Raw genomic sequence first — 43,838 nt, 5'->3', positions numbered from 1 at the left:
CATCTGTGGGATTCCACGTGAATTCGTTGTAATTCCACAGAACATTCACGTTATTCCGGCACGAACACCCTCGGCACTCCCGCGCCACTCTCGTTATTCCCACACAAACACACTCGTCGTTCTTGCTTTTTATTCTCGTCATTCCGCCTTTTCATTCTCGTCATTCCCGCACTAACACACTCGTCATTCCCGCGCAGGCGGGAATCCATTGAGGCCGTGCAGAGATTCCGGACAAACGCTGTGCGTTTTCCGGAAAGACGGGGGAGATTAAGTGTTCACCTGGAGGTGGCTCGTCATCATTGCCAATCTCAACTCAGCCATCACTCCTGCGTTTTCGCATCATTCCCGCGCTAACACACTCGTCATTCCCGCGCAGGCGGGAATCTATTCAGGCCGTGCAGAGATTCCGGACAAACGCTGTGCGAACTTTTTGTATTGGTTGCAATAACTTAGCGGAACCACTCTTAGCCCCGCAACAGCCGGGCACCCGAAGGTACCTGTCGCTCCAACTCAGCACAATTGCCGACAGGTGGTTGTTGTTCCGGTTTGCGATCTGAATACCAGATTCTGCATTGCCCCGCCGGTGGCATATAACCCTGCGGCACATATTCATTAGAGCGAGGTGCACTGTTATACCCACCAGAGGCTGCACCATAAGCGGCGCAACCGCTGACCACGATGGCTAGACTGATCACGGCCATCCCTCGTGGCATCGAAGCAAAAAACTGGTTCATATTAAATTCCCCCGTTGGTGTAAGCTCAGCATAGCATTGCCTGCGCTGCTCCGGATCAACTGACGGTCTGATTTGTGTATGCTTTTGACTTATCAGCAAAAAAATCATCAACAACATGCCAATAACCACCCACAAAAAACTGCTGCTCAACTGCGATATGGGCGAAAGCCTTGGCCTCTGGTCGATGGGGCTGGATGAGCAAGCCATGCCATTGATTGACATGGCCAATATTGCCTGTGGTTTCCATGCTTCAGATCCACTGACCATGAACCGCACGGTTCTGCTGGCTAAACAATCCGGCGTAAAAATCGGTGCGCACCCCAGCTATCCGGATCTGGTGGGTTTTGGTCGGCGCAGCATGCAATTACGAGCAGAGGAAATCATTTCGCTGATTCATTATCAAGTCGGCGCGTTAGCCGGAATCTGTCAGGCGCATCAATTGCAGGTCAGCTATGTCAAACCGCATGGCGCACTCTACAACGACATGATGCGTGATCAGGCGATTCTCAAAGCGTGATGCAGGCGATTGCCAGCTATGATTCAAATTTGCCACTGATGCTGTTAGCCAAAGGCGATAATCACGCTGAACAGCAAATGGCCGATGCCGTGGGTATCAATTTATTATTTGAAGCGTTTGCCGACCGTGCCTATGACGATAACGGACTGCTGCTGTCACGCGATATTGCCGGGGCGGTATTGGATGATCCGCAACGCATCCTTGATCAGGCCATGCTGCTTGCAACAGAAGGCCAAGTCATCAGTCACAGTGGCCAAAGACTCCGTATTCAAGCGGATACGCTTTGTGTGCACGGCGACAATCCCGAATCGCTCAAGGTGCTGCAACAACTTCGCCATCAACTCAATACCATTTACAACGTGCAATGAAGGCGATATGGCACATTGAACCCGCAGGATTAGATGCTGTTTTGATTCGTTTTGGCGAGCAGATTCAGCTGGATTTAGTGCCAACCATTACTGCTGCCAGCCAGTGTCTGCAACGTGCCCTTGGGCAAGATCTTCGCGGCATGGTGCCGAGCTATACCACCTTGATGTTGTTTTATGATCTGCGAAAGCATGACTTTGCCAGCATTCAAACCCTCATAGCGCAGCAGCTTGCTGAGCTTATTATCGACAATTCGGTCACTGGCCGCCTGGTTGAAATTCCGGTCTGGTATGACCCAGCGGTCGGACCTGACTTACCGCGGGTCGCTGACTACCATCAGATCAACATCGATGAAGTCATTCATCGGCATACCGCCAACAGCTATCAGGTATTTGCCATAGGCTTTGCGCCCGGCTTTGCCTATATGGGACATGTCAGTCAGCAATTGGCAACACCGCGTCTGGATCGACCACGACAACGCGTCAGTGCTGGCTCTGTTGCCATTGCCGATCAGCAAACTGCTGTCTATCCGACAGAAACACCAGGCGGTTGGAATATTCTGGGTCGAACTCCCATGCCGATGTTTGACCGAACGCACACTGAATTATGTCCAGTGAAAACCGGCGACCGAGTGCAGTTCAAGCCGATTAGTAAACAGCAGTTTTTGGAGGCTGGAGGCGTTTTGTCATGATGCCAACGGGCTTCAAAGTGCTCAAACCCGGCATGCTGACGCTAGTTCAGGATCTTGGCCGATTTAATTATCGACACATTGGTTTAAGCACTGGAGGCGCGGCCGACGAACAAGCCTATCTGTGGGCAAATCGTTTATTGGATAATCGCGCCAACAGTCCCGCGCTGGAGATTTGTTTTGGCGGTCTGCAACTTCAGGCTTTAACAGACAGCCAGATCGCCATTACCGGCGCCGATATGCTGGTAACGCGCAATAACCAACCCTTGGCAAACTGGCAAAGTCACGCAATCAAATCAGGCGATACATTAAGCTTTGGCTACGCAAAATCAGGCATTCGAACATATCTGGCGGTCAAGGGTGGCTTTCAGATAACACCAAGTTTTGGCTCGGTGGCCACCGTCATACGTGAAAAAATTGGTGGTCTTGATGGAACAGGCAGTCCACTAAAAGCCGGTGACCTTATCTCCTGCCAGGAATCCAAACAAGATATCAGAACCCGCGTGCCATCAATGTTTGTTCCAGACTATCAACAACCACTGATTGTCAGCGTTATCGTCAATCAACACCGCCATGATTTCAGCCCGTCGGAAGAGCAAAAACTGTTTCACCACACCTACCGAATCTCGGCCCAGAGCAACAGTATGGGCCTGCGATTACAGGGTGAAGCTATCAAGCCCAAGGTCAAAGGCATTATTTCCGAAGGCACTGCGTTTGGCAGTATTCAGATCCCCCCAGATGGTCAACCCATCATCCTGCTCAAAGATCGGCAAACCATTGGCGGCTACCCCGTACTTGGCAGCGTCTTTTCAATGGATGCGTTCTTGCTGGCCCAGCAGCAAGCGATGACCGAACTCAGATTCACCACGATGACACTCGCAGAAGCACAACGGCAGATGCGACGCTTTTATCAGTTTTTTGGTATCTAACTCATAGCGCTCAAGTGCAATAAAAATGCGCTGTTTAGCTAAAAAATAGAAATTGACTCGCCATACCGGAAAATAAATGTGAGCCAGCTCACAAATAAGTAATATGCTCACTTGTTTTCACACAAATTAAACACTCCCGCGATTAAATTGCACGCAACCAAGTTGCAGCAACAACCTTTAATCACGCAAGGAATGAACTGATGAGAACAAATACTGACATGGCTGACTTTGAAACCTGGATAAGACATCACTCAGAAGATAATATCTTCGAATACAACGGCGAGATTATTGACAGTGAAAAAGCCTTCAGGGCTTCCGGCTTACATTCACAAGCCAAACCAAGCTACCAGGATTGGCTGGCCTCAATCTCTTAACCAGTTAGGGGGCGACAGTCGCCCCCCATGTTGATGATCTGGGCATGATGCCGGTTATTGAGGGTGTTGCGGTGGTGCATACGGACCATTCAACAAACCTCGCTGAGGATTGTTAATTGCTTCAGCGTTGGCTAGCCTTGCAACAGATGGCGTCATATCAGTTATATCGCCGATAATCTGCGTAATGGCTGCCGCAACTAATGCCTCTAAAATTCCACCACTGCTGTTGGAGCCACTCTGAACCGCCGATGCATCTGCATCCCACAATAATGCACCTGTGCGGGCATCAACAAGTCTTACATGTGACCGCACAACTGTAGTTGAATCCAGCAAGGTGTATTTCTGTCCCCAATCAGAGATTCGGATGTACAACACCGAATCAGCGCCCGTATTTTCCTGCAGTTTATCCAATGGCACCTGATTCATTTCGTCCGGTGTGGGTAAACCGTTTTCTTTCATAAAATTTTCGATAACGGCGACAGGAAAGACATAGTAGCCCTTCTCAGCCAGCGGCCGAGACAAGGTTGAGAGATCAATATACGAGGCGTTGACTTCTAAGGATTCATTCAACGGCGGGATCACCAAAATAGAGCGCGGTTTAGCCGCCAGCAAAGCATCATAATTGTACGGCTCAGGGGTTGTTGCACAGCCCGTCAGCAGCATTAGCATAAGTAATGGCAGTAGTAAAAATGTCCGTTTAATCATCATGAGTCCATTCCTTTTTCCATACGCTGCAACATGCCATCAATAAAAATCGCTGATTCGGGATAGAGCTGCTTTTCTTTGATAAATTCTGCTTTTGCAGAGGCCATGTTGCCTTTTAATGCATACATATAGCCCAGGTGAGCATGAATACCCGGAGCGATGCGCAGATCTTTGGCATGCGCTTGCTGAATGTCTGCGGTGAGTTTTTGAATTTGCATATCTGGGTCAGCAGCACCGGGCTCTGTATACATAATGTAGAGCAAGTTTTCGTAGTCACCCCAGTGATACAACTGCTTGGGTTGCTGCGCGCACCCTGTTAAAAGCATCAATGCAAGGCCAGCGCCAGCCACTGACAGTTTATGAATTGACATAAATAATCCCTTATTTAGTAGCGTTTTCTAATGTCAGTACGCCGTTATGCATATCGCTAACAATATTATTTACAGCTTCCGTAATGGCCAGATTGAGTACCTTGCCATTCAGAGTCGAATCGTAACCTGCGGTACCTCCAAAGCCAATCACTTCGCGGTTACTCAGCTCATACTCACCGGCAGCTTGGGTTGAGTAGATAATTTCTGAGCTTTTTACGTCCACGATATTAAGCGTAGCTTTTGCGTAAGCGGTTTGCGTTTTGCCCCGGCCCAGAATGCCAAAAAGTTGTTTATCGCCTGTCACCTTCCGACCAAACTCTGTGATCGCGCCTGATACCACATAACGCGCACCACTGATTTTCTGGCTGACACCACTGTAACCAGCTTCTTCTTCAAGTACTTTCATATTGGCGCGATCCACCACATTGAAATGATTGGTTTGCTGTAAACCGGCTTTCAGAATGGTTCTGGCTTGATTGCCAAGCTCGTCTGCACCAGAAGAAAAAATGCCATGCATATAAGATGAGCGATTTTCAAACTGTCCCACGACCAGTGTTGATTTTATTCCGTGATAGGGTGTTTGATGAGTCTGTACGGGGGTTACTTCAACTGTTTGGTGGCTCTCCGTCGCACAACCAACAAGTGCAATCAAAAATAAGCCGAGTACAACGCGTAAACTACTTTTGTAAAAGGGCATTGATATCATGTCCCGTTTCTCTCCGTGAAAATTTAGGTAAGGTGTTAAAGATCTTGGTCGTGGCAATTCAAATGTTTATCGAGTTCCTCCTAAAGTTAGGTTCCGAAGAAAACGCTTTATCCCATCATTAAGCCAACCATCAAAAGCAGTACTGTCGACACAAAAATAACTGCTGAAAACACAGTCCCGAGGGTGGCAAATATCTTTTTTCGACCCTTCTGAATCAGCCCACCTATCCCCAGTCCGAATGCAATAAGCGTCGTTACCAGAAAAGCAAACAGGAAAAAACCAATCATCACGGCCGCAGCAGATTCCTCATCAAGCCCTCCAGGAGTGGAAGCTTCCATCACACCCGCAACCGCTATGAGCAAAAAGATGAATACGCCAGAGACAATACTTGTGATAAATGAAGCAATCCCCAGTCCTGAGTGTTTTTCAACTTCCATTGTTATGTCCTTTTTTACTGCCAAAAAACCAGTTAACCCTGTTCAGGCCTGGTCCAAGCTCATGTGAAAACTATCAGGCTTATCCCCCAGAAAAGCCAATGTGACACGAGAACTTACAGGTGGCAGTTCTGAATCACACAGGGTGAAACCAATGCCAAAATTTGACTGCTTTAGAGAGTGTTTTGGGATGAGTACATCAGCAGACTGAGTATGCTGTGAAGCCGCTTGATAAAACAGGCTGGATTGATTAATTGCTGAGTGGTAGAGCGTGTTTTCCATAACCTGATTTTTATTTCCCGAATCCATTGAGAATAGTTTGCGAAATGCAATATTCCACAGTTCTCAAGCATTGGCAATAAAAATCTGTATAGCGGCTTTGATAACGCTTTGATTGGCTTTCTACAGACTTAAAATGTCTTAATTATTTGTCCGCAGAAGCATAGTCTTGATACAAAACTATTGAGTAGTTAGACACTTTTCACCAACTACGCAGTGAAAAAAGGCTGACTATCAAGGTGCTCGATGATGACTACGTTCGATAATCTTGCAAAAGCCTTTCATCAGCTCGGGATCATGCTTCTTGCCGGTTTCCTCATGCAGAATGTCCATGATTTCCGAGTGCGTTCTGACGCGGTGATATGACCGCGTGACCGCCATGGCGTCGTAGCTGTCTGCAATGCTGATAATGCGGGCGCAAATAGGAATTTCCTCACCGGCAAGATTATCCGGATAGCCCATGCCATTGAAGTGCTCGTGATGATGACGAATCAACCGGGCAACTTGCGGCGCGCCCTCAAGCTCGGTCGAGAGCATGATCTTCTCACCTATCTCCGAATGCTCTTTCATCGTCAACCACTCAGCCTCATCGAGCTTGGCTGGTTTGAGCAGAATATTGTCGGAAATGCCGATCTTGCCAACATCGTGAAAAGAAGCCGCCATTACCAGCGTATTGAGCTCTTTACGATTTAAACCGCAATATTCGCCAATACTGGCTGACAGTTCTTGCACCCGTTCTGAATGCAGTTGTGTTGAAAGATCACGATACCCAAGCGCCACAGACAAAGCCTTGGTGTACTTGAGTAATGAATTGAAAATATCGTCGTCCAGTTCCATGGGGGGTACCTCGAGCTATTTAACCCCGCATCCTGCGGCTTGATCACAGCCATGCTGTTTTCATAAAGACTTTTTATAGAACTTTATTCCACAAACACACGCTGTTCCTTTTTTGTTCGGGCATTGAAATTCTTCTTTTTCACAACGCGCTTTCCAATATTCCGGGTCGAACATAAAAGGCGAATAGTCAAAGTGTTTCATCAGGCCGTCAATATTGGTTTTGCCGTTATCGACCCAGCCTGGCACCACAATTATTTTAACGCCTTTTTCTTTAAGCCTCGACTCTGCTTCCTTGAACAGAGCCTCGCCAATGCCGTGACCTTGGCGCTGTGGCGACACTCCGATGGTTTTGATGACACCTAAATACCCGGCCTTGTCTGCATGGGTGATATCCACGGAAATCTTTTCATCCTCGCCAAACAGATTTCGCAGGTCATTCTTTTCACAGCGTTTTGCCAGCGCATAGCCAACAACCTTGTCGTTTTCTCTGGCGACAAATGCCGCCCCATCCTGGCTGTTGATATAGTCGGACACGTCTTTGATATAGCCCTCGCCAAACAAGGGAATAGATAGATTCAAAATACTGGGAATATCAGCCTCGGTCGCTTCGCTGATAGTTATTTGCGCTTTTTTCTTGAAGAAGTAACGTCCAGAAGCGGTGGTCTTATTTTCATTGTCATAGCCCGACCACATGCCATCCAGATTATCGCCGTTTATTTTCAGGTAAAAAGATCCGACACCATCGTCATAAGTCGCATCGGCAGAATACACACCGGCCACATGGCCTGTGCCGACAATATTGCCGTCGATGGTCCAACTGCGGCCATCGGGCAAGGTGTTTTTACCGATAATTCTGGTGCCTTTTTGCTTGATACTTGTTAACGAAGTGACCATGACCGGTTGCCCGTCTTCCATATCTTCAAAATAGGTAAGGTATTCGCCTTCTATCGGAAATTTCTTTTTTTCATATAACTGTTTGGCAACGGTCAGCCCCCAACCGATCAGCGCGACAATGATGCCGCCTATCACACCTGCCAAAACGTCATGAAGGGCTGGAAACATGTTTCATCCTGAGTGTTGAGTATCCAAAATATCTGCCTCGGCATCAGATATGTTCAGATGGTCGAGTAGATTTAACTTCAGGGTAAATTAATTTAGGGCCAGTGCAAACACTCATAATGCTGAGTTTTACACTGGCCCTAAATATTAAGCTGATGTGGGAATCGAATCTTAAGTCATAACTGACTTATTAATGGGTTCGGTCCCTGGTCGGTTGCTAACCCAACAGGCGTGCTCTGCCTGCCCACAGTCCCAACAGTCCGAAAGCGAACAGCGGCAACGCGGCTGGTAACGGAACGGCACTTGGATTCGAAAACTGACTGATTAATGCACTGGTCGAGAAAGTGCCATCAATGCCAAACGTCCATGATGAGAAGTTAGTGAAACTCCCAGAGAACAGTTCGTTATTGGCGATGCCAAATGACATATATATCAGCGCATCAGTCATATCAATCGACAAAATATTGGATAAGGAAAAGTCATTAAAGATAACGCTGTTATACCCCAAGCCGCCATCAAAGAAGCCCGTGCTCAGCAGGCCGGAAGTCAAATTCAGCCCATCAATGATCAAGGTATCATCGCCACTGCCAAAAATAACATTACCGATAATTTCGCTATTGCCTGTCAGCAGAAGGCTGCTGTTACCCTGATTAGGCGCAAGCTCAATGGCATTACCTCCCCGCCCCACTAAAGTGCCGCTATTCTCAATGGTGATTTCGGCCGTGCTGGCCTCATCGGCGCCAATGGCACTAACACCCTCGATGTAGCCTTCATTAATGATGGTCAAAGGCCCTGCAGTACGCACCTCACCCACTGTGGGTTCGAAGAACGGATCGATATCAATACCACTACCACCGTTTAAAGGATCATCTGCACTTCCAGTAGAGATAATCACGCCCGTTGCATAGTTATGCACCAAGCCCTCGTCGATGTCGATCCCGTCATCAGTACCGAGAATCACGCCGTAGTTATGCACTTCGCCACTAGCGAACTGCACACCGTCTTCATCACTGGTTGCACCCGTATTGGTCCAGGTCCGTGTGTCAGCATCCCATGACAGTCCGTGCAAAGCGATAGTGCCGTAATTTTCCAGATAGAAATCTTCGCGCGCCTCGATCACTTCCTCATTACCGCGCAGGGTGCCGTAGTTAATCACGGTAGTGCCCGGTCCACGGCTTTGAATGGCACGGCCTTCAGAACTTTCGATCAAACCATAGTTGGTAATGTGTGCATTTTCGAGGGCAAACTCTTCGTCCAAGCGCACGGCCTGACGCACTGCAAATATCTCAGCGGTTGCCTGATTGATCAGCGTGAAATTGTGAGCATCATTCTGAAGACGGATACCCCGGTCACCGCCAATAATCGTGCCCCAATTGTCGATGGTCAGGTTTTCACCTCGGCCACGAATCGCATCATCATTACCGCTTTCGATCAGCCCCAGATTATTGACCGACTGATTCGAACCACCCAATTGCACAGGACGACCACTTGCACGTACAAGCTCGGCATCTTCCTCAATAGTCACTGCCAGATTGTTCCGATTGTCATTGATATTGCCGCTGTCAGTTGCGGTGCAAAGCAGTGTCGGGGAATCAGCGTCGCCACCTGCAATACAGTTAGACATTACCGGTGCGCTATAAAGAGCACTCAGCATTGTAGCGAGTAATAATTTATGCGTATTTTTCACATTGCCTCCAAGTCGGATGATTAACACCGAACCTGAAGATAGTGATTTATTGTGACAACCCGATGAATTTTGAAATTAATGTGAACTAAGGCACGTATACATAAACTGAAAACTGATACCGGCCCTGCTCTTTGCTTATCAACTCACTTATTCCGTACATTCCGTACTAAAAATGAATTGCCAGGCCACGTTTCAACCCAAACACTTGCCGAGTTTGACAGTGAAACCCGCTTCCGTACCTTTGCAGCCTCAGGTGACGTTAAGCGCGGTCTTGAACTCTTGGATAAGCTTGATGCGGCAGCGCAGAATAATTAACGCTGAGGTAACCGGCGCCGGAGCGACAGCGGAGGGGACCAAAAGCGGCACGCTTTTGGCGTCCGGTTGACCGCCTGGTTATGAGTTCCCTGATGACTCAATGTCTTCTCCGAACATGATTCGGTGACCCTCGGGTGTTGCTACACCAAACTCACGTAAGCCCCAAGGTTTATCCGATATTGCCTGGAAAATCTCTGCGCCGCGTTGCTGATAGTCGCGGTAGAGGTCGTCAATGCCCACGCAGTTCACATACGCGAAGTACGAATGCTCATGCGTATCACGGGCCGAAAGCTCATCCGGACAATGCCCCAACATGATATGAAAACTGCCGAGACTCAAGAACGACCAGCCGTCTGCACGGAACCGGACGGAAAAACCAAGCTTGTCGAGAAAGTAGCTCTCGGTCTTCTCAAGATCCTTGACCGCCAGAACATGCTGAGTTGCTTTTACGTTAAACACTTATGACTCCCTTCGCGAGTATGGATACTCATAACGTCCGGCTCACGCACCGGTTTGGAGCCGCGAAGCAGCGGAAAATCGGTCGCTGTGCAGCCGTTGGTTATGCCCTGTCTCCGACCTCTGATGCAGCACTCCACGGACGAATATTCTTCAACTGATCCTCTAGGGTCTCTTTCGCAATCTCAGTGTCATAGGCAGCCTGAGCTCGTAACCAATAGCCATTGGATAAACCAAAGAAGCGGCAAAGTCGCAGGTCCGTGTCTGCGGTTATCGAACGCTTCCCAGCAATAATCTGGCCGATCCTCTGAGCAGGCACCCCGATTTCTTTAGCCAAACGGTATTGAGAAATATCCATCGGCTCAAGAAGCTCTTCCTTCAGCAACTCGCCTGGCGTTACAGCTTCAATATTACGCATGAGTTACCTCCTAATGGTAATCAACAATTTCAACGTCCTCCGCACCAGCCTTGGTCCAGCGGAAGCAAACCCGGAACTGCCTGTTGATTCGAATGCTGTGCTGACCTTGGCGGTCACCATGCAATGGCTCCAACATATTGCCGGGCGGTACCTTAAGATCATCCAACTGGCTTGCTGCCTGGAGTTGCCGAATTTTCCTCAAGGCAATTCGCTCAAAATTGACGCATGTCGTTAATAACGTAAAGCGTTAATATCAAGGAGGGCGGTTGAAAGAAGGGCATAACGCCCGCATTTGCGGCTGGTTTGGAAGGCAGCGGAAAACCAGTCGCAAAATCAAACACTCTGACCCTATTGATTCTAACTAACTTTTCACTTAATAATTTACTAGCGGGTTTAGGCAAATAAGGTGGAATACTGAAAAGAAAAAGATGTCCAAGAGCAATAAGTGTCACCCTTATCATGGCCAACATTTAGCACAAGCCCTTACACCAAAGGTTCAAGGGGTCAGCCAACTTGATTTTCATTGATCCACTCCATTGATTGTTATGGCCTGAATATTTCACAGATATGTATTGCTGGCAAACCCTGTAGCAGAAATGTGAATAATCAATTAGGTGAGAAGTGTCTGCTCGGATACTAAAGATGAGGCAACACCGGTTCAGGCTTGTGCCAACATTCAATCACCTGCCCTACCATCCAGAAAATCAATCACCCGATTTAATCGTTCATTGTGAATTGCATATCTGCGGTCCATAAACGGATGGCCATAATTCGAGCCGTTGTATACAGCCGCCCCTTTTTGTTTGGCTAGTTCTCTGAACTCAGCGGTCATGTCGGGGCCTAGCACTGAATCTTTTTCACCTGTGATCACCAGAAGGTTGTTTGCGTTATCTGGAATATTTTCTGCCGGGTCCAACCACTTTGGGCAGCCATGAGGCGATAATCTGCTGGGGCTGGAGTCAATCACTACGCGGTCATATTGAGCTCCACTGCCGATTACGTTTGCCATAACTGCGCCGCCAAGCGATATGCCATATAAAAGCTGTTTCTCATACTGTGTGTTCAGGTGCGCCACTAATTCTTTGTAATCTTCGATGATGGCGTTGATTCTGCGTTTGCCTTGTGAGTCGCCGTAGCCGCGGTAATCGTAGATATAGACATCGTAACCGCGCTGAGAAAAGCGTTCTAAAGTCGTAATCATCAGGTCGGCTATCATGGCATTACCCAACGCCACCAAAATGTAGCCTTCTGCTTGCATTGCCAGGCCGTTGTTATCTTGAGCCTGATATTTGTATCCTCTCAGAACCTTGTCATCACCGGTTGTAAATTCTGTTCTCTGGATAAGATGGTGCCCGGCAACTCTGGCGGCATCAGGACTTGGTGCTACTGAGCTCCACAGGGTAAAAACCCATCGTTCTTTGAACCATCCACAGACGGTTACTTCACGATCCGCGGCGAGTGCGACATTTGGCAGAACAAGCAATAAACCAAGCAGATAGATTTTCAGATAACGCATAAGAAGAGGTATCCTCCAATGCAGCTTGTGATGTCGATAGTCAGCGACTTTTTAAGGTTTGATGATCTACGAGGTTCGGTCAATCAAGCCGGAAAATCAAGCTGGATAAATCTTTGCCACTGGTTGATGAGATTCGTCAGTTACAATAGCCCGTCCGTTTATGGCATGGCAGCGATTATTTCTCATCGAATTTTGGCATCGGAAAAACTTTTGGCTTATGCTGTGTCTAAACGCTGTCTACTTCAGTAAATTGTTTATGACCAAACACTCGCCTTGTTTCCACATCCTGCTTATCGGCATTTTTATATTGTCGATGCTGATGCCTGTGGTGCATGCCGATCACAGTGTTTTGACGACTACTGAACTGAGCCAGAGCGAGACTGACTGTCATTCCGACACAGCTTCACACGCAACACATGAAACACAGTCCCATTGCACAGGCGATGTTTGCATGTGCATGTCTGCCCAATGCCACAATTCGGCCTTGTTGGACCTGTCACCACTGCTGATGAGCCGTGCTGATATTGCTGTGCGTTTGAGTGATTCGAACGCACATCTTGTTGACCCCGATCCCAATAAATTCAAGCGCCCCCCGCCGAAGCTAATCCTCTTGTTCTGGCCGGTATCCTTGCGGATATCGAATTGAATCATTTCTGAGGATTTTCAGATGACTATCATTCGTTTTTGGCTGACCACTGTGTTAGCTGCATCGCTGAGCTTTTCAGCCTTTGCCAATCAAACCGAGTACACCCTGGTGATTGACCGTGAAGCCGTCAATATCACTGGCAAAACCGTCGACAGGATCACGATTAACGGCACTATTCCTGGCCCGATACTTGAATTTACCGAGGGTGATGAAGCCGTCGTTCACGTCATCAACAAGCTGGATGAACCCACATCGGTACATTGGCATGGCTTGTTGTTACCACCGAAAATGGACGGTGTGCCGGGCATGGGTGGTTTTAGTGGTATCGCGCCGGGTGAAACCTTTACCTATCGCTTTCCGCTCCGGCAGAACGGCACCTATTGGTATCACGCGCACAGTGGTACCCAGGAACAGGATGGCCACTATGCCGGGATGATTATTCATCCCAAAGACCACAGCCCGGTTGAGGCGGATCGGGATTATGTTGTGTTGATTTCTGACTTTCACGAGCACAGTGGTCGACGCATCATGCAGAATCTGAAAAAAAGTCCGCATTACTACAACTTTTCCCAGCGCACGGTCGGTGACTTCTTTGCCGATGTGCGTCAGCAGGGCTGGAGCAAGGTTTGGCGAGATGCTCGCGACTGGGGACAGATGCGTATGTCGCCGACCGATCTGGCCGATGTCAGTGGCTATACCTTTTTAATCAACGGTAAAACCGCTGAGCAGAACTGGACGGGGGTGTTTAAACCCGGCGAACGCATTCGCTTACGCTTTATCAATGCCTCTGCGATGTCGATATATGACCTGCGTATCAAAGGTCTGCCGATGACCGTGGTGCAGGCCGATGGTCAATATGTTGAGCCGGTCACGGTAGATGAACTGCGCTTTGCCGTCGCCGAAACCTATGATGTGATTGTGCAGCCACAGAGCCATGATGCATTTACCATTGTTGCGGAAAGTATTGATCGCACTGGCTTTGCACTGGGCACATTGGCACCAGAGATCGGCATGCGTGGCCCTCAGCCAACGCATCGTCCCCGTGCTTTATTGACCATGGCGGATATGGGACATGGACATGGGCACGATCATGACCACAGCAACCCATCACATTCCGCCCCATCAGAGCATTCAGGTCATGAAGGTCATGAAGGTCATGAAGGTCATGAAGGTGATTCTCAGCATCAGTCCATCGGTATCCTCGAATCAAGCAATAGCGGCTGGGCTCAGGCAGGTACGCCTGAGGGACACACTGCATTGCGTTATGCCGATCTGCGCTCCTTGACCAGACAGCCCGACAATCGCCCACCTTCTCGTGAGATCGTGGTCACGCTAGATGGCTCCATGGAACGCTTTATATGGACACTGGACGGCAAAAAGTTTGGCGATCCAGACTTCAAACCCATTCAACTGGATTACAACGAGCGGGTAAGAATCATCTTCCAGAACAACACCATGATGGCGCATCCGATGCACCTGCACGGCATGTTTATGCAACTGGAAAATGGTCAGCATCCTGACTATTTGCCGAGCAAGCATGTCGTTAATGTTCCTCCCGGCCAGCAAATGTCGGTATTACTCACCGCAGATGAGCCTGGCGAGTGGATGTTTCATTGCCACCTGCTCTATCACATGGCCGCCGGCATGATGGGCGTCATGGCGGTGGCTGAGGCAGATCCAACGGGAGAACACACCGGTCATCACCAACATCATCACGGAGGACATCACCATGACCATCACTAAACTGATGATTGCCGTGAGCTTGGCAGTATGGCTGAACACGGCTGTCGCCGACGCCGATCCGCATCACAAAGGCCAACAGATATTCCATGCTTTCTGGCTGGAAGCTCAATACGGTGGTGGCAATGAGGGCGGCATTGCCCATCTGGATCTGGATGGCTGGATTGGTGGCGATACCCACAAGTTGTGGTTGAAAACCGAAACCAAACAGCAAAAAGGTCGGCTCAAGGAAAATGAATTGTGGGCTATGTACAGTCGCAATGTTGCCGAGTTTTGGGATGTTCAGGCAGGTTTTCGGCACGACACTCAGCCCGAAAGCACCAGTTATGCCGTGTTTGGTGTGCATGGTCTGGCGCCATATTTCCTGAAAACCGACGCCCACCTGTTTGTCAGTGACTATGGCGATGTCACCGCCAGACTCAAGCAGAGCACCCACTTGTTGTTCACCCAGCAATTTGGCATCGAGCCGTATTACCGGCTAGATCTGGCCGCGCAGCGAGTGGACCGGCAAGAGCTGGGAAGAGGTTTGACTTCAGGTCGCTTGGGGTTGCGTTTTAACTACGAAATCAGCCGTGAAATCACGCCCTATCTGGATCTGCGCTATGACCGCAAGTTTGGTGGCACTGCCCGTATCGCCAGCAGTAATGATCAGCGTCGGGATAGCTACACGGTGTCTTTGGGGCTGAGATTGATGTTCTAAGGAGAAGTGACATGATCGAAATTATTCCCAACTGGCATCCCATACTGGTGCATTTCACTATCGGTCTGCTGGGCACATCAGTCTTGCTGCATCTGCTTGGCAGTCTGATACCTTTAGCCGGACTGCAGATCACCGCTCGCTGGACACTCTGGCTGGGTGTGTTATTCACAGTGGGCACTGTGCTGACCGGTGCCCATGCCTTTGATACCGTTGCGCACTCGACGCTGGAACAACATCATGCCATGGCCAGTCATCGACATTGGGCTTTGATAACAGCTACTGTGTTTATGGTGCTCGGCGTATGGTCATTACTGGCTAACCTGTTTGGCAGTGCCAAATTTCAGGGGCGGCGTCATTTTCTGTTTGTCATCCTGATTTTGGTGGCTGGCAGCTTGCTGGCCATCACCGGCTATAAAGGCGGCGAACTGGTATATCGACATGGCATTGGTGTACTAGCGGCCGGTCATCAACACGGTCATCACGATCACGATCATGACCATGACCATGACATGCAGGATAAGGCAGACAGTTTGCCCGAGCACTCGAGGGAATTAGAGTCACATTCCCAGCCATTGCCGTCAGATAAAACAGGGGGGCAACATGAGCACTGAATCAAAACAAACCACTGCCCTGGCAAGACTGACTGTGCCAGGCATGGGTTCGGATCATTGCGCCGGCATTGTTAAAACCTCACTGAAACGTCTGGACGGTATCGGTGAGATTCATACCAATATCGCGGCTCACCGAGTCGAAGCCAATTACGATCCCGGCAAGCTGAAACTGAACGCTATCCGCACAGCCGTTGAAAAGGCAGGCTATGAGGTCGCGTCGGCCAGCAGTTCGGGGGTGGGAAACACGGTGCAGCTTATTGTGCCGAGCATGGGCTCGGATCACTGCGCTGGTATAGTGCGCGAGTCTCTCCAGCGGCTCAATGGCATCTCGCATATCAGCACCAGTATCGCCAGCCACAAGGTTCACATTGAGATAGCCGAGGGCGGCCCCACTGCTGAACAGCTCAAGCAAGCCGTGGAAAAAGCCGGTTACGACGTTGCAGAGGCCATTTACGAAGCTGACGATGACGAAGCCGGGAAAGATGCCGATATTGAAGGTGCCTACCTGCAACAGGCGCTGAAGCGCCTGTGGATTGCTGGCATACCCACGACTCTGATCATGCTGTTGATGATCCCCCATATGTTCTGGCAACCGATCCCCGGCTATCTGCTGATCGTGGCGTTGTTGGCGTTTCCGGTGGTTTTTCTTTATGGCGGCGCAGCCACCCATAAGTCCAGCTGGCGCTCACTCACCAACCGCACCTTTAACATGGATGTGTTGATCTCCATGGGCAGTCTGCCGCCCTACTTGATCGGGCTGGCCGGCTTTTTTGTCACCATGACCTCGTTTATCGAGATGGCGGCGACCATCATGACCTTCCACCTGCTGGGGCGTTATCTGGAGGCCAAAGCCAAAGGCAGAGCTTCACAGGCGATCCGCAAGTTGCTGACGCTGGGTGCCAAAACGGCCCGGGTAGAACGTGACGGTCAGGAACTGGAAGTACCGATCAAGGCACTGCAGCCGGGCGATATTATGGTGATTCGACCGGGTGACAAAGTACCCACCGATGGCGAGGTGGTCGAAGGTGAAAGCCATCTGGATGAATCCATTGCCACCGGCGAATCGGTGCCGGTGTACAAAGCACCCGGCGATACCGTGATTGGCGCAACCATCAATAAAGAGGGTCGATTGCGGGTCAAGGCCACCAAAGTGGGTGGTGATACCTTTTTGTCTCAGGTGATCAAACTGGTAGAACAGGCCCAGGGCTCGCGGGTACCGATCCAGGAGTTCGCTGATCGCATGACCGGGCGTTTTGTGCCTGTGGTCATCTTGATCTCACTGGCGAGCTTTGTGGCGTGGTTCGTTGCTGCCGACACGCTTCGTCCGATACTGGTGTGGGGTGCAGGATTCCTGCCTTGGGTAGATCCGACAGCAAGCACACCAGTGCTGGCTATTCTCGCCGCTATTGCAGTGCTGGTTATCGCTTGCCCCTGTGCCTTGGGTTTGGCAACACCGACTGCACTCATGGTGGGCTCGGGTATTGGGGCTGAGCGAGGCATTCTGATCCGCTCCGGTGAGGCCATTCAAACTTTTAAAGACGTCAAAGTCATGGTGCTTGATAAAACCGGCACGATTACACAGGGCAAACCGAAACTGACTGAACTAGCCACGGCCGAGGGCGTAACCGAGCAACAATTATTGCAGTGGGCTGCGACGGTGGAAAATGCCTCCGAACACCCCATTGCCCGCGCCATTGTTGAAGGTGCCGGCGAGCGTATGGTGCAGCCCGGCGAAGTAACAGAATTTCGTTCCACCGGCGCGCGTGGTGTTTCCGGCAAGGTCGATGGTGCTCTGGTACTGATAGGCAACCGTAAGCTGCTGGACGAGAAAGGTGTAAGCGGTCTGGAGGCACTGGATAAAGCACTTGATGACTTGGAAGGACGCGGCCGCACCGCCGTGTTGGTCGCGGTTGACGGTAAAGCCTGCGGCATTGTTGCGGTAGCGGATACCATCAAGCAAGAGTCGATAGCCGCGATTCGAGGTATGCACGCACTGGGTTTGCATGTGGTAATGATTACCGGTGACAACGAACGCGCCGCCCGGGCGGTCGCTGCTGAAGTAGGCATAGACGAGGTTCAGGCTGGGGTATTGCCGGAAGGCAAGGTTGATGCAGTTCGCGCCCTGCAGCAAAAATACGGTGACCACGTTGCCATGGTTGGCGACGGCATCAATGATGCACCCGCGCTGAAACAAGCCAATGTGGGCATTGCCATCGGTGCCGGCGCCGATGTCGCGATTGAGGCTGCGGATGTCACTCTGGTGCGCGGTGAACTGACTGGTGTGGTAGAAGCCATGCAACTATCCCGCGCTACATTCAGCAAAATAGTGCAAAACCTGATCTGGGCCAGCGCCTACAATGTGGCTGCCATACCGATCGCCGCTATCGGTTTACTGCATCCGATGATCGGTGTTGTTGCCATGACCGCAAGTTCGTTGTCTGTAATTGGTAATTCTTTGTTGCTCAAACGCGTGAAGCTGCATGCGGCTGATACACCTGCAGCCCCGTGAAGAATTATCTGCCCCACCGTAAAGGAGAAAATACCATGTCAGCAAAACCCACGTTCTGGAACAGCCTTCACGGAGTGGCGACACTTATCCTGATAGGCGCCGCGCTGTATTTCCTGTTTGTTGAGCACGCTGAGCACGTTCTGCCTTACCTGCCCTTGCTGATTATTCTGTTGTGCCCGTTAATGCATGTTTTCATGCACAAGGGGCACGGTGGGCACAATCATGGGCCTGCCAAGGATTCGGATGCAGAAGCAGCCTATCGCCGTGGCTTGGAAGACGGGCGTAAAGAAGCCCAAAAACGTCCCAAGTAATTGCTACATTCCGTCCGGTTCAAGCTGCCAGTCGGACAACAGCGGCCAGCCATGAATTTCACTGCCCAGCGCCTTGAGCCAGTCGCCCAGTACTCGATTGGAATTGTGTCTCAAGGTGTAGTTGACCGGATGCAGGACAAACTCCAGATCGTATTCTGGTCGATACAACAGGCTGTCGCGTGAGGCATCGAACTTGTGTTGCAGTTGTTCAAGCAGGCGATCTACCGCTTCGGCTTCGGCCTCAAGACTGAGCATGTTTTCGATACCGACTTTAACCTGTTGCCGAACATTCTCGGCAGTGGCTGGCCCCGGTAATTCTCGTCGGCCCAATGCCGCTTTGCTAGGCAAGGCAATTGCCCGGAAACCGGAGAAAATACCGGTCTGCGCCTGTGCGTAGTAACGCCAATCGCCATAGGAATATCGAATCAAATCGCCGTTGGCCTGACTCAATACCAGACTGGAATGCTTGCCATGATCAAGTATGAATATGCTGCGCGGGGTTTCAGGTGTGGCGGGCGGCGAAATACGCGCCGAGCACCCGGCTAATATTAATAAAATAGAACTTAATATCAGCAGTCGCGACATTTTATTTGAGCCCTAGTGCAATACGTCGGTATCACTGCTGGGCGATATGCTGTCGTTAAATAACTGCGCAATATCCACCTTATCAAACTGATAGTGGGTATTACAGAATTCACAGGCCGCTTCCAGATAGCCATGTTCTTCGATAATGTCATTGGCTTCGGCTTCACCCAACATGCGAATGGTTTCTCCGACCCGCTCGCGGGAACAGGTACAGGCAAATTCAAGCATAGTGGTGGTTAACAGCCGAACTGGCTCTTGATGAAACAGGCGATGCAACAGGTTGATGGCATCCAGTTCACATAATTCCTGTGGCGTGACGGTTGACGCTAGCTGGTTAATACGTGACCAGTTTTCGGCCTGTTCAGGTTTTTTATCGCCCGGCAGTTGTTGTAAAAACAAACCGGCGGCAGCATGTTGATCAGCAGTCAGCCAGATACGGGTATCAAGCTGTTCTGATTGTTGAAAATAGTTCTCCAACACCGCGGACAGATTGTCACCATGCAGGCTGACAATGCCTTGATAAGGTTGCTTGGCACCCACGACTTCGATGGTGATTGCCAACGTGCCGTCACCTAGCAATTCACTGAAACTGGCAGTATCTGCAATCTCACCTTGCCAATTGGCAAGACCTCTCAGCGTGTGATCACTGGTGCATTCGACCATCATCATTGATACCGGGCCATTGGCACGAATTTGCAAGACCAGACGACCTTCAATTTTCACCGTTTCAGTGAGTAGTGCGGCAGCCGCCAGCATTTCACCCAGCAGATGCGCCACCGGTGCCGGATAGTCACGTTGCTTGCTGACTTCCTGCCAGGTGCTTTTTAATTGAACCCACTCGCCACGCACCTCGGCATTGTCAAAAATAAAACGTTGCAGATGATCCTGTTGGGGGCTGTCTTGCATGATGGTGTCCTGATTACGCGGTGATCGCGACGGGTTAAATGATGGTGCTTGGCAGGGATATTCTATCGTATTCGGGAATGACCGGCCCCTCCCCGCGCACAGGAGAGAGGCCGAACAGTCGGATTAAGCCTGCTGCAACAGCATGGCATTGAGTTTTTTGACGAAGCTGGCCGGATCATCCAGTTGACCACCTTCAGCAAGCAGCGCCTGATCAAACAAGATAGACACCCAGTCGCCGAACTTGTCATCGTTGCTTTCGTCTTTCAGCTTGGCCACCATCGGGTGCTCAGGGTTGAGCTCCAGGATCGGTTTACTGCCTGAAACTTGCTGCCCCGCTGCCTTGAGCATGCGCTCCAGATTAGCACTCATGTCATAGTTATCAGCGACCAGACAGGCAGGTGAATCAGTCAAACGATGGGTAATGCGAACATCTTTGACCTTCTCGTCGAGTGTTTTCTTGACGCGCTCCACCAGATCTTCAAAGTTTTTCTCAACTTCTTCGTGGGCTTTTTTCTCTTGCTCATCTTCCAGCTCGCCCAGATCCAGATCGCCTTTGGCCACCGATTGCAGATGTTTGCCGTCAAAATCGGTCAGCGAGTTGACCAGCCACTCGTCCACCCGGTCGGTCAGCAACAGTACTTCGATGCCTTTTTTGCGGAAGACTTCCAGATGTGGGCTGTTTTTCGCTGCGGCGTAGCTTTCGGCAGTGATGTAATAAATCTTGTCCTGCTTTTCCTTCATGCGGCCAACATAGTCTTCCAGCGACACGGTTTGCTCGGCAGAGCCCGACTCAGTTGTGGCAAAACGCAACAACTTGGCCAGAGTTTCCTTGTTGGCAAAGTCTTCGCCTGGACCTTCCTTGATGACCTGACCAAATTCTTTCCAGAACTTGCTATATTGCTCTGGCTCGTTTTTGGCCATTTTGCTCAGTTCAGACAGGATTTTCTTCACTGATGCCGTGCGGATGCTGTCGATGACTTTGCTGCTTTGCAGGATCTCACGCGATACGTTGAGCGGCAGATCGTTGGTATCAATCACACCGCGGATAAAGCGAAGATAACGCGGCATCAACTGCTCGCTGTCTTCCATGATAAAGACACGTTTTACATACAGCTTGATGCCGTGCATGCGATCCCGATCCCATAGATCAAAGGGTGCGCGAGATGGAATGTACAGCAGCGAGGTGTATTCAGTGTTGCCTTCAACCTTGTTATGGCTCCAGCTCAGTGGATCTTCAAAGTCGTGGGCCACCTGCTTGTAGAACTCTTTGTATTGATCATCAGTGATGTCGTTTTTCGACAGCGTCCACAGCGCGGTGGCTTTGTTAACGGTTTCATCTTCAATGACACTGTCATCAATCTTGCCGTCTTCATCTGGCACCGGTTCTTTGTTCATGACAATCGGCAGGTTGATGTGGTCCGAGTATTTGCGAATGACATTGCGGATACGCCAGCCGTTAAGGAATTCGTCTTCACCTTCACGCAGGTGCAGGGTGATCTCGGTTCCACGAGTCGGTTTTTCGATGGTTTCGATGCTGAATTCACCTTCACCACCGGATTCCCACAACACACCGTGTTCTGCGGTGAGTCCGGCGCGGCGGGTCTTTAAGGTGACTTTATCGGCAACAATAAAGGCCGAGTAAAAACCGACACCAAACTGGCCGATCAGTTGAGAGTCTTTGGCCTGATCACCGGTCAGCTTGCCAAAAAAGGCTTTGGTGCCACTACGCGCGATAGTGCCGATATTGTCGATAACTTCCTGGCGGTTCATGCCAATGCCGTTATCGGTAATGGTAATGGTGCGGGCTTTTTCATCAAAAGCAACGCGGATTTTCAGCTCTGCATCATCTTCATACAACGCATCATCAGACAGTGCTTCAAAACGCAGTTTGTCAGCCGCATCCGCCGCATTGGAAATCAGTTCTCTCAGAAAGATTTCCTTGTTGCTATAGAGCGAATGAATCATCAGATTCAATAGTTGTTTGACCTCAGTCTGGAACCCCAAAGTCTCTTTATGTGCGTCAACGCCCATTGCAGTTATGCCTCCATCTGGCTTGTTGAATTGATAGGCTGCATATGGGGATTGCGCCATTGGAAATCAAGAGTCTGTCATCAAGCCGTCATCGCATGCTGTTATTACGATGATGGAACTATTCAAACCAGAATGACTCCCTAATAACGCAAATCGCGTTTTTAGCGACTTGTGACTGACTTTTAGAATAAAGGAGGAAACATGCGTTCTCTGATCTTGGCATCGCTAATGACGGCAGCGCCACTGATGGCCGACACAGGTGTTGGTGAGCAACAAGCCAAAGTGTTTGGTCACGAAGAAAAGGTGAAACTCTTTCCAGGTGGAATTGAGACCACCGCAAGACTCGACACAGGAGCCGCAACAAACTCGATGTACGCAGTCGATACTGAAGTGGTCGAGCAAGGTGGAGAAAAGCATGTGGAATTCACCTTTGTGGATCACGAAGGCAAATCACATCGACTGTCACGCCCGTTGGTCGATGAAGTCACAGTCACGCAAGCCAGTGGCCAACAAACGCGTTACGTGGTTGAAATGGGACTGTGTCTGGGCGATTACTATGAAAACTCACGCTTTACCCTGGCAGATCGCAGCCACCTGACTTTCCCGATACTGGTGGGTCGCAATTTTCTGGACAACTCGGTACTGGTGAGCTCTTCAGACACCAATACCCAAGCGCCGGAATGTGACGTGCGCCTGGGCTGACTTAGCCTATAGCGGTCGGTTGCCTGAGGACTGCTCAGGCTTTCGGCCCGGCTTGGGCGTTTCAGCGCTATCCATCAAAGTCAGATAGTCGTTTCTGAGCTGCTCGGTACGTGCCTCTGTCAGTTGAATGGCACAACCGAGGTAAATCACATTTCTGATCGAGCCCTGACGCCATATTTCGTATAAAGAACGGCAATGACTGTCTCGATATGACTGCCAGTTATGCTGACTGTCACTAATGGCTTCCATTACCTGACCGTCATCCTGATGGCGTTGCATGGCTTCAGACAGGGTGACGCGCATATGTTGTTCAGTGTCCTTTAGCATCTCTGACAGACAGGCATTCATCTCCAGCGTGGTTTGTGCTTCAGCGCAAAGCGACTGGTCAGCAAACAGTGGACTACTGGTTAAAAACAACAGGAATGCAAAAGCAGTTTTCATCATCGTCAACTCCATCAGGGTCCATCAGCATAACCCGAAACCATAAGACCAAAAGACATTGAATTTTTATCCTGTGGCTCTGCTAAACTGCAATCAGTCCACCCAATAAAGAGCCAGCATGGACTTTCAGCGGATCATCAACGTTAAACAGGTGAATGAACATATCCATTCATCAGGGCAACCTGTTATCGAAGATTTTCAATTAATCGCCGACGCTGGTTTTGAAACGGTGATCAACCTGCTACCAGCAACTCACCCCGAAGCACTCAAAAACGAAGCTGCCATTGTCAGCGAACTGGGCATGCACTATCTGCATATCGAAGTGCCTTTTGACCAGCCCCAGCGAGCGCACTGGAATCAGTTCAATCAGTTAATGGAACAACGTGCCGGCACCAAGGTCTGGGTACATTGTCTGCTCAACTATCGGGCTTCAGCATTTTTGTTCTTGTATCTGCATCATGTTCAGGGCCTGTCCGAATTGCAGGCCAGAAAGCGGGTATTCACCGACTGGACCGCCGATAGCGTCTGGTCGAATGTCATGTGCAATCGTTTTCCGGAGGATTCAGCATGAAACCAAGAATCAGTGTCATCACCCTGGGTGTCGACGATTTGAACCGGGCATTGCAGTTCTACCGCGATGGATTGGGATTAGCCACCGAAGGCATCATCGGTGAACAATACGATCATGGTGCCGTGGTGTTTATCGATCTGCAGCCTACCTTGAAACTGGCCTTATGGCCGAGAGCCAGCATCATCCGGGAACTGGGGATTGAAGCCGACAGCCCCAGTCCATCACATGCCATGATTTCACACAATGTCAGTAGCCGTGATGAGGTCGATAGCGTCATGGATGAAGCGGCGGCGGCTGGGGCTCAAGTACTCAAACCTGCCCATGAAACTTTCTGGGGCGGTTATGCCGGTTATTTTTGCGATCCCGATCAGCATGTCTGGGAAGTGGTCTGGAACCCTGACTGGGTCATTAGTGACTGAATAACAACGTTCTCACTCAAGGAATCTGTATGGCACACGAAGAGCTACATCTGAACCTGCGAAATCTGACGATGGCAGATTATCCGCAGCTCAAGCAATTGATGGATGTGGTCTACAACGATATCGGCGGTGCCTGGCCCAAAACGACGATTGAAGGTCTGATAGAACAGTTTCCCGATGGGCAGATTTGTATCGAAGATTCCGGAGATTTGATAGCGGTTGCCTTGACCGTGATGGTCAATTACGAACGCTTCAGCAACCCGCATACCTATGACGATCTGATTCTCAGCAATGACAAAATCTGGCACAACGCCAGCGGCGATTCCTTGTATGGCCTGGATGTCTTTATCCATCCCGACTATCGCGGTTATCGCCTCGGACGACGGCTCTACGAAGCGCGCAAGGATTTATGTCGAAATATGAATCTGCGGGCGATTCTGGCGGGTGGCCGCATTCCCAACTATCACAAATTTGCCGATAAACTGTCGCCTGCCGAGTACATTGAACAGGTATCACGCCGGGAAATTTACGACCCTATTCTTACCTTTCAGTTATCCAATGATTTTCAGGTCACGCGGCTGATGCATAAATACCTGCCCGAAGATGAAAAATCACTGGGCTACGCCACCCTGCTCGACTGGAACAATATTCTCTACACACCGCCAGCGCCGATGGTTGGCAACCAGAAAACCGTGGCTCGGCTGGGCGCTGTGCAATGGCAGATGCGTGAATTTCACTCGGTTGATGAAGTGCTGAAACAGGTTGAATATTTTGTCGATGCATTGTCCGATTACAAAAGCGACTTTGCCTTGTTTCCAGAGTTTTTCAATGCTCCGCTGATGGGCTTGACCGACCAAATGGATCAAACCCGTGCCATTCGATATCTGGCTGGCTTCACTGAACAGTTTCGCAATGAAATGTCGGACATGGCTGTCAGCTATAACATCAATATCATTACCGGCTCGATGCCTCTGCTGGAAAATGATCGAGTGTTTAATGTGTCATATCTGTGCCACCGAGATGGCCGGGTTGATGAACAACGCAAGATTCACATCACGCCGCATGAACGCCGGGACTGGGTCATTGAAGGCGGCAACCAGTTTGAGGTGTTTCAAACCGATGCTGGTCGGGTCGCCATCATGATCTGCTATGACATCGAGTTTCCAGAGCTGGGCCGTATTGCCGCTGATCAGGGCGTGGACATTATCTTTGTACCGTTCTGGACCGACACCAAGAACTCCTATCTCCGGGTAAGGCATTGCGCCCAGGCCAGAGCCATCGAAAATGAATGTTATGTCGTCGTTACCGGTAGTGTCGGCAACCTGCCCAAAGTACAAAATCTGGACGTGCAATACTCGCAATCGTCGGTATTTTCGCCGTCAGATTTTGCCTTCCCTCACGATGCAGTCATGGCCGAAACCACGCCGAACACCGAAATGATCATGTTTTCCGATATGGATCTGGAAAAACTCAAACTCACCCGCAATGAGGGTTCCGTCACCAACCTCAAGGATCGGCGCGATGATCTTTACAGCCTGAAGTTACTGAACAGCGACTCCTGAAACCTAGCCTCAGTGGGACCAGCACTGAGGCTCAGCTCAAATGTCCATCATCAACGAGTTCATGACAGCAACACTCAATTCCCGGTCGCTGGCCCGATAAATACGCTGTCGTGATAAATTTCGATAGTGGCGTCATTAATTACATCCGCAACGAAGCGCAGCGGAGTAATGCCATCTGCATCCATATCAACCTCGCGTCTCACCAGAGCCATTACCTGCAACATTTGCCCCGGTTCGATGTGATAACTTTCATGCACTCCATGCAGGGTAAACCCTGTCGGAGCCTCCAAGCGATATTGCACTTCCATCGGCTGATTTTGCTTATTAAGCAACTTCAATGTGTAGCGATTTTGAATACTGCCATCGCTCAATTGCACGTAAAGTGGTTGACGCTCAGGCAGCGCTGTAAAAGCAGTTGGCGACAATGTGGCAAAACCATAGACCACACCAACAAGTGACACCAGCATAATGGTGCAATAAACCAGTACCCTCGGTCGCAACAACAGTGCTTGAGGCTTTTGATGATCTACTAATTCAGCGTGTGAGGCATAACGAATCAAGCCACGTGGTTGTTCAATTTTATCCATCACTGAATCACAAGCATCAATGCACAAACCACAGGTAATACAGCCTTCTTGCTGACCTTTACGAATATCAATACCCGTTGGACACACCGCCACACACAGTTTGCAGTCGATACAACTGCCCTGCCCGCTCGCCAATTGCCCGCGCTGCAGTTTTCCTCGCGGTTCGCCTCGCTCCACATCATAAGCAGGCAATACAGTGTCCTGGTCATACATCACCGACTGCAAGCGGGCGTAAGGGCAGAGCCAAAAACAGACCTGCTCACGCATAAAACCTGCAAAGCCGTAGGTGAAAACGGTAAACACTGCGAGGGCAATCCACACTGCGATATGTGCCTGCAATGCAAACACATCGCGCCACAATTGATAAGCATCGGTAAACCAGGCGGAAAAGGTAATGCCGGTCAACAGTGCAATCAACATCCACAGACTATGCTTAGTAAGGCGTCGACTCAGTTTGTTGAGGCTGAATGGCTCCTGGCGGAATTTTTGTTGTTTCTGTGGTGTATTCCCCTCCAGCCACTCTTCAATGAGTGTGTATATATCTGTCCATACCGTTTGAAAACAGAAATAGCCACAAAATACTCGCCCGGCGACTGCACTGACCACCGCCAAGAGAATGGCAAAAAACAACAGGGTCAACGACAGCATCCAGATATCCTGTGGATACAAGGTCATTGAAAAAATATGAAACTGCCGATTGGGAATATCCAGCAAAACTGCCTGCTGGCCTTGCCAGCGCAGATAAGGCCCGAGGAAATAAATCAGCCAGACACTCATGCCAAACCATTTCAGCCGACGATAACGTCCGGGCATGCGTTTAGCGACGATCTGCTGTTCTCCAGCATTGAGCTGCCATTCAATAATTTCGTCCTGTAGCGTTTCTGAAGTGTGTTTAGTTATCTGTGACATATCAGTCAGCCTCGCTCAAACTATCGATTGCTGCTGTGGCGGATTAGCCAACAGTTCAGCAATGATCAACAGTGCCTCACGCAACATGTCATGACTGGCAATCAAGCCCAGCGATAAACGGGCTGATTGATAATGCTGTCCATTGGCGCTGAACTGCTGACCATCGACCACAGCAACGCCTCGCGCATTAGCGTGTGCAGCAAACTGATCTGCTCGCCAGCTGTCAGGGAGTCTTAACCAGAGATGTTGGGCATAGGGGCTGGCCTGAACCGCAAAATCAGCTAACAAAGTTTCAGCAATGGCCTGACGTTGCTGATTTTCCTCGCGGATGGCGATGGCAAACTGTGCCACCTTGTCTTGTTGCAACCAATCAGACAGCAAAGCCGCCATCAGTGGTGAGGCCATAACACTGATAGCATGCAATTGCTGAGCAAGTATCTGAGCGGCTCTGTCATCAGGCGCCATCACATAGGCGAGGCGAAGGCCGGGACTGATACATTTAGCCACCGTGCGGATATACCAGCCTCGCTGTGCAACAAAGTTACAAACTGGCGCGAAGGGCTCAGGCAACAACACCGAATACGGGTCATCCTCAATCAAGTGCAGTTGATAGCGTTCAATAATGGCTGCCAGCGCCTGTCGACGCTGAAGTGGAAGTGTGGTGGTTGTTGGATTGTCGATAGCTGGCACCAGATACAGCGCGGTGATTTTCTGTTGCTGACAGGCCTCGGCCAGTGCCGCATCACAAATACCGTCTTCATCCATTGCCAGAGGCCAAAGCTGAATACCATTGGCGCTTGCTGCCGCTTTTAAGCCTGGGTAGACCCATTCACCACAAGCCACCACATCACCAGCACTACAACAGAGTCGCAGAATGGCAAATAAAGCCGCCTGAGCACCGGCGGAAATGACTGTACGCTGGGCACTGACAGAATCCAGTGTTTCACCGAGCCAGTCACTGGCAATTTGCCGGTCATGTGGATTGCCAGCACTATGGTGATAGTTCAACTGCATCAGGCGCTCACCGGCGGCCATTAACTCACTGATCCCATCAGGAATAGCCTGACGTAATCCAGCACTGGTGGGTTGCGGTGGGTTGTTCATGCTTAAATCAAGCAACGCTCTTTTGCCTGACATATCAGCAAACAAGTGCAGTTCAACATCGCGACGGATAAAACTGCCACTGCCTACCCGGGCCTCAATTAATCCCCGGCGATTGGCTTCGTTATAGGCACGGGTTACCGTGGTCAAATCCACGCCTAACTGCCCGGCCACTTTGCGTTGCGGCGGCAAACGATCACCGGGTTTGATTCGTCCGGTATAAATGTCAGTTTCCAGCGCTTCAACGATGCCCAGATACTTTGTCCGGGCACTCAATTCAATACGTGCCTGCCACTCTGCCATGGTCGTTCTCCCATGTATTTATGGAAGCCACACTAGAGGGCAATTTACTCAAATGCAATCAAATACAAAGACAATTTTATAAATTGTATGGGCCTATTGCATGTCAGTTGCCGTATTTGAGTGGCTGCAATCTGTCATAAGTAGATAGCCCATACAATTTTTTGGATTGAAAAAGGAGCCAATGACAACATACTGGAAGGTTTGCGCAAAACTGAATGGCGTTAATACAACCTCAAGCCGACCTTGAGTACTTTATCGCCGTTGACCTCACTGACTACCCAGTGAATACCATGCCAATCAACGTCATCGCCGACCACGGGGTGACCACCAACACGCAGTGCAATAAATTCACCCAAGGTCATCTCGCCTTCACCTGCACTGACCGTCAGACCATAGGCTTTGGCGACATCTTTGAGCATGGCATCGCCATTTAGTGTGAACGAACCAAAAAAGGCCAATTCCTGTTTGAGTTTGGCATCGCCGTTAAACAAACGATTCAAGGCTGCCAGATCTTCGTTACGACTGATGACACAAATGACATCACCCAGTTGCAAGCGAGTACTGCCTTTGGGATGCAGCATCACATGATCGCGGAACAATGCAGAAATCAGCGTGCCTGAGGGAAAACGCAGCAAACGGATCGGCTGGTTGTCGAGGTCTTCGTTTTCTACCCGATAGACAAACAGCTCATAGTCATTTTCAGGCAGTATTCCCAATGGACCACGGTGATTCGGTTCTGCGCCTGTGGGGACTTCCACTTTTAACCAGCGTGCAACCCAGGGTATTGTGCCGCCCTGGATTAACAAGGACATCAACACCACGGCAAAGGCGACATTGAAATACAGTGAGGCATTGTCAACGCCACCAATCACCGGAAAAATTGCCAATACAATTGGCACGGCACCTCGCAAACCTACCCAGGAAATAAAACCGATTTCATGCCAGCGGAATTTGAAAAATGGCTTGATCGACAACACCACTGCCAAAGGACGGGCAATAAAGATCAAAGCCAGAGCGATCAGCGATGCCGGTAATGCAAAGCTGAGCAACTCACTAGGATTCACCAACAAGCCAAGAATCAAAAACAAGCCGATCTGACTCAGCCATGCCAAGCCGTCATGCACGGGCAGGATAAAGTTCAGATGTCGGCCTGGCTGATTACCAATCATCAAGCCACACAGGTAAATGGCCAAAAAGCCGCTGCCGCCCATGGCACTGGCGCCACCGAACACACACATTGCCAGCGCAAGCGCCAACAGTGCATACAGGCCGGGAGCCAAATCCAGCCAACGTAACAGGCGAGCACTTAACCAGCCACCGCCAATGCCGACCAGCAGGCCAAGACCAAATTGCTGCAGTAGAAACAATGCGCCATCAACAATGCCGTTGACGTTGCCCATTAACAACTCGACCAGCAGAATGGTCAGAAATATAGCCATCGGATCGTTGGTACCCGACTCGATTTCCAGGGTGGCGCCCACCCGCTCGTTCAGGTTGATACCTTGACCACGCAGCATGGAAAAGACTGCCGCCGCATCAGTGGAACCGACAATGGCACCAATCAACAAGCCTTCGATCAAACTCAGATCAAACACCCACATTGCCAGCAGGCCGACAATACCGCCCGTGAACACTACCCCCAAAGTTGCCAGAGATAATGCTGGCTTAAACCCAACACGGAAAGTCGATAAACGGGTACGCAAGCCACCGTCCAGCAGAATCATTGCCAAGGCCAGATGGGCAATGGTGAAGGCCAGGGAATAATCGTCAAAACGAATCCCCAGTAGTCCTTCCTCACCAGCCAACATGCCCAATACCAGAAATATCACCAGTAACGGCAAGCCAAATAGCGAAGACAAACGACTACCGACAATGCTCAAGGCAATCAGAAAGCCGCTGAGCAAAAACAGACTATTAATAGAATCCATGAAAATCCCGAATGACAGTGTCTTGATTATGCCACGCTCAGTTCTGGAGTGTTGATTGCTGAGAGGGCTGACCCTTTGATCGGATCTCAGTGGTGTTATCTAGCACTGAAAGGCAGCTTTTGCCACTGATAGCAAAGCTTTGTTCTGATGGAAAAAGTCAACGCGCTCAATCTGGCGGGTTGACCTCTGCAAGCTTTTTGATGTGCTCAGTCAAACCTACCGCCTGCTCTACATCAATCATCAATGCCAGACCCGTATCCAGGGTTTCATCAAGCTTGCCCGCTTCCAGCACAGCCGTGAGCACTTTATCTGCACGGCGGGATTCAACAAGAATTAATACGACATCACGAGGACTCATGATTTCAAAGCCAAATATCCCCAGAGGCTTTGCCAGTCCTTGACCTCTGGCATTTTTAATCACTGTCGCTCCGGTAGCGCCAGCAGCTCTGGATGCGGCCATGAGTGACTGTGTTTTGTCTTCATCGACAAAAGCCATGATGAGTTTAAATTTCATGTGTCATCCTCAGTGATTCAATACCAACCAAAGCCTAACATCAGATGATGTAATGATGAAGCAAATATTGATCGAATTCAGACAGGTTCAGCCGGGACTTAACAGCCACTGCCTGATGACAGAGTACCGCGGCCCGTCATCAGTTGATTCTGACAAATACAATGCAAAGGATTGTGCTTGCCATTGAAACTCAAACGACTCCAATGGCAGCAGCTGATTGGCTTTTCGCACCAACGTGACATGCGGTCGGTACGGTCGTTCCTCAATGGTGACGCCACACGCTTTAGCAATCGAAGATAAGGCTAGCACCAGCTGTTGCAGAGGCTCAGGAACCTCTGTAGCTGTCAGACAGATAATACGGGGTTTTGGCCAGAATTCAGCTTCGGTGAAACACAAACTGAACGGCGAAATTTCAATATGCCCGGCTAGCTCAATTAATCGCGCTTCTGTTTCCGACTTCACTTGCCCTAAAAAGACCAGTGTCACATGAAGGTTATCGGCTGACAGATATTTAAGCCCTTGCTGTCTGATACTGAACAAGTCAGTCATTGCCTGACGAATATCAGCCGGTGGCTGGATAGCAAAGAATAACCTTCGACTCAAGTTTCCGCCTCGACACAACGATTTCGTCCGAGATGTTTGGCCTGGTAGAGCGCCTTGTCAGCACGCTTGATACATTCTTCAATTGATTCGCCCGGTTGGTATTCGGCGATCCCGATGCTGACAGTAATCTGTCCATTGGGTTTGAAGGTTTGCTTATGGACATTGGTTCTTAAATCTTCTGCCAGTTGCCTGGCGCCAGCCAAAGGAGTTTCCGGGCAAATAATCATAAATTCCTCACCGCCCCATCGGCCGACAACGTCATGCTGACGCACCATCGTAGTGAGCAACTTGGCAAAATTAGCAATAATCAAATCGCCTGCATCATGGCCAAAACGATCATTGATCAGCTTGAAGTGATCAATATCGATCATCAACAGAGAGAAAGTGTGATGACTGCGAGTACTTCGTGCCAGTTCACTGGCAAAGGCCTCATGTAAACCATGGCGGTTGAGCAAGCCTGTCAGTTGGTCCTGGATCGACAAGGTGTGCAACTTTTTGTTGAGCTCTCGTAAACGCAGGTTATTACCGCGTACCTTCCAGTAGCGATAGGTCAGCAGTATCACCAGCAATAAGGAAACCGCCAATGACCAGAGAAGTGGTCGGGAGTCCGTCACCACTTCGTACTGTATCGACAACCAATTGCTGAGTATTCGCTGCCGATCAGCTTCAGAAGTCGCCGCAATTGCCTTGTTATAAATTGCCAGTAATTCCGGTAAGTCCCTTCGCACGCCGACCGACATCGCATAATGCTGATCCAGCACACCGCTGATTTTGAGATGCGATATGCCATGCCGAAACATCTGGTAATTAATGCTGGGCACTGTGTCGATATAGCCATACATTTTGCCTTTTTCGACTTTTCTCAAACCCTGTTGAGCACTGCCAACGGTGGTGATATCAATATCCGGGTAGGCGTTGCGTAGTATATCCACACTGGCATAGCCTTCAATCAAGACAAATTGCCTGTCGAGCACCTGCGAGAGGTCGATGATGAATTCATTACCCGGCTGAGTTGCAATAGCAAAGTTGTAATGGATAAAGGGATCGGTGACAGCGAGAAAGCCGCGCCTGTCTGCGACATCCTGTGCACTGGACAGAATGTCGCAGCGTCCGGCCTGAATATATTCGAGTGATTGTGGCCAACTGTCAGTGACAACAAATTGCAGTTCGGCACCGATTTTTTCGGCCCAAAGTGCATGAAAATCTGAAAACAGCCCGATGTGTCGCCCTTGTTGATCAATGCCTTCATAAGGCATCCAGTCTGGATCAGAGCAGAGCTTGATCGGCCCGTGTGCTTCAATAAACTGTTGTTCAGCCTCGGTCAGTGGCAGCTGGCTATCGGCCAGTATCGAACAGGGCAGGCACAGCAATCCGAAAGTGATCGCTGAATATTTCATGTTAAGCATCCTTGCTTTTTCATCTCAGTGGGCTTTACTGAGCGTCCCGGATAAACACCCAATCATCGCCTTTACTCATATCAGCGCTGAATCGATAGCCCTCATAGTCAAAGGCTTTAATCTGTTCGGGTTCATCCGGTTTTTGGTCGATAATGAAGCGGCTCATCAGGCCTCTGGCTTTTTTAGCGTAGAAGCTGATCATTTTGTATTGGCCGTTTTTCCAGTCTTTGAAGACAGGTGTGATGATTCTTGCATCGAGTTTTTTGGCGTCAACGGCCTTGAAGTATTCGTTTGATGCCAGATTGATCAAGATACCGTCGTCCAGCGCAGCTTCATGCTGTATCGATTCACGTAACTGACTGCCCCAGAACTCATAAAGGTCTTTGCCCTTGGCATTACTGAAACGGGTGCCCATTTCCAGTCGGTAAGGTTGAATCAAATCCAGTGGTCGCAGCACACCGTACAAACCGGACAGAATCCTCAAATGCTGTTGGGCATATTCGAAACCTGCCTGGTCCAGACTTTCGGCATCCAGTCCGGTATAAACATCGCCCTTGAAGGCAAGCACTGCCTGCTTGGCATTATCCAGATCAAACGGCAGAGACCAGGATGAAAAGCGTGCCATATTCAGGCCAGCCAGCTTGTCACTCAGGCTCATCAAGCTGGCAATGTCTTCAGCCGACAATTGCTTGAGTTGGTCGATCAGATGTTGAGACTGTTCCAAAAAACGCGGTTGGCTGTGAAGTTTCGTCACAGGTGCAGTTTCAAAATCCAGCGTTTTTGCCGGGGAAATCAGAGCAAGCATGAGTTATTCCGAGTTAAGGGGTCGAGCGATTATCGTCGTTGGTGTCTGAATCTCTCACTTCTTCAAAGTCATCGACAACAATCACGTCATCCACCTCTGAAACCGCATCAATTGGGCTGAAGGGATAAGGCTTGTTATCTATGTTGTAGGTGAGAAACAGCACGATTTGCTGAATGTATTGAGCCAGTTTGCTGCTGAAAGTTCGCACGCTAGCATTAGCTGCGCCAGTAAACAGCGCAAAAATCAGCTGCACGACAACTACCACCGACAGCAACATCAACAACAGATACAGCACAACCGCAAATGCCAGCATAAACAGTAGTCGAATCCACTGCGAACCACGGCTCAGGTTTTGCTTAACAGTTTGTAACTCCATCGGGCAAGATTCCCTGTTGAAAAAATGCGAATACTTTAACATCTTTTTTAACAAATTCTTTCATTTTCAGTGACAAAGCAATCTGCAGAAAATCTCGTTCGTCTTCTGCAAAACATCTGTGATGCGAAGATGAGCGACTTTATCCGGCTGTCTCTGGAGCTTGCCGGAGGATTGTGGGACACTTGCCCATCGTGTGCGACAGATTCCCTGACAATGAACAAACAACTTGAGTTTTTAAAGCATCGTATTGATGCGCTGACAGAGTTCAGCGGCAAAACCGTTTCATGGCTGGTTTTGGCACTGGTACTTTTAATCGTTTACGACGTGACGATGCGCTACTGGTTTCAGAGCGGTTCCGTCGCCTTGCAGGAACTGGAATGGCATTTGTTTGCCCTGCTGTTTCTGCTTGGCATGGCCTATACCCACAAACACGATGGCCATGTGCGGGTCGATATTGTGTTTAGAAGCCGTTTGCTGAATGACCGGCAGCGCGCCTGGATCAATGTGCTCGGTACCGTGCTGTTCCTGATGCCCTTCTGTTTGATGGTGCTGTTTACCAGTTGGCCTTTTGTGTATAACTCCTGGCTGTTTTCCGAAACCTCACCAGATCCGGGTGGTTTGCCTCACCGTTTTTTAATCAAATCGGCACTTCTGGTGGGTTTTGGTCTGCTGCTATTGCAGGGTATCGCTGAATTCATCCGCAATTTACAGATCGTGCTCGACAAACAGGAGGCCCGATAATGGAAGTCTGGGCGCTGATCATGTTTGCCGTGCTGTTCCTGCTGTTGCTGGCAGGATTCCCGGTCGCCTTTACCCTCGGTGCAGTTGCCTTGTTGTTTGGCGGCATCTTTCTCGGTATCGACTTTTTTAATTTACTGCCGTTTCGTATCTGGGGCGTGATGACCAATTTCACGCTGCTGGCTGTACCGTTATTTGTATTTATGGGGGTCGTGCTGGAAAAATCGGGCCTTGCGGAAGAATTGCTCGATACCATGGGCAGATTGTTTGGTCAGATCCGCGGAGGTCTGGCAATTTCAGTAGTGCTGGTTGGCGCATTACTGGCAGCCACCACCGGTGTAGTGGGTGCCTCTGTGGTGACAATGGCGGTTATCGCCTTGCCTGCCATGCTCAAACGAGGTTATGCGCCCTCACTCGCCAGTGGCACCATTGCCGCGTCTGGCACACTGGGGCAGATCATTCCGCCCAGCATCATTCTGATTTTATTGGGTGATGTCATTGGCGTCCCGGTCGGTGAATTATTTATTGGTGCGATTGTGCCGGGTACTCTGCTAATTGTGGCTTATATCCTGTACATCGCCTATGTAGCATGGCGACATCCACATCTGGCACCTGCCAGCCAGCAAAATGATATTGATCTGCCCAACCTTGCCCTGAGCGTCGTTAAGAGTCTGATTCCTCCGGTCTTGCTGATTTTTGCCGTGTTGGGTTCTATTTTCTTTGGCATTGCTTCTCCCACAGAATCTGCAGCCGTCGGTGCCATGGGGGCTTTATTGCTGGCAGCACTGCATCGCAGACTCACCTTGAGCACCTTAACTGAAGCCATGCAACGCACGACTCGATTGACCAGTATGGTGTTTCTGATTTTTATCGGTGCAACGGCTTTCGGACTGGTATTTGTGGGCATGGGCGGCGACAAGTTGATTTTGGAAATATTCACTGGCTTGCCCGGTGGAATGTGGACATTCCTGATTTTCAGCATGTTGCTGATTTTTCTGCTCGGCTTTTTTCTCGACTTCATCGAGATCTGTTTTATTGTGGTGCCGGTGATTGCGCCTGTCGCCATTTACATGGGCGTTGACCCACTGTGGTTTGCCCTGTTGATAGCGATTAATCTGCAAACCTCATTCCTGACACCACCGTTTGGCTTCTCGCTGTTTTATCTGAAAGCCAGTGCCCCACCGAGCCTGAAACTCAGCGATGTTTATCGAGGTATTCGCCCGTTTGTTGTCATACAGCTGCTGGTGTTGGTGACATTGATTGCTTTCCCGGCATTGACACTCTGGTTGCCAGGACTAATGCAATATTGATCAGTTGTCGCTAAAACCAATCGATTGCACCGCAGCAATCTCCTGAGTATCCAGCAATAACATCAACAACCTGTCCAGCCCCAATGCAACACCACTGCATTGGGGCAAGCCTTGGCTTTGAGCCATCAGCAAATGTTGATCTATCGGCATTTCTGCCTTGCCCAGTGATTTTCTGACGCGGTTATCGTCAACAAAGCGCTTGTGTAACTCAATGGCGTCGGTGAGTTCATCATAGCCATTGGCAAGCTCTAGTCCGCCGGCATAAAGCTCAAATCGGGCAGCTACTTTGTTTCCTTGTGCATCCTCAACACACCTTGCCAATTGCGCCTGTGATGCCGGGAAATCATAAATCATCACCGGTGCGGACAATTGAGCCAGCTGCGGTTCAATACACTGCGTCATCAATAACTCCAACCAGCCATCGCGATCAGTTTGCCAGCTGGCAGGCAATGCAGGGATCTTGTCCAATGCCAGCATACGCAATTCCGTTTCGTCTGCTTGAAGGCAATCAATCTGCAAATAATCATTGAATACTTGTGCATAGCTGAAATAAACCGCCGGTGCAAAGTCGGTCAGTTTTTGCAGTAACTGATCCAGTTCCTGCATTAACATCAGCAGCGTAAAACCGGGCCGATACCACTCCAGCATAGTGAATTCGGGACTGTGCAGACGGCCCAGCTCACCATTACGAAACACATGACAGATTTGATAGATGGGTCCACTTCCCGCCGCCAGCAAACGCTTCATAGCAAATTCGGGTGAGGTGTGCAGATAACGCCTGTGAGCCTTCTCTCCCGCATCACAGTGTGTGGCAAAACTGTCCAGATAAGTCGCCGTGGGTGCGGCCGATGACAACATCGGCGTATCGACTTCCAATACAGCTCGCTCAGCAAAAAAATGGCGGACATCAGCCATTAGCTGAGCCCGCCGTTTTAGTTTGTTTTGCATCAATTCAGTGTCTGCCATCAGGCAAAGCCAATAAAATCATCGAAGCCGACCGCTGAAGCGCAAAAACCAAAGTCAGATTAGTCTTTGGCGCGTTCTACATACGATGCTGACCGCGTATCCACCCGCAGCACTTCACCAATTTCGATAAATAAAGGCACTCGAACAACTGCGCCAGTTTCCAGTGTCGCAGGCTTGCCGCCACCACCTGAAGTATCTCCACGCACACCCGGATCAGTATCCACAACCGCAAGGTTAACAAAGTTAGGTGGTGTCACCAGCAGCGGCGAGCCATTCCATAGAGTGACCGTGTAAACGTACTGCTCTTTCAGCCAATCCTTGCTTTCAGTAATTGCGTTGGCATCTGCCGCATATTGCTCAAAGCTTTGTGGATCCATGAAATGCCAGAACTCACCATCGGTGTATGAAAATTCCAGATCCATTTCGACGACGTCAGCACTCTCAACCGTGTCGTTGGATTTGAAGGTGCGCTCGTTAACACGACCGGTTTTCAGATTACGGTATTTGACCCGGTTGAAGGCCTGTCCCTTACCCGGCTTCACAAATTCGTTTTCGATAATGCTGCAAGGATCACCATCCAGCATGAATTTCAGTCCGGATTTGAACTCATTGGTACTATAAGTTGCCATGCTAACCTCTTTTAAGGGACGATCGTCGTCTGTTTCTGAATCAAAGCGCCCTATGATACCGCAATCACAACCCTGCGCGACAGCCGCCCCTTGGCAACAACTTCTGGCCGAGAGCATCACCAGCGCAGAAGAATTGTTGCAGCGTCTTGGCCTGCAATCACAACTGCAGGCACTTGATCCACTGCAACTGAAAAAATTTCCGGTCAAGGTGACTGCGAGCTATTTAAGCAAAATGCGTTATGGCGATGCCAAAGATCCGCTTTTGTTACAGGTTTTTCCTCTGATTGATGAAGCTTATGAAACAGAGGGTTTTGTCGCTGATCCAGTCGGTGATCATCAGGCAGTTCGTCAGGCAGGCATGTTGCAGAAATATCAGGGACGGGCTTTATTGCTGACCACCGGCGCCTGTGCGATTCACTGTCGTTACTGTTTCAGGCGACATTTCCCTTACAGCAGCAGTAACCCACTTGCCAGTCAGTGGCAGCAAACGCTGGAGACACTGGCTGCGGATAGCACTATCAAGGAAGTGATTCTAAGCGGTGGCGATCCCTTGGTGCTCAGCGATCAGAAACTGTCATCAATCATTGCTGATCTCTCAGAAATCAAACACATCCAAAGACTCAGAATTCACAGTCGATTACCGCTGGTGCTGCCTGAGCGCATTACTGAAGATTTGTGTCGCAGCCTGAGTGAGAGCCGACTGAATGTGATCCTGGTCATTCATGCCAATCATGCCAATGAGTTTGATGAAGCTACGGCGCAGGCACTCAGTGCCTTGCAGCAGGCAGGTTGTCAGTTACTCAACCAGACGGTTTTGTTGCGCGGTATCAATGACAGCGCCGATGCACTGTGCCAACTCAGTGAACAGCTGTCTGTATGTGGTGTATTGCCCTACTATCTGCACTTGCTGGATCCGGTGGCCGGTGCCAGTCACTTTGATGTGCCACAAGCTCAGGGAGAAGCGCTGATTGCCACCATGCGCCAGCGCTTGTCAGGTTATCTGGTACCCAGGCTGGTTCGCGAAATTGCTGGCCAGCCCAGTAAGACGATTATGGCTTAGCGCCGCGCTTGCTGATGGGCACGTATTCCCGCTGTTCGCTGCCAATGTATATCTGGGTAGGTCGATAAATGCGATTGTTGGCAATTTGCTCACGCCAGTGAGCCAGCCAGCCCGCGCTTCGGGCAACCGCAAACAGGGCGGTGAACTGATCTTCGGGAATCCCCATCTCTGAGTAGAGAATGCCGGAATAAAAATCAACGTTCGGATAGACGCCTTTGTGGCCCAGCCTGTCAGCGCAGACTTCTTCCAGCTTAAGTGCGGTTTCAAACATTTGATCCAGATGACCGCCGCGTTCCTGAACCAGCTTTTCAACCAGTTTGTGCAGGATTTTGGCACGTGGATCTTTGACCTTGTATTCACGATGACCCATGCCCCAGATGACTTCCTTGTTGGCCAGCTTGTGATCCACCCAGGCTTCAACCTTGTCAGGCGCACCGATTTCCTTGAGCATGCCCACCACCATCTGGTTGGCACCGCCATGTAACGGGCCTGATAAGGTACCAATCGCCGCAGAAATCACTGCATAAGGTGACGCCAGTGTTGACCCGGCGACCAGCGCGGCAAAGGTTGAAGCATTCAAGGTATGTTCGGCATGCAGAATCAGGCAGACGTCCATAATGCGTGCCATCAGCGGGTCCGGCTCTTGCCCTGTGAACATGTACAGAAGATTTTCTGCTACCGAGAGATCTGAGCGTGGTTCAACCGGGTCATAGCCCTGACGCATATGTTCCCACATCGCCACCAGCGGGGCCATCTGAGCAATGATATTCACTGTCATGTTGCGAACATAATCAATGTCTTCACAGCTATTGGCATCGGTCAGACATTCGGTTCCGGGATAGAACATGCCCAGACTGGAAACTGCGGTTTGCAACATGTCCATCGGATGACCTGTTGCCGGGAAATGTCGCATCATTTCACGAATGTGATATTTGGTTCGGTAATGTGCTCTGAGATCTTTGACGAAGCTTTTCAAGGAGGTGTCAGTGGGAAGTTCACCTTCCAGCAGCAGTAGCGTTGTTTCTTCAAAAGTGCTGTTGGCTGCCAGGGTTTCAAGCGGATAGCCCCGATAACTCAATATGCCCTTTTCACCGTCGATAAATGAAATGGCAGACTTGGTCGCGGCAACGCCCTCCAGACCCGGTAAAAATTCAGTCATCTAGAACCTCTTGATTGTTTAGCTGGTGGAGATTTATCAGAAAGACGCGCCATTATACTGCAATGCTTGGTCGGGGACATCTTCTGACAATTCGCTGATTGTCAGTTGAGCATATCAGCCCAAATATTTTTTGCCCATGCAACCGCATAGTCGCCCTCGATGGCTGTGGCTGTTGCAGAAACTCCGCCGCCAGGCATTGGCAGCATATCAGCCTGTTCAGCATCATAACGATAAACAGCAGCGACATGTCCCGCCTGATGATCATCAACAAAGCTGTAACAGGTATTACTGAAAACCGGTTGCTGTTCAGGCTGTTCATCACGCATCAGTGCAATAATGGCTGCAGCACAGACTTTGGCTTGTGAGTTGGCAATATGGGCCGACTTGGGCACACCGGCAGAAACGGCATCGCCGATCACATGAACCTGCGGCACCGTGAGCGACTCATAACTGCGATAATCCACCCGGCACCATCGCCCGTCGACATCCATTACGCCAGCCATCTGCGCGACTTTGCCTGCTTTTTGTGGCGGAATCACATTCAAGACATCTGCCTTAAAACTGTCAAAAGCACTTTCAACCGTCAAGCGGTCGACATCCACAGATTCCAGTGGACTCATCGGTTGATATTCGATAAGCCCCGGATACAGTTCACTCCAAGCCTCCACGAACAAAGATTTTTTGGAGACGATATCGGCATTTGCATCCAGTATCACCAACTTGCCACGCGGATTGTGCCGCTTGAGATGCAAAGCCACCTGACAGGCACGTTCGTAAGGCCCAGGTGGACAACGATAAGGTGCTGCTGGAATGGTCATGACCATCAGCCCGCCCTGACGCATATCCGTTAACTGATCACGCAGTAATACGCTTTGCGCTCCGGCTTTCCAGGCATGTGGAACTCGCTGTTGTGCTTCGGCTGACGCCAGCATCGGCAGTCGGCTGTAATCCATATCCAGCCCGGGCGCGACAATCAGTCGATCATAATCAAGCTCAAGGTCATCATGTAGCTTGACCCGGCGTTTTTCGGTGTCTATCGCAACCACTTCAGCATGAATGATATTCACTCCGTGATTCTTGCCAAGCCCGTCGTAGCCCTGACTGAGATCCTGCAAACTACGGCTGTGACTGAGAATCAGATTACTTTGAGGACATGAAACAAAGGTCTGCTGACGCTCAACCATAATGACTTCAAAGTCAGGCGCCCACATTCGGATATATTTCGCCGCGGTGCAGCCGGCAAAACCACCACCGATGATGACAATTCTGGGAGCTTTTCGAGGTTTATTGCAGGCCATCAAAGGCACAGACAACAAACTCCCCGCCGCGGTGTAGCCAACACTTTTCAGAAAATCACGGCGTTTAATCGACACAGGGTGACTCTCCGAAACAAGCAAACTCAGGAAACGCTGACACCTTGCGCCTGCAGATCAGCATGATAGGAAGAACGAACCATCGGGCCACTAGCGACATGCACAAAGCCCATTTGTTTGGCGACTTCAGCCAGTTGCTCAAACTCTGCCGGTGTGACAAAGCGTTCAACTGCCAGATGATGTCGACTGGGTTGAAGATACTGCCCCAAGGTGAGCATCTGACAGCCATGCTGACGGAGATCCTGCATGACCGCATGCACCTCCTCAATGCTTTCACCCAGCCCCAGCATCAGACCTGATTTGGTCGGTACATCCGGGTGCTGGTTCTGAAAACGCTGAATCAAATCCAGAGACCACTGATAGTCAGATCCTGGTCTGACTGCCTTGTAGAGTCTCGGAATTGTCTCGAGGTTGTGGTTGAAAATATCGGGGGGTTGATGTGCAAGTACTTCCAGGGCAAGGTCCATTCGTCCACGAAAGTCAGGCACAAGCACTTCGATCCTGGTCTGTGGTGACCGCAGGCGTATTTCACTGATGCAGCGAGTAAAGTGAGCTGCTCCACCGTCACGCAGATCATCTCTGTCAACCGAGGTCACAACGACATGCTTGAGCCGCATATCAGCGATCAGACTTGCCAGTTGTTCAGGCTCGTTTTCATCCAGTGCATCGGGACGGCCGTGAGCAACATCACAAAACGGACAACGGCGGGTGCAGATATTGCCCATGATCATAAAAGTCGCCGTACCGTGAGCGAAACATTCTCCAAGATTCGGGCAGGCGGCCTCTTCACAAACGGTGTGTAGATTATGTTCGCGAATCAGACCTTTAAGTCTGCTTACTTCGGGATCAGCATGCGATTTTGCACGGATCCACTCGGGTTTGCGCTTGGGGTCAGCTGGCACAATCTTGATGGGGATTCTCGCCACCTTGGAAGCGCCCTTGAGGGCTTTGATATCACGTTTGGCGTGTTCAGCTTGCGTCATGGTTTTATGCTTGCCTGTTGGTTAATCGCTGACACTAACAGCGATGACAGTTGTTGTTTTGCCTGAGGCATGGTCAGAGATACGCCAAGGCTTTTCATGTCGATCACCGGCATTCCCGCATAGCCACAGGGATTAATCAAATCAAATGGCGTGAGATCCATATCAACATTAAGACTGATGCCATGATAACAGGCTCCACGCCTGACCCGTAAACCAAGCGCTGCTATCTTGGCGTCATCGACATAAACGCCCGGAGCATCTTTTCGCGCGTGAGCCTGTATTCCGTGGTTGTCCAGCAGACGGATAACTGAGTTTTCCAGAAGCGTCACCATTTGGCGAACACCGCTGTGCATGCGCTTGAGATCGAGCAAGGTATAGATCACCAGTTGTCCGGGACCGTGATAAGTAATCTGACCGCCGCGATCCGATTGCACCAGCGGAATGTCAGAACTCGTCAGCAAATGCTCAGGCTGCCCATTGTGACCTTGCGTGAACACCGGATAATGCTCCAGTAACCACAGCTCATCCTCCGTTTCCGGCTGACGCTGGTCGGTAAAATCCCGCATTTCCTGCAAGGTGCTTGAATAGTTCACCTTGCCAAGATCACGAATCTGCATCAGGTCGCTAAAGTACGTATTTCACCAGCTCGTGGCTGCTGAGTTCCTGATAAATCGCATCAAGCTGTGCCTTGCTGGTGGCCTGAATCAGCACCGTGACTGAAGTATATTTACCACCTGAGCTTTGTTTGCTGCTGACCGCAGCCTCGGGCAGTTCGCTTACATGTCTGCGGACAATTTCAACCACCAGTGCATCGAAGTTATCACTGCTGATGCCCATCGCCTTGATGGGGAATTCGCAGGGAAACTCAAGCAGTGTTTCTTGTGTGCTGTCAGCCAAGATTCTGCTCCTGCTTCAAATGCTGATACAGCGTAATCAAGCGTTGCCAGACCGGACCTGGTTGCCCGTTTCCGA

At 50.1% G+C, this 43,838-nt stretch carries 47 protein-coding genes and 1 pseudogene; 16 read left to right on the top strand and 32 right to left on the bottom strand.

Features of this window, described 5'->3' with window-relative positions; translation table 11 throughout:
• Nucleotides 1–464: 464 nt before the first annotated feature.
• Nucleotides 465–734: a hypothetical protein gene (locus MPL1_RS05855; protein ID WP_152417592.1), complete on the bottom strand. Its 270-nt coding sequence runs from the start codon at nucleotides 732–734 to the stop codon at nucleotides 465–467.
• A gap of 115 nt (nucleotides 735–849) precedes the next feature.
• On the opposite strand from MPL1_RS05855, the pseudogene MPL1_RS14445 reads away from it, so the two are divergent.
• The 4 genes and pseudogenes from MPL1_RS14445 to MPL1_RS13815 all read left to right on the top strand — a co-directional run bounded on the left by MPL1_RS14445 (nucleotide 850) and on the right by MPL1_RS13815 (nucleotide 3,608).
• Nucleotides 850–1,619 (top strand): annotated as a pseudogene (locus MPL1_RS14445) (5-oxoprolinase subunit PxpA).
• The gene (gene pxpB / locus MPL1_RS05845; protein WP_009726202.1) at nucleotides 1,616–2,308 is read left to right on the top strand and encodes a 5-oxoprolinase subunit PxpB; all 693 of its coding nucleotides are present in this window, start codon (nucleotides 1,616–1,618) and stop codon (nucleotides 2,306–2,308) included. Before MPL1_RS14445 ends, pxpB begins: the two are co-directional and overlap by 4 nt.
• The gene (locus tag MPL1_RS05840) at nucleotides 2,305–3,234 is read left to right on the top strand and encodes a 5-oxoprolinase subunit C family protein (RefSeq protein ID WP_009726201.1); all 930 of its coding nucleotides are present in this window, start codon (nucleotides 2,305–2,307) and stop codon (nucleotides 3,232–3,234) included. Before pxpB ends, MPL1_RS05840 begins: the two co-directional genes overlap by 4 nt.
• Nucleotides 3,235–3,434: 200 nt before the next feature.
• Nucleotides 3,435–3,608, top strand: a complete 174-nt coding sequence (locus MPL1_RS13815) for a hypothetical protein (protein WP_009726200.1) — start codon at nucleotides 3,435–3,437, stop codon at nucleotides 3,606–3,608.
• A gap of 54 nt (nucleotides 3,609–3,662) precedes the next feature.
• On the opposite strand, the gene MPL1_RS05835 is transcribed toward MPL1_RS13815, so the two are convergent.
• The 12 genes from MPL1_RS05835 to MPL1_RS13695 form a co-directional block, all read right to left on the bottom strand.
• A complete protein-coding gene (locus MPL1_RS05835) occupies nucleotides 3,663–4,316 on the bottom strand; it encodes a DUF799 domain-containing protein (protein WP_009726199.1) in 654 nt (217 codons plus the stop codon).
• Nucleotides 4,313–4,684, bottom strand: a complete 372-nt coding sequence (locus MPL1_RS05830; RefSeq protein WP_009726198.1) for a DUF4810 domain-containing protein — start codon at nucleotides 4,682–4,684, stop codon at nucleotides 4,313–4,315. Before MPL1_RS05830 ends, MPL1_RS05835 begins: the two co-directional genes overlap by 4 nt.
• A 10-nt stretch (nucleotides 4,685–4,694) precedes the next feature.
• Entirely contained in the window at nucleotides 4,695–5,381 is a 687-nt protein-coding gene (locus MPL1_RS05825) for a CsgG/HfaB family protein (protein ID WP_009726197.1), read from the bottom strand.
• Nucleotides 5,382–5,497: 116 nt separating this feature from the next.
• Nucleotides 5,498–5,827 carry a hypothetical protein gene (locus MPL1_RS05820; RefSeq protein ID WP_009726196.1) on the bottom strand — a complete coding sequence of 110 codons (330 nt, stop codon included), beginning with the start codon at nucleotides 5,825–5,827 and terminating at the stop codon, nucleotides 5,498–5,500.
• A 510-nt stretch (nucleotides 5,828–6,337) separates the two neighbouring features.
• A complete protein-coding gene (locus MPL1_RS05810) occupies nucleotides 6,338–6,940 on the bottom strand; it encodes an HD-GYP domain-containing protein (RefSeq protein WP_009726194.1) in 603 nt (200 codons plus the stop codon).
• Nucleotides 6,941–7,000: 60 nt separating this feature from the next.
• Nucleotides 7,001–8,002 carry a GNAT family N-acetyltransferase gene (locus MPL1_RS05805; RefSeq protein ID WP_009726193.1) on the bottom strand — a complete coding sequence of 334 codons (1,002 nt, stop codon included), beginning with the start codon at nucleotides 8,000–8,002 and terminating at the stop codon, nucleotides 7,001–7,003.
• Between the two features lie 214 nt (nucleotides 8,003–8,216).
• Nucleotides 8,217–9,623 (bottom strand): hypothetical protein, encoded by a 1,407-nt coding sequence (locus MPL1_RS05800; protein ID WP_009726192.1) that lies wholly within the window; start codon nucleotides 9,621–9,623, stop codon nucleotides 8,217–8,219.
• Nucleotides 9,624–10,079: 456 nt separating this feature from the next.
• On the bottom strand, nucleotides 10,080–10,460 hold the full coding sequence (locus tag MPL1_RS05795) for a VOC family protein (protein ID WP_009726191.1): 381 nt from the start codon (nucleotides 10,458–10,460) through the stop codon (nucleotides 10,080–10,082).
• Between the two features lie 100 nt (nucleotides 10,461–10,560).
• Nucleotides 10,561–10,875: a HigA family addiction module antitoxin gene (locus tag MPL1_RS05790; protein WP_009726190.1), complete on the bottom strand. Its 315-nt coding sequence runs from the start codon at nucleotides 10,873–10,875 to the stop codon at nucleotides 10,561–10,563.
• A 10-nt stretch (nucleotides 10,876–10,885) separates the two neighbouring features.
• Nucleotides 10,886–11,041 (bottom strand): type II toxin-antitoxin system RelE/ParE family toxin, encoded by a 156-nt coding sequence (locus MPL1_RS13415; protein ID WP_009726189.1) that lies wholly within the window; start codon nucleotides 11,039–11,041, stop codon nucleotides 10,886–10,888.
• Nucleotides 11,042–11,551: 510 nt separating this feature from the next.
• A complete protein-coding gene (locus MPL1_RS05780) occupies nucleotides 11,552–12,391 on the bottom strand; it encodes an alpha/beta hydrolase (protein WP_009726188.1) in 840 nt (279 codons plus the stop codon).
• A gap of 226 nt (nucleotides 12,392–12,617) precedes the next feature.
• Nucleotides 12,618–12,782, bottom strand: a complete 165-nt coding sequence (locus tag MPL1_RS13695; RefSeq protein WP_161604008.1) for a hypothetical protein — start codon at nucleotides 12,780–12,782, stop codon at nucleotides 12,618–12,620.
• Nucleotides 12,783–13,058: 276 nt separating this feature from the next.
• On the opposite strand from MPL1_RS13695, the gene MPL1_RS05770 reads away from it, so the two are divergent.
• From MPL1_RS05770 to MPL1_RS05750, 5 genes are read left to right on the top strand one after another with little or no spacing between them, the layout of a single operon-like run.
• Nucleotides 13,059–14,780 carry a copper resistance system multicopper oxidase gene (locus MPL1_RS05770; RefSeq protein WP_009726187.1) on the top strand — a complete coding sequence of 574 codons (1,722 nt, stop codon included), beginning with the start codon at nucleotides 13,059–13,061 and terminating at the stop codon, nucleotides 14,778–14,780.
• Nucleotides 14,767–15,477: a copper resistance protein B gene (locus tag MPL1_RS05765; RefSeq protein WP_009726186.1), complete on the top strand. Its 711-nt coding sequence runs from the start codon at nucleotides 14,767–14,769 to the stop codon at nucleotides 15,475–15,477. The genes MPL1_RS05770 and MPL1_RS05765 overlap by 14 nt, the downstream gene beginning before the upstream one ends.
• Nucleotides 15,478–15,488: 11 nt before the next feature.
• Nucleotides 15,489–16,088, top strand: coding sequence for a DUF2231 domain-containing protein (locus tag MPL1_RS05760; RefSeq protein WP_009726185.1), 600 nt, complete (start codon nucleotides 15,489–15,491; stop codon nucleotides 16,086–16,088).
• Complete coding sequence (locus tag MPL1_RS05755; protein WP_009726184.1) at nucleotides 16,078–18,597, top strand: heavy metal translocating P-type ATPase; 2,520 nt, start codon at nucleotides 16,078–16,080, stop codon at nucleotides 18,595–18,597. Before MPL1_RS05760 ends, MPL1_RS05755 begins: the two co-directional genes overlap by 11 nt.
• A gap of 35 nt (nucleotides 18,598–18,632) precedes the next feature.
• Nucleotides 18,633–18,908 (top strand): DUF2933 domain-containing protein, encoded by a 276-nt coding sequence (locus tag MPL1_RS05750; protein ID WP_009726183.1) that lies wholly within the window; start codon nucleotides 18,633–18,635, stop codon nucleotides 18,906–18,908.
• A gap of 3 nt (nucleotides 18,909–18,911) precedes the next feature.
• On the opposite strand, the gene MPL1_RS05745 is transcribed toward MPL1_RS05750, so the two are convergent.
• From MPL1_RS05745 to htpG, 3 genes are all read right to left on the bottom strand, one after another.
• Complete coding sequence (locus MPL1_RS05745) at nucleotides 18,912–19,493, bottom strand: hypothetical protein (RefSeq protein ID WP_009726182.1); 582 nt, start codon at nucleotides 19,491–19,493, stop codon at nucleotides 18,912–18,914.
• Between the two features lie 12 nt (nucleotides 19,494–19,505).
• A complete protein-coding gene (gene hslO / locus MPL1_RS05740; RefSeq protein WP_009726181.1) occupies nucleotides 19,506–20,399 on the bottom strand; it encodes an Hsp33 family molecular chaperone HslO in 894 nt (297 codons plus the stop codon).
• Between the two features lie 123 nt (nucleotides 20,400–20,522).
• On the bottom strand, nucleotides 20,523–22,430 hold the full coding sequence (htpG, locus tag MPL1_RS05735; RefSeq protein ID WP_009726180.1) for a molecular chaperone HtpG: 1,908 nt from the start codon (nucleotides 22,428–22,430) through the stop codon (nucleotides 20,523–20,525).
• A gap of 201 nt (nucleotides 22,431–22,631) precedes the next feature.
• Between htpG and MPL1_RS05730 the strand changes: the two genes are divergently transcribed.
• A complete protein-coding gene (locus MPL1_RS05730) occupies nucleotides 22,632–23,132 on the top strand; it encodes an ATP-dependent zinc protease family protein (protein ID WP_009726179.1) in 501 nt (166 codons plus the stop codon).
• A gap of 6 nt (nucleotides 23,133–23,138) precedes the next feature.
• On the opposite strand, the gene MPL1_RS05725 is transcribed toward MPL1_RS05730, so the two are convergent.
• Entirely contained in the window at nucleotides 23,139–23,576 is a 438-nt protein-coding gene (locus tag MPL1_RS05725) for a lysozyme inhibitor LprI family protein (protein WP_009726178.1), read from the bottom strand.
• A gap of 115 nt (nucleotides 23,577–23,691) precedes the next feature.
• On the opposite strand from MPL1_RS05725, the gene MPL1_RS05720 reads away from it, so the two are divergent.
• The 3 genes from MPL1_RS05720 to MPL1_RS05710 are packed head-to-tail and all read left to right on the top strand — an operon-like array spanning nucleotide 23,692 to nucleotide 26,125.
• A complete protein-coding gene (locus tag MPL1_RS05720; protein WP_009726177.1) occupies nucleotides 23,692–24,144 on the top strand; it encodes a protein tyrosine phosphatase family protein in 453 nt (150 codons plus the stop codon).
• Nucleotides 24,141–24,563: a VOC family protein gene (locus MPL1_RS05715; protein ID WP_009726176.1), complete on the top strand. Its 423-nt coding sequence runs from the start codon at nucleotides 24,141–24,143 to the stop codon at nucleotides 24,561–24,563. The genes MPL1_RS05720 and MPL1_RS05715 overlap by 4 nt, the downstream gene beginning before the upstream one ends.
• A gap of 29 nt (nucleotides 24,564–24,592) precedes the next feature.
• Nucleotides 24,593–26,125 (top strand): bifunctional GNAT family N-acetyltransferase/carbon-nitrogen hydrolase family protein, encoded by a 1,533-nt coding sequence (locus MPL1_RS05710; RefSeq protein ID WP_009726175.1) that lies wholly within the window; start codon nucleotides 24,593–24,595, stop codon nucleotides 26,123–26,125.
• A 74-nt stretch (nucleotides 26,126–26,199) separates the two neighbouring features.
• On the opposite strand, the gene ccoG is transcribed toward MPL1_RS05710, so the two are convergent.
• From ccoG to MPL1_RS05670, 8 genes are all read right to left on the bottom strand, one after another.
• Nucleotides 26,200–27,621, bottom strand: coding sequence for a cytochrome c oxidase accessory protein CcoG (ccoG, locus tag MPL1_RS05705; protein WP_009726174.1), 1,422 nt, complete (start codon nucleotides 27,619–27,621; stop codon nucleotides 26,200–26,202).
• A gap of 15 nt (nucleotides 27,622–27,636) precedes the next feature.
• Nucleotides 27,637–29,025, bottom strand: coding sequence for an aminotransferase-like domain-containing protein (locus MPL1_RS05700; protein WP_009726173.1), 1,389 nt, complete (start codon nucleotides 29,023–29,025; stop codon nucleotides 27,637–27,639).
• Nucleotides 29,026–29,246: 221 nt separating this feature from the next.
• Nucleotides 29,247–30,953 (bottom strand): potassium/proton antiporter, encoded by a 1,707-nt coding sequence (locus MPL1_RS05695; RefSeq protein ID WP_009726172.1) that lies wholly within the window; start codon nucleotides 30,951–30,953, stop codon nucleotides 29,247–29,249.
• 166 nt (nucleotides 30,954–31,119) lie between these two features.
• Nucleotides 31,120–31,467 (bottom strand): P-II family nitrogen regulator, encoded by a 348-nt coding sequence (locus tag MPL1_RS05690; protein ID WP_009726171.1) that lies wholly within the window; start codon nucleotides 31,465–31,467, stop codon nucleotides 31,120–31,122.
• 87 nt (nucleotides 31,468–31,554) lie between these two features.
• On the bottom strand, nucleotides 31,555–32,070 hold the full coding sequence (gene thpR / locus MPL1_RS05685) for an RNA 2',3'-cyclic phosphodiesterase (RefSeq protein WP_009726170.1): 516 nt from the start codon (nucleotides 32,068–32,070) through the stop codon (nucleotides 31,555–31,557).
• The gene (locus MPL1_RS05680) at nucleotides 32,067–33,467 is read right to left on the bottom strand and encodes a diguanylate cyclase (RefSeq protein ID WP_009726169.1); all 1,401 of its coding nucleotides are present in this window, start codon (nucleotides 33,465–33,467) and stop codon (nucleotides 32,067–32,069) included. The genes thpR and MPL1_RS05680 overlap by 4 nt, the downstream gene beginning before the upstream one ends.
• A gap of 34 nt (nucleotides 33,468–33,501) precedes the next feature.
• The gene (gene yaaA / locus MPL1_RS05675; protein ID WP_009726168.1) at nucleotides 33,502–34,272 is read right to left on the bottom strand and encodes a peroxide stress protein YaaA; all 771 of its coding nucleotides are present in this window, start codon (nucleotides 34,270–34,272) and stop codon (nucleotides 33,502–33,504) included.
• Nucleotides 34,273–34,285: 13 nt separating this feature from the next.
• Nucleotides 34,286–34,648, bottom strand: coding sequence for a DUF4389 domain-containing protein (locus tag MPL1_RS05670; protein WP_009726167.1), 363 nt, complete (start codon nucleotides 34,646–34,648; stop codon nucleotides 34,286–34,288).
• A 129-nt stretch (nucleotides 34,649–34,777) separates the two neighbouring features.
• Between MPL1_RS05670 and MPL1_RS05665 the strand changes: the two genes are divergently transcribed.
• Together MPL1_RS05665 and MPL1_RS05660 are read left to right on the top strand one after the other, a co-directional pair.
• Complete coding sequence (locus MPL1_RS05665) at nucleotides 34,778–35,389, top strand: TRAP transporter small permease subunit (protein WP_235045540.1); 612 nt, start codon at nucleotides 34,778–34,780, stop codon at nucleotides 35,387–35,389.
• A complete protein-coding gene (locus MPL1_RS05660; RefSeq protein WP_009726165.1) occupies nucleotides 35,389–36,696 on the top strand; it encodes a TRAP transporter large permease in 1,308 nt (435 codons plus the stop codon). The genes MPL1_RS05665 and MPL1_RS05660 overlap by 1 nt, the downstream gene beginning before the upstream one ends.
• Here the strand turns inward: MPL1_RS05660 and epmA are convergent, their stop codons facing one another.
• Both epmA and efp read right to left on the bottom strand, forming a co-directional pair.
• Nucleotides 36,697–37,662: an EF-P lysine aminoacylase EpmA gene (gene epmA, locus MPL1_RS05655; RefSeq protein ID WP_009726164.1), complete on the bottom strand. Its 966-nt coding sequence runs from the start codon at nucleotides 37,660–37,662 to the stop codon at nucleotides 36,697–36,699.
• A gap of 59 nt (nucleotides 37,663–37,721) precedes the next feature.
• On the bottom strand, nucleotides 37,722–38,291 hold the full coding sequence (gene efp / locus MPL1_RS05650) for an elongation factor P (protein ID WP_009726163.1): 570 nt from the start codon (nucleotides 38,289–38,291) through the stop codon (nucleotides 37,722–37,724).
• Between the two features lie 52 nt (nucleotides 38,292–38,343).
• Here efp and epmB point away from each other — a divergent pair, with 52 nt between their 5' ends.
• A complete protein-coding gene (gene epmB, locus MPL1_RS05645; RefSeq protein ID WP_009726162.1) occupies nucleotides 38,344–39,351 on the top strand; it encodes an EF-P beta-lysylation protein EpmB in 1,008 nt (335 codons plus the stop codon).
• Here the strand turns inward: epmB and MPL1_RS05640 are convergent.
• From MPL1_RS05640 to MPL1_RS05620, 5 genes are all read right to left on the bottom strand, one after another.
• Complete coding sequence (locus MPL1_RS05640; RefSeq protein WP_009726161.1) at nucleotides 39,341–40,510, bottom strand: citrate synthase; 1,170 nt, start codon at nucleotides 40,508–40,510, stop codon at nucleotides 39,341–39,343. The genes epmB and MPL1_RS05640 overlap by 11 nt on opposite strands.
• A 101-nt stretch (nucleotides 40,511–40,611) precedes the next feature.
• A complete protein-coding gene (locus MPL1_RS05635; protein ID WP_009726160.1) occupies nucleotides 40,612–41,883 on the bottom strand; it encodes an NAD(P)/FAD-dependent oxidoreductase in 1,272 nt (423 codons plus the stop codon).
• A gap of 26 nt (nucleotides 41,884–41,909) precedes the next feature.
• Nucleotides 41,910–42,866 carry a lipoyl synthase gene (gene lipA, locus MPL1_RS05630; protein WP_009726159.1) on the bottom strand — a complete coding sequence of 319 codons (957 nt, stop codon included), beginning with the start codon at nucleotides 42,864–42,866 and terminating at the stop codon, nucleotides 41,910–41,912.
• Complete coding sequence (lipB, locus tag MPL1_RS05625; protein ID WP_009726158.1) at nucleotides 42,863–43,483, bottom strand: lipoyl(octanoyl) transferase LipB; 621 nt, start codon at nucleotides 43,481–43,483, stop codon at nucleotides 42,863–42,865. Before lipB ends, lipA begins: the two co-directional genes overlap by 4 nt.
• A gap of 7 nt (nucleotides 43,484–43,490) precedes the next feature.
• The gene (locus MPL1_RS05620) at nucleotides 43,491–43,763 is read right to left on the bottom strand and encodes an HP0495 family protein (protein ID WP_009726157.1); all 273 of its coding nucleotides are present in this window, start codon (nucleotides 43,761–43,763) and stop codon (nucleotides 43,491–43,493) included.
• Between the last annotated feature and the right edge of the window lie 75 nt (nucleotides 43,764–43,838).

Source organism: Methylophaga lonarensis MPL (assembly GCF_000349205.1).
Taxonomy (GTDB): Bacteria; Pseudomonadota; Gammaproteobacteria; order Nitrosococcales; family Methylophagaceae; genus Methylophaga; species Methylophaga lonarensis.
Note: the sequence above shows the minus strand (reverse complement) of the source record. Positions and strands in the feature narration are given on the sequence as shown.

Bases quoted from the DNA above. Each gene is read 5' to 3' on its own strand.
- MPL1_RS05855 (WP_152417592.1), bottom strand. From the start codon at position 734: ATGAACCAGTTTTTTGCTTCGATGCCACGAGGGATGGCCGTGATCAGT.
- pxpB (WP_009726202.1), top strand. From the start codon at position 1,616: ATGAAGGCGATATGGCACATTGAACCCGCAGGATTAGATGCTGTTTTG.
- MPL1_RS05840 (WP_009726201.1), top strand. From the start codon at position 2,305: ATGATGCCAACGGGCTTCAAAGTGCTCAAACCCGGCATGCTGACGCTA.
- MPL1_RS13815 (WP_009726200.1), top strand. From the start codon at position 3,435: ATGAGAACAAATACTGACATGGCTGACTTTGAAACCTGGATAAGACAT.
- MPL1_RS05835 (WP_009726199.1), bottom strand. From the start codon at position 4,316: ATGATGATTAAACGGACATTTTTACTACTGCCATTACTTATGCTAATG.
- MPL1_RS05830 (WP_009726198.1), bottom strand. From the start codon at position 4,684: ATGTCAATTCATAAACTGTCAGTGGCTGGCGCTGGCCTTGCATTGATG.
- MPL1_RS05825 (WP_009726197.1), bottom strand. From the start codon at position 5,381: ATGCCCTTTTACAAAAGTAGTTTACGCGTTGTACTCGGCTTATTTTTG.
- MPL1_RS05820 (WP_009726196.1), bottom strand. From the start codon at position 5,827: ATGGAAGTTGAAAAACACTCAGGACTGGGGATTGCTTCATTTATCACA.
- MPL1_RS05810 (WP_009726194.1), bottom strand. From the start codon at position 6,940: ATGGAACTGGACGACGATATTTTCAATTCATTACTCAAGTACACCAAG.
- MPL1_RS05805 (WP_009726193.1), bottom strand. From the start codon at position 8,002: ATGTTTCCAGCCCTTCATGACGTTTTGGCAGGTGTGATAGGCGGCATC.
- MPL1_RS05800 (WP_009726192.1), bottom strand. From the start codon at position 9,623: ATGTCTAACTGTATTGCAGGTGGCGACGCTGATTCCCCGACACTGCTT.
- MPL1_RS05790 (WP_009726190.1), bottom strand. From the start codon at position 10,875: ATGCGTAATATTGAAGCTGTAACGCCAGGCGAGTTGCTGAAGGAAGAG.
- MPL1_RS05780 (WP_009726188.1), bottom strand. From the start codon at position 12,391: ATGCGTTATCTGAAAATCTATCTGCTTGGTTTATTGCTTGTTCTGCCA.
- MPL1_RS13695 (WP_161604008.1), bottom strand. From the start codon at position 12,782: ATGACAGTCAGTCTCGCTCTGGCTCAGTTCAGTAGTCGTCAAAACACT.
- MPL1_RS05770 (WP_009726187.1), top strand. From the start codon at position 13,059: ATGACTATCATTCGTTTTTGGCTGACCACTGTGTTAGCTGCATCGCTG.
- MPL1_RS05765 (WP_009726186.1), top strand. From the start codon at position 14,767: ATGACCATCACTAAACTGATGATTGCCGTGAGCTTGGCAGTATGGCTG.
- MPL1_RS05760 (WP_009726185.1), top strand. From the start codon at position 15,489: ATGATCGAAATTATTCCCAACTGGCATCCCATACTGGTGCATTTCACT.
- MPL1_RS05755 (WP_009726184.1), top strand. From the start codon at position 16,078: ATGAGCACTGAATCAAAACAAACCACTGCCCTGGCAAGACTGACTGTG.
- MPL1_RS05750 (WP_009726183.1), top strand. From the start codon at position 18,633: ATGTCAGCAAAACCCACGTTCTGGAACAGCCTTCACGGAGTGGCGACA.
- MPL1_RS05745 (WP_009726182.1), bottom strand. From the start codon at position 19,493: ATGTCGCGACTGCTGATATTAAGTTCTATTTTATTAATATTAGCCGGG.
- hslO (WP_009726181.1), bottom strand. From the start codon at position 20,399: ATGCAAGACAGCCCCCAACAGGATCATCTGCAACGTTTTATTTTTGAC.
- htpG (WP_009726180.1), bottom strand. From the start codon at position 22,430: ATGGGCGTTGACGCACATAAAGAGACTTTGGGGTTCCAGACTGAGGTC.
- MPL1_RS05730 (WP_009726179.1), top strand. From the start codon at position 22,632: ATGCGTTCTCTGATCTTGGCATCGCTAATGACGGCAGCGCCACTGATG.
- MPL1_RS05725 (WP_009726178.1), bottom strand. From the start codon at position 23,576: ATGATGAAAACTGCTTTTGCATTCCTGTTGTTTTTAACCAGTAGTCCA.
- MPL1_RS05720 (WP_009726177.1), top strand. From the start codon at position 23,692: ATGGACTTTCAGCGGATCATCAACGTTAAACAGGTGAATGAACATATC.
- MPL1_RS05715 (WP_009726176.1), top strand. From the start codon at position 24,141: ATGAAACCAAGAATCAGTGTCATCACCCTGGGTGTCGACGATTTGAAC.
- MPL1_RS05710 (WP_009726175.1), top strand. From the start codon at position 24,593: ATGGCACACGAAGAGCTACATCTGAACCTGCGAAATCTGACGATGGCA.
- ccoG (WP_009726174.1), bottom strand. From the start codon at position 27,621: ATGTCACAGATAACTAAACACACTTCAGAAACGCTACAGGACGAAATT.
- MPL1_RS05700 (WP_009726173.1), bottom strand. From the start codon at position 29,025: ATGGCAGAGTGGCAGGCACGTATTGAATTGAGTGCCCGGACAAAGTAT.
- MPL1_RS05695 (WP_009726172.1), bottom strand. From the start codon at position 30,953: ATGGATTCTATTAATAGTCTGTTTTTGCTCAGCGGCTTTCTGATTGCC.
- MPL1_RS05690 (WP_009726171.1), bottom strand. From the start codon at position 31,467: ATGAAATTTAAACTCATCATGGCTTTTGTCGATGAAGACAAAACACAG.
- MPL1_RS05680 (WP_009726169.1), bottom strand. From the start codon at position 33,467: ATGAAATATTCAGCGATCACTTTCGGATTGCTGTGCCTGCCCTGTTCG.
- yaaA (WP_009726168.1), bottom strand. From the start codon at position 34,272: ATGCTTGCTCTGATTTCCCCGGCAAAAACGCTGGATTTTGAAACTGCA.
- MPL1_RS05670 (WP_009726167.1), bottom strand. From the start codon at position 34,648: ATGGAGTTACAAACTGTTAAGCAAAACCTGAGCCGTGGTTCGCAGTGG.
- MPL1_RS05665 (WP_235045540.1), top strand. From the start codon at position 34,778: ATGAGCGACTTTATCCGGCTGTCTCTGGAGCTTGCCGGAGGATTGTGG.
- MPL1_RS05660 (WP_009726165.1), top strand. From the start codon at position 35,389: ATGGAAGTCTGGGCGCTGATCATGTTTGCCGTGCTGTTCCTGCTGTTG.
- epmA (WP_009726164.1), bottom strand. From the start codon at position 37,662: ATGGCAGACACTGAATTGATGCAAAACAAACTAAAACGGCGGGCTCAG.
- efp (WP_009726163.1), bottom strand. From the start codon at position 38,291: ATGGCAACTTATAGTACCAATGAGTTCAAATCCGGACTGAAATTCATG.
- epmB (WP_009726162.1), top strand. From the start codon at position 38,344: ATGATACCGCAATCACAACCCTGCGCGACAGCCGCCCCTTGGCAACAA.
- MPL1_RS05640 (WP_009726161.1), bottom strand. From the start codon at position 40,510: ATGACTGAATTTTTACCGGGTCTGGAGGGCGTTGCCGCGACCAAGTCT.
- lipA (WP_009726159.1), bottom strand. From the start codon at position 42,866: ATGACGCAAGCTGAACACGCCAAACGTGATATCAAAGCCCTCAAGGGC.
- lipB (WP_009726158.1), bottom strand. From the start codon at position 43,483: ATGCAGATTCGTGATCTTGGCAAGGTGAACTATTCAAGCACCTTGCAG.